Here is a 56,539-nt window from a genome sequence, read left to right as displayed (position 1 = left end):
CCCTGAATGTGAGCTTCCGCTCAGCCGACGTCGGCGGGCTTACGCGCCGGCTCAGCCGTTCTTCGCGCGGGAGGCCGCGCGGGCACGCTCACGGGCGTCCAGGTTCACCTTGCGGATGCGCACGGCCTCCGGGGTGACCTCGACGCACTCGTCGTCGCGGCAGAACTCCAGGGACTGCTCCAGGGAGAGCTTCCGCGGCGGGACGATCGCCTCGAAGGAGTCGGCCGACGAGGAACGCATGTTCGTCAGCTTCTTCTCCTTGGTGATGTTCACGTCCATGTCGTCGGAGCGCGAGTTCTCACCGACGATCATGCCCTCGTACACCTCGGTGCCCGGCTCCACGAAGAGGACGCCGCGCTCCTGGAGGTTGGTCATCGCGAAGGCGGTGACCGAGCCGGCGCGGTCGGCGACCAGCGAACCGTTGTTACGGGTCTGCAGCGGGCCGAACCACGGCTCGTGGCCCTCGTGGATGGAGTGCGCGATGCCGGTGCCGCGGGTCTGGGTCAGGAACTCCGTACGGAAGCCGATGAGGCCGCGCGACGGGACGACGAACTCCATGCGGACCCAGCCGGAGCCGTGGTTCGACATGTTGTCCATGCGGCCCTTGCGGACGCCCATGAGCTGGGTGACGGCGCCCATGTGCTCCTCGGGCACGTCGATCGTCATGCGCTCGACCGGCTCGTGGACCTTGCCGTCCACGTCCTTGGTGACGACCTGCGGCTTGCCGATGGTGAGCTCGAAGCCCTCGCGGCGCATCTGCTCGACCAGGATCGCCAGTGCCAGCTCGCCGCGGCCCTGGACCTCCCAGGCGTCGGGGCGCTCGGTCTCGAGGACGCGGAGCGAGACGTTACCGATCAGCTCGCGGTCCAGACGGTCCTTCACCTGACGGGCCGTGACCTTGCGGTCCTTGACCGCGGCCTTGGCGTCGGCGCCCTTGCCGGTGCCGCCACGGCCGACCAGCGGGGAGGTGTTCGTACCGATCACCATCGAGATGGCCGGCTCGTCGACCGTGATGAGCGGCAGCGCGACCGGGTTCTCCGGGTCGGCCAGGGTCTCGCCGATCATGATGTCGGGGATGCCGGCGACGGCGCAGATGTCACCGGGGCCGGCCACCTCGGCCGGCTTGCGGGTGAGCGCCTCGGTCATCATCAGCTCGGTGATGCGGACGTTCTGGATCGAGCCGTCACGCTTGATCCACGCGACCGTCTGGCCCTTGCGCAGCTCGCCCTGCTCGACGCGGAGCAGCGCGATGCGGCCGAGGAAGTTGTCGGCGTCGAGGTTGGTGACGTGGGCCTGGAGCGGCGCGTCCTCCTCGTACGTCGGGGCCGGGACGTGCTCGAGGATCGTGGAGAAGAAGGGCTCCAGGTTGGTGGAGTCCGCCGGGACCGTGCCGTCCTCCGGCTTGGTCAGCGAGGCGATGCCGTCACGGCCGCAGGCGTAGACGATCGGGAACTCGATCTGGTCCTCGTCGGCGTCCAGGTCCAGGAACAGGTCGTAGGTCTCGTTGACGACCTCGTCGATCCGGGAGTCCGGGCGGTCCGTCTTGTTGATGCAGAGGATGACGGGCATGCGGGCCTGGAGGGCCTTGCGCAGCACGAAGCGGGTCTGGGGCAGCGGGCCCTCGGAGGCGTCCACCAGGAGGACGACGGCGTCGACCATCGACAGACCGCGCTCGACCTCGCCGCCGAAGTCGGCGTGGCCGGGGGTGTCGATGATGTTGATCGTGATCGGGGCCCCGCCGTCCTTGGGGTGGTACTTCACCGCCGTGTTCTTGGCGAGGATCGTGATGCCCTTCTCACGCTCCAGGTCGTTCGAGTCCATCATGCGGTCGTCGAGCTGCTGGTGGGCGGCGAAGGCACCCGCCTGCTTGAGCATGGCATCGACGATGGTCGTCTTGCCGTGGTCGACGTGGGCGACGATGGCTACGTTACGGATGTCGTGGCGCGTGGGCATGGGTGGCTTGCGCTTCTCTCGGTTCGTGGGAATCGGCGTCAGTTCCTCTTACGCCCGCCGGGCGGACGCGCCACGGCTATGTCCTATGGTACGGGGCTGCCGTGCAAGGGGCTTCCCCGGAGGGATCCGAGAGGGTCTACTGGGAGTTTTCAGGGTGTGGGGAAGATCATGTGAGCTCATGCGGCCGGGTCAAGGGGCCATCGTGATCCTGCCCGCCGGCGGGACCGGCGGGCAAGGAAATTGAGCTGCTTCTGAGCTTGCGACTTGGAGTTTCGGCTACTTTCGGGTATTGGGGCGTTTTCGGCCCGAGGGTTGCCGAGGGATGCGGGCGGTGGCCGCTAGCCCTTGTTGCGCTCGGCGCCCTTCGCCGGCTCCGGCTTCTTGTAGCCGATGTCCTGGTAGCGGGGGGCGGCGAAGCCCCAGGCGCCCGCGTTGACCACGTCCGGCTTGACGGCCACCAGCTGCGGGCGCTGGTAGAGCGGGATGGAGCCGGCCGCGGCCCAGATCCGGGCGTCGGCCTGGCGGACCAGCTCGCGGGCCTCCTCCTCGTCGAGGGTGGCCGCCGCCTGGTCGAAGAGCTGGTCGATGCGGTCGGTGCCGACCCGCGCGTAGTTCTGCTCCACGAGCAGGGAGCCGTCGGAGGCCGGCTCGGGCTTGGCGTAGATCGGCCGGGCGTCGGTCGCCGGGAAGGCGGTCGCGGGCCAGGAGTAGAGGGCGAGGTCGTAGTCGCCGGAGGCGATGTGGTCCTTGAAGAAGCTCTCGTCGGAGACCTTGGTGATCTCGGTGCGGATGCCGACGGCGTCGAGCATCCGGACGATCCGGTCGCCGACCGCCCGCAGCGACTCGGAGCCCGGCCCCGAGGGCAGGACGAAGCGGAGGCTGAGCGCCTTGCCGTCCTTGCCGAGGGCCTGCGCGGCCGCCGCGTCCACGGCCGCCGGGGCGGCCGTGCCGCGCGGGGCGTAGGCACCGGCGACCGGTCTGCTCACCGGCTTGCCCTCCGCCTTGGCGCCGGTGTCCGTGTCGAGGGCCGCGGCCTGGCGGAGCAGGGCGGCGCCCTGGAAGGCGGCGACGGGGGCCGGGGCGAGGATGTTGGTGCCGTTCTCGGGGCCGCCCGCGCCGATCAGCGGGGCGGCGGGGCGTTCGCCGGGCTTGTCGTCGCCGACGATGTAGAGGCCCTCGTCGGAGGCGGCGTCGGCCTCCTGCTTCGCGTTCTTGTCCGCCGAGTCCTTCTTCTCCCCGGCGCTCCCCTCCCCCGCCTTCCGCTCGGCCGCCTTCTCCGCCTTCTTCTCGGCCTCGCTGCCCGCCTTCGTGGCGGCCGCGGGCTTCTTCTTCAGCGCCCCGCCCGGCACCCAGCCCGCGTCGGCGAGGAGCGCCCGTGCCTCCTCGGTGTCCTGGTCACCGAGCGCGTCGCTGCTGTCGGCGTACGCGGGCTGCCCGACGAGCGCCAGGTGGCTGCCCGGGGGCCTGGCCGGCAGTCCGAGCGGTTTGAGCACGGTCTCGGCCAGCTCCTTGCGGTCGATCGCGCGGGCCACCGCCCGGCGCACCCGCTCGTCGGCGAGCGGCCCGGACTCCCCGTTGAGGGAGAGCTGGGTGTAGGCGGGCTCCAGGGACTTGCGGACCACGAAGCCGGCGAGGCCCTTCTGCTCGGCCGCGTACCGGGCGATGGCCCGCTGGTTCTCCTCGCGCGCCGCCCGGACCTCCTCGGCCTTCTCCTCGTCGGAGCCGTATGCGAGGGCCCAGGACTTCAGCGCGGCGGCGGGGGTGATCCCGGCGCCGGGTCCGTGGGTGAGGGCCGGTGCGCCGTTCCGTCCGGCGCGGGCGTCCCGTACCGCGAGGGCGATCCGTTCGGCGGCGGAGCGGTCGATCTCGGCCAGGTCCAGCTTGTCGGCGGCGAGCGCGGCGGCCCGCTCCGTGCGGGGCACGGCGGTGAGGACGAGGGAGTCGAGCTTGGCGGTCTGGCCCCACCAGCGGGGGTTGCGGGCGAGGGTGACGTTGCCGTTCGCGCGGTCGATGGCCTTCAGCAGGAACGGTCCTGCGGTGGACTTGAGGGTGCTGCGCGCACCGTCGTTGAAGGTGTTGGGCGAGCCCATCACCTCCTTGGGGTAGAGCGGGGTGAAAAGGGAGCGCCAGTCGGCGTAGGGCTTGCCGAAGGTGACCCGCACCTCCAGGTCGTTCTTGCCCCGCTCGATCTTCTCGATCCGCTCGTAGCCGGCGTTGCGGGCGGTCCAGTACGCGGTGTCCCGGCCGCTCAGGGCCCGCCACTGGGCGACGAAGTCCGGGGCTCCGATCTCGCGGCCGTCGCTCCAGACCGCCTGCTGGTTGAGCTTGTAGAGGACGACCTGCCGGGGCTCGGTCTCGATGACCTCGGCGGACTCCAGGTAGTCCGGGTTGAGCCGGGGCCGGCCGCGCTCGTCGAGGGTGTGCAGGGCGGGGAGCACGGCTCCGGCGATACGGGCGGTGGCGCCGTCGGCGTCGGCCTGGAAGGCGTTGAGGGTGGTGGGCAGGGCGTCGACGGCCCAGCGCAGGGTCCCTCCGTCGGCGACCTTGTCACGGGCGGCCGGCGCGTTGTCCTGGGCGGCGGCGGGCGGCTCGTCGCCGCTGTCGCCGGAGCTGCATCCGGCGAGCACGGCGAGGGCGAGGCACGCGCTGCCGAGGGTCGCGACGGAGCGGAGCGTGCGGGAGCGGGGGCTCCTGGACCATGTCCTCCCGCGAGGGGCGCCGACCTGGGACATGACTTGTACCCCTTCGTCCAGTTTCATGCCATTTAGAGATGATCACACCTATTGCTCATACACTGAAAAGGACGGAGCGGATCCGGTGTCGGCGACACGACGGCACGGTCGGCAAAGCCCACCCGTGCGGCCCAATCGCCCGTGCCCCGGGGCGCTCCGGACGAGTGGAATCAGGTGCACACGGCTTCACAAGCGGGATGTGACGCGCGACACTCTCAGGCGCGTGTTCGCCACCCCCGCACTCGCGGAAGTGAGGGCAACCATGTCCGTTCAGGACGATCTGGCGGCCGTCAAGCGCCGCCTGCACGACCTCGAGCACACGGTCGAGCAGCTGGAACGCCGCGTCGCGGCGGAGCGGGGCGTGCCCACGGTGCCGGCCACCGGCCGGCCCGACCTCGTGACCATCCCGGACACCCCGTACGACAGCGGGATGTGGACCGATTCCGACGACGAGGGCCTGGGAGCACGCGACCGCCACGCGCCGTAGGCGCCCATCGGCAACCGGCAGAGGAGGCCTCCCGTTGGCCACAGGTACCGAACCCTCGGAACGGTCGACGGGGGTGCGCTCCCCGGGGCGCGCCTCCGTCGCCGCCCGCCATCTGCGCACCGACCGGTGGTGGCTGGCGCCCGCCGCCACCGCCGCCGGACTGCTCGCCTTCGTCGCGTACTCGACCTGGCGGGCCTTCGCCAACGCTCACTACTACGCCGCGCCCTACGTCTCGCCGTTCTACTCGCCCTGCCTCGCCGAGAACTGCGTGCCCATGCGCGGCGGCCCGAACTGGGAGCTCTTCGGCAGCTGGTGGGGCCTCTCCCCCGCCCTGCTGATCCTGATCTTCCCGCTCGGCTTCCGGCTGACCTGCTACTACTACCGCAAGGCCTACTACCGGGGCTTCTGGGCCTCCCCGCCCGCCTGCGCGGTCGCCGAACCCCACCGCGCGTACAGCGGCGAGACCCGCTTCCCGCTGGTCCTGCAGAACATCCACCGGTACTTCTTCTACCTGGCCCTGCCGGTCGCCGGCGTCCTCACGTACGACACCGTGCTGGCCTTCCGGGACGCGTCCTACGCGTGGGGGCACGCCGGGCTCGGGACGCTGGTCTTCCTCCTCAACATCGTGCTCATCTGGGCGTACACCCTGTCCTGCCACTCCTGCCGGCACGTGGTCGGCGGCCGGCTGCGGCACTTCTCTAAGCACCCCGTGCGCTATCGGCTGTGGACCTGGGCGGGACGCCTCAACCGGCGGCACATGCTGCTCGCCTGGGCCTCGCTGATCAGCGTCGCGGTCTGCGACCTGTACGTGTACCTGCTCGCCACCGGCGCCTTCGACGACCCGAGGTTCTTCTGAGATGACCGACACGGAACGGCAGCAGTGGGACGTGATCGTGGTCGGCGCCGGCGGCGCCGGGCTGCGGGCGGCGATCGAGGCGCGCGGCCGGGGCGCCCGTACCGCCGTCATCTGCAAATCCCTCTTCGGCAAGGCGCACACCGTGATGGCCGAGGGCGGCATCGCCGCGGCCATGGCCAACGCCAACCCGCACGACACCTGGCAGACCCACTTCCGCGACACCATGCGCGGCGGGAAGTTCCTCAACCAGTGGCGGATGGCCGAGCTGCACGCCCAGGAGGCGCCCGAGCGGGTGTGGGAGCTGGAGACCTGGGGCGCCCTCTTCGACCGCACCGCCGACGGGCGGATCTCCCAGCGCAACTTCGGCGGCCACGAATACCCGCGGCTCGCGCACGTCGGGGACCGGACCGGCCTGGAGCTGATCCGCACCCTCCAGCAGAAGATCGTCTCCCTCCAGCAGGAGGACTTCCGCGAGACCGGCGACTACGAGAGCGGTCTGAAGGTCTTCCAGGAGTGCACGGTCACCCGCGTCCTGAAGGACGCGTCGGGGCGGGTCGCGGGGGTCTTCTGCTACGAGCGGGAGTCCGGGCGCTTCTTCGTCCTCCAGGCGCCGGCGGTGGTCCTCGCGACCGGCGGCATCGGCAAGTCCTTCAAGGTGACCTCCAACTCGTGGGAGTACACCGGCGACGGTCACGCGCTCGCCCTGCTCGCGGGCGCGCCGCTGGTCAACATGGAGTTCGTGCAGTTCCATCCGACCGGGATGGTCTGGCCGCCGTCCGTGAAGGGCATCCTCGTCACCGAGTCGGTGCGCGGCGACGGCGGGGTGCTGCGCAACTCCGAGGGCAAGCGGTTCATGTTCGACTACGTGCCCGACGTCTTCAAGGAGAAGTACGCGCAGACGGAGGAGGAGGGCGACCGCTGGTACGAGGACCCGGACCACAACCGCCGTCCGCCCGAGCTGCTGCCGCGCGACGAGGTGGCCCGGGCCATCAACGCGGAGGTCAAGGCGGGCCGCGGCTCCCCGCACGGCGGGGTCTTCCTCGACGTGTCGACCCGGATGCCGGCGGAGGTGATCCGGCGCCGGCTGCCGTCGATGTACCACCAGTTCAAGGAGCTGGCGGACGTCGACATCACGGCCGAGGCCATGGAGGTCGGGCCGACCTGCCACTACGTGATGGGCGGGGTCGCCGTCGACTCGGAGAGCGCGGCCACGGTCGGCGTTCCCGGGCTCTTCGCGGCCGGTGAGGTCGCCGGCGGCATGCACGGCTCCAACCGGCTCGGCGGCAACTCCCTGTCCGACCTGCTGGTCTTCGGGCGCCGGGCCGGGCTGTACGCCGCCGCGTACGCGGCGGAGGCGGGCCGGGTCGAGGTCGGCGAGGAGGCGGTGGCCGAGGCGCGGGCGGAGGCGCTGGCCCCGTTCGACGGCGAGGCCTTCGGGGCGGCCGCCGAGAATCCGTACACGCTCCACCAGGAGCTCCAGCAGACGATGAACGACCTGGTCGGGATCATCCGGCGGGAGAGCGAGATGGCCGAGGCCCTGGAGCGGATCGCGCGGCTGCGCGAGCGGGCGCGGTGGCTCGCCGTCGAGGGCCACCGGCAGTTCAACCCCGGCTGGCACCTGGCCCTGGACCTGCGCAACATGCTGCTGGTCGGCGAGTGCGTGGCCCGGGCGGCCCTGGAGCGGACGGAGAGCCGCGGCGGGCACACCCGGGAGGACCGGCCCTCGATGGACCGCGCCTGGCGGCCGGTGAACCTGCTGTGCCGGGCGGCCGACGGGGACGGGGGCGAGGGCGGCGTGCGGCTGGAGCGGGTGCGCACCGAGCCGATCCGCGCCGATCTGCTCGCCCTCTTCGAGAAGGAGGAGCTGGCGAAGTACCTGTCGGAGGACGAGCTGGACGCGGCGGAAGCGGGGCTGGAGTCATGAGTACGTACGACGCTCGGTTCCGCATCTGGCGGGGCGACGCCGACGGCGGCGAACTGGCCGACTACACCGTCGAGGTGAACGACGGCGAGGTCGTCCTCGACATCGTCCACCGCCTCCAGGCCACCCAGGCGCCGGACCTGGCCGTGCGCTGGAACTGCAAGGCCGGCAAGTGCGGCTCCTGCTCGGCCGAGATCAACGGCCGGCCCCGGCTGCTGTGCATGACCCGGATGTCGGTCTTCGACCCGGACGAGACGGTCACCGTGACACCCATGCGGGCCTTCCCCGTGGTCCGCGACCTGGTGACGGACGTGTCCTTCAACTACGCGAAGGCGAGGGAGATCCCCGCCTTCGTGCCGCCCGCCGGACTGGCGCCGGGCGAGTACCGGATGCGGCAGGAGGACGTCGACCGCTCGCAGGAGTTTCGCAAGTGCATCGAGTGCTTCCTGTGCCAGAACACCTGCCATGTGGTCCGTGACCACGAGGAGAACAAGGAGGTCTTCGCCGGGCCGCGCTTCCTCATGCGGATCGCCGAGCTCGACATGCACCCGCTGGACGCCGCCGAGGACGTGGGCCTCGACCGCCGCCGCACCGCCCAGGACGACCACGGCCTCGGCTACTGCAACATCACCAAGTGCTGCACCGAGGTCTGCCCGGAGGACATCCACATCACCGACAACGCCCTGATCCCGATGAAGGAGCGGGTCGTGGACCGGAAGTACGACCCGGTGGTGTGGCTGGGCAACCGGATCCGAAGGCGGAGGTCGTAGCCCGCGGCGGGCGGCGGTCCCAGGCCGGGGGCGGGGGCGGTCCCGCTCAGTGCCAGCCCGCCCGGTAGGCCGCCCAGTCCCGCTCCTCGGCCGCGAAGTCGACGTACAGCGCGAGTCCGAAACGCTCCCGGCCGGGGTCGGTGCGCCCGAGCCCCAGCCGGGCGCCCCGGACGGCGGCGGCCACGGTCTCGGCGTTCTCGTGGTGTCCGAGGTCGTCCTCGTGGAAGAACGGCAGCCCCATGAGGAGGTCCGTGCTCTCGGGGGTCACCTCCAGGGCGAGGCTGGTCTGCTGGGCGACATAGCCGCCGTACATGCCCTCCAGCGGCATCCAGGTGTCGTACGACATGACGGCGATCTGGTCGACACGGCGGGCGACCTGTCCGAAGAACTCCTGCGACCACCACTTCTCGCTGCCGCCCGAGAGCACCCCGAGGGCCTGGTGCGCGGCCGGCAGCGGGTCTATCTGGTGCGCGGCGACGGAGAGCGGCGCCTTGCGGGCCCGGGTGAGCTCGCCGAGGTCGTCGAGCAGCGACAGATAGTGGCGGTCGTCGGAGTGCAGCGGCTCCAGGTCGAAGTGGACCCCTTCGAAGCCGGCGTCGAGGATCTGCCGGGCCGAGGCCACCACCGCGGCCCGCGAGCCGGCGTCCTCCAGGCGCAGCCCGTCGGGGCCCTCGGTGGCGAGGATGTCGCCCAGCCAGGCGTGCACCCGTATGCCCGGCATGGTGCGGTGGACGCCGTCGACGAGCCAGCGCGCCCGGGGATAGCGCTCGGCGGGCAGGGTGCCGTCGTGCTCCAGGGGCCCGGCGTGGACGTACAGGTCGCGGATGCCCGTGCCCTTGATCCTCGCGGCGAAGGCGGTGAGGTCGGCGTCCTTCTTCCGGCCGTCGACCCAGGCGTGACCGAGCCAGATGGCGTCCTTGCCACGGGTCTTGGTGCCCTCGCGCAGCTCACCCGTGTAGTTGAGGCGCAGCGCCGTGCCCGCGGCCAGCACCGGGACCACGAGCAGGAGGACAAGCCCGAGGACGACCCAGCGTCCCCGCCGCCACATGCTCTTCCACCGTGCCTTCACCCGGGCCCCCCGAGGGTCGTCGTGTCACTGGAGCCACCGTAGCGGCGGCTACCGACAGTGACGCGAGCCTGTGGAGAACGGTTTCCGCGGTCGTCGCGGACTTCGCGCGGCCCTGTCGCCCGGCCGGGCGCGCGGCCGGGCGGGCGGGCGGCCGGGCGGGCGGGCGGCCGGGAGGGGCGGCCCGGTGGGCGCGCGGGCGGGCGGCCCGGTGGGCTCAGCCCGGTCGCGCGGGGACAATCCGGGACATAACCTCGCTTCCGTGACGCGAAGAGCCACCCGGGTCCTGCTCTCGGCGCTGGTGGCGGCGTGGTGGCTGGTCGTGCCCGCCGCCCACGGCGCCCATGCCGACGACCCCGTCGACCTGTCCCGGGAGGGGCAGATCACCGACCGGGTGGGAGCCCTCGGCGACCGGCGGGCCGCCGTGGCGCAGGCCCTCGACCGGCTCTACGACGCCGGGCGCGTGCAGCTCTTCGTCGTCTACGTACGGGACTTCTCCGGCCGCGGCGCGCAGAGCTGGGCCGACGCCACCGCCGAGCGGAACGGCCTCGGCCGCGACGACCTGCTGCTCGCCGTCGCCACCCACGACCGGCTCTACGGCTACTCCGCCGACCCCGACTCCCGCTTCACCCAGGGCCGGCTCGACGACGTGGCACGGACCGCGATCGAACCGGCGCTGCGGCAGAACGACTGGGCGGGCGCCGCCGTCGGCGCCGCGAACGGCTACACGGCCGTCCTCGCCGGACAGCCCGTCCCCGCCCCCACGATCACCCCCGGCCCCGCCGATCCGGGCGGCGGCGCGTCCGACGGTTCCACCTCCGCCACCGACCTGATCCTGCCCCTGGTCCTGGTCGGCGGCGCCGGGGCGGTGGCGGCGTACGCGTACGGCAAGCGCCGGCGCAGGACCGCCACCCGCACCACACCCGGCGGCGGGAGCGCAGGCCCGGGCGGAGGCCAGGGCTGGGGCGCGCCGAAGGCTCCCGCACAGCCCTCGCTCGACGAGCTGGACGGTCGGGCCCGGAAGGCGCTGGTGGCCACCGACGACGCCGTGCGCACCAGCCAGGAGGAACTGGGCTTCGCGGTCGCGCAGTTCGGCGAGGAGGCGAGCGGGCCCTTCACGGAGGCACTGCGGTACGCGGAGGGCGAGCTCACGGCCGCGTTCCGGCTGCGGCAGCAGCTCGACGACGCGTTCCCCGAGGACGACGCGACCCGCCGCTCGATGCTGGACGAGATCCTGCGGCGCTGCGCGGACGTCAACGCCCGCCTGGACGCGGAGGCCGCGGACTTCGACCGGCTGCGGGCGCTGGAGCGCAACGCCGCGCAGGCCCTGACCACCGTCGAGAACGCGTTCCGCGAGCAGACCGGCCGGGTCGGCACGGCGGAGGCGGCCCTGACGGCGATGCGCGAGCGCTACACCGACTCCGCGGCGGCCCCGGTCTCCGGCGACGTCGAACAGGCCAAGGACCGGCTGGTGTTCGCCACCACCACCATCAACGCGGCCCGGCAGCGGCTCGACGGGGGCGACAACGGCGGCGCGGCCGTGCAGATCCGGGCCGCCGAGGGCGCGGTCGACCAGGCGGCCCGGCTGATCGACGCCGTGGACCGGCGGGCCCAGGAGCTCGCCGAGGCGGTGGGCAGGCTCTCCGGGGCGATCGAGGAGACCGAGGCGGACCTGGCCGACGCCCGCGGGCTGCTCCAGGGCACCGCCGAGGAGGTGCCGACGGCCGATCTGCGGGGCCGGATCGGCCGGGCCGAGTCGGTGCTCGCCGCCGTGCGGGCGGCGGTGGACTCCGGCCGGTACGACCCGATCGACGCGCTGCGCCGGATCGAGGAGGCGGACACGGCGCTCGACGAGGCACTGGAGGGCGCGCGGGAGCGCGAGTCGGGAGCCGGGCGCGCCCGTGCGCTCCTTGATCAGGTGACGCTGACGGCCCGTTCGGCGATCGGCGCGGCCGGTGACTACATCGCCACCCACCGCGGGGCCGTCGGTGCCGAGGCCCGCACCCGCCTGGCCGAGGCCCGGCGCCGCCTGGACCGGGCCGGGCAGCTCGCCGCCGACGACCCGCGGTCGGCGCTCGCCGAGGCGCAGCGGGCGGACGCGCTGGCCCGGCAGGCGCAGGAGCTCGCGGAGCAGGACGTGCGGACGTACGGGAACCCGAACGGCCTTGGCGGTGTAACAGGGGTGGGAGGTGCCGGCGGCGGCGGGCTCGGTGGGGCAGTGCTCGGCGGCATCATCCTCGGCGGACTGTTCGGGGGAGGTCGTGGTGGGGGTTTCGGTGGTCATGGCGGGGGTTTCGGGGGCGGCGGCTTCGGCGGCGGTCCCGGCAGCTTCGGCGGCGGCGGCACGCGCGGCCGGCTGGGCGGCGGCGGTCGTTTCTGACCTCGCCCTTTCACTCGTATCCCGTCTTGTGCGCAAGGAGACCGTCCATGAGCAAGCAGACCGTCCTCGGCCGCGTCGCCCAGCTGGCGAAGGCGAACATCAACGCCCTGCTGGACCAGGCGGAGGATCCGCAGAAGATGCTGGACCAGCTGATCCGCGACTATTCGAGCAACATCTCGGAGGCGGAGGAGGCCGTCGCGGCGACCATCGGCAATCTGCGGCTGATGGAGCAGGACCACCAGGAGGACGTGGCGGCGGCGAGGGAGTGGGGCGAGAAGGCCCTGGCCGCGAGCCGCAAGGCGGACGGGCTGCGGGCCGGCGGGCAGACGGCGGAGGCGGACCGCTTCGACAACCTGGCGAAGATCGCGCTGGGCCGCCAGCTCCAGTCGGAGAAGGAGGCGAGGACGGCCGAGCCGACGATCGCCGCGCAGACCGAGGTGGTGAACAAGCTCAAGAGCGGCCTGGACCAGATGAAGGCCAAGCTGGGCGAGCTCCGGGCGAAGCGCGACGAGCTGGTCGCGCGGGCGAAGTCGGCGCAGGCGCAGAACACGATGATGGACGCGGTGAAGGGCATCGACGTCCTGGACCCGACGAGCGAGCTGAGCCGCTTCGAGGACAAGGTCCGACGGGAGGAGGCGAGGGCGATGGGCAAGCAGGAGCTCGCCGCCTCCTCGCTGGACAGCCAGTTCGAGCAGCTGGACGCCCTCGGCGACGAGGCGGAGATCGCGGCCCGGCTCGCCGCGCTCAAGGCCGCCTGACCGACGTGCCCCTTCCGGCCGGCGCGGCTCGCCCGGCCGGTGCGGTGCGACGGGCCGGGGCGCTGCGGGCCGGTTGGTCAGAACATGCTGAGCAGCTGGTCGACGGTGGGTTCGGCGAGGCCGTCGCCGTCCGGCAGGGGCAGTTCGAACCAGACGGTCTTGCCGCGCGGGGTGCGGCGCGAGCCCCAGGCGGCGCTGAGCAGTCCGACCAGCTGCAGTCCACGGCCGCCCTCGTCGGTGTCCTTGGCGCGGCGGCGCCGGGGCTGGACGAGCCCGGCGTCCCACACCTCGCAGACCAGGGTGCGGTCGCGCAGCAGCCGCAGCCGGATCTCCCCCTCGCCGTAACGAAGGGCGTTGGTGACCAGCTCGCTGACCAGCAGTTCGACGGTGTCCACCAGGGGCTCCAGCTCCCAGGCGGTGAGCTGGGCGCGGGCCAGTTCGCGGGCGCGGCCGACCGAGCGGGGTTCCCTGGGGAGCCGCCAGTCGCCCACGGCCTCGCTGGGCAGGCCCTGGATCCTGGCCATGAGCAGGGCGATGTCGTCCTCGCCGTGGCGGGTGTCCAGGGTGGTCAGGACGTGGTCGCAGACGTCCTCGAGCGGGCGGCCGGGGTTGGCGAGGGCGCTGCGGAAGGCGCTCAGTCCCTCGTCGAGCGGATGGTCGCGGGACTCGACGAGCCCGTCGGTGTAGAGGGCGAGCAGCGCGCCCTCGGGCAGCTCGACCTCGACCTCCTCGAAGGGCTCGCCCCCGACGCCCAGCGGCATCCCGGGGGGTACGTCGAGGAGCAGGGCCTCCTCGCCGGGTTCGAGGAGCACCGGCGGGAGGTGGCCCGCGTTGGCGAAGGTGCAGCGCCGGGTGACGGGGTCGTAGACGGCGTAGACGCAGGTGGCGAGGTAGACCTCGGACAGTTCGGGGCCGCGGGCCTTGTGCGCGCGGGCGGACTGCTGGGCTCCGGCCGGGGCGCCGAGGCCGCGGGCGATCTCGTCGAGATGGGAGAGGACCTCGGCGGGTTCGAGGTCGAGCTGGGCGAGGGTGCGCACGGCGGTGCGCAGTTCGCCCATGGCGACGGCGGCGCGCAGGCCGCGGCCCATGACGTCGCCGATGACCAGGGCGGTCCGGTGGCCGGGCAGTTCGATGACGTCGAACCAGTCGCCGCCGACCTCGGAGCCGACCGTGCCGGGCAGATAGCGGCAGGCGATGTCGAGTCCGGCGGCCTCGGGGTCGCCGGGCGGCAACAGGCTGCGCTGGAGGATGAGGGCCCGCTCGTGTTCGCGCCGGTAGAGGCGGGCGTTGTCGATGCAGACGGCGGCGCGGGCGGCGAGTTCGCCGGCGAGGGCGCGATCGCGTTCGCCGAAGGGTTCACTGCCCTTGACCCGGGAGAACTGGACGAGTCCGACGACGGTGTCGTGGGCGACCATCGGGACCACGAGCGTGGACTGGACGAGGCTGCCGTCCGGGCCGGGCACGGTGCGCAGACGCCCGGTGCGCAGGGCTCCGGCGCAGGGCGAGTTGAACGGGTAGCGGTGGACGGAGCCGACCTGGACGGGACCGGTGTCGCAACACAGGTCGGCGGTCGGCCCGGTGTGCCGGCTGTGCCCGGTGTGCTCGGAGTGCTCGGAGTGCTCGGTGGCCCCGACGGCCGGGCCGGTCCTCGCGGGCCCGCCGTCCCCGGCCTTCGCGTCATCGCCGGTCTTGGCGTCGGCCCCGGTCTTGGCGTCGTCTCCGGCGACGCGTGGCTTTCCGACGCGTACGGGGGTGTCGGCGACGGCGCTGGCGACGGCGACCCTGCGCAGTTCGGCGCTGCCCGCCCCGTAACCGACGTCGTGGGAGCTGCCCCAGCGTCCGGGCGGGGCCTCGTCTCCGGTGAGCAGCCCCTGGTAGAGGTCGACGGCGGCGAGGTCGCAGAAGCCGGGGACGGCGACGTCGAGGAGTTCGCGGGCGGTGGCCTCCAGGTCGAGGGAGTTCCCTATGCGGGCCCCGGCCTGGTTGAGGAGGGCGAGGTTGCGGCGGGCGCTGGCGGCCTCGCGGGCGGCGTTGTGCCGGCGGGTGACGTCGATGCCGAGGCCGGCGACCCCGATCGGGCGGCCGGAGCCGCTGTGGACGCGGTAGAGGTTGACCGACCAGTGGCGCCGGTCGCTGGAGCCGGGAGCGGCGCCGACGATCTGGAGGTCGGCCACGGACTCGCCGGTCTCCAGGACCTTCTTCAGCGCGACGGTCATCCGGTCGGCCTCGGGCCGGGTGAGGTAGTCGTGGACGGTCCGCCCGCGGTGGTCGTCGGCGGAGCCGCCGAAGACGGTGGCGAAGCGGCGGTTGGCCCGCTTGACGGTCAGGTCGGTGCCGAAGAGGAGAAAGCCGAAGGGGGATTGGCCGAAAATGGCCTGCGAGGCGGCGAGGTCGGTCTCGATGCGGCGCAGGGCCCGCACGTCGACCACGATGCACAGCGCAGCCCGTTCCCCGGCCTGCGTCTCGCTCGGCATCACATAGAGCTCGGCGATGCCGTGGGCGCGGTCCTCGCCCGGCATCCGGAAGGGGACGAGCCCCGTCCACTCCTTGCCGTCGAGGATCTCCCTGACCCGGTGGTGTCCACGTTCGCGCAGGTCGGCGGGCATGAAGGCCTCGACCGGATCCTTGCCCCTGGCCTCTTCGGCGGTGACTCCGAAGAGTTCGACGGCACGCTTGCTCCACTGATCGACGAGCCCGTCGGGGCCTATCGAGAAGGAGGCGACCCGGATGTAGTCATAGATGGATCCGGGCGGGCTGCTCTGCCACACGACCCCGCTCGCCGTCTCAGGTATCTCGCTCACGCGACCGTCCCCTCCAGCTCACCGCACCGGACCGGCCATGACGGCAGTATTCAGCACCATGGCCCCCGTCGGCACGACGTTCACGATCACAGGGTGGTCTCGTTCGTTTCCGGCCGAGGCCCGCTGATCGTCGTCCCACTCTCTTTACTCACCAGGCAAGGCCAGCTCGAACCACACGGTTTTCCCGGTCCGTCCCGCGCGGGTGCCCCAGCGCCGGGCGGAACCGGCGACGAGCTGGAGTCCGCGGCCCCCCTCGTCGTCGGGCCCGGCGGGGCGCTCGGTGGGCCCGTCGGGAAGCGGATCCGAGACTTCCACGAGCAGCGCGGGGCCGCGTCCGGGGCTGGTCCCGTCCGCCCGGAGGCGGACCAGGCGGACGCCGATGGGCCCGGAGGCATAGCGCAGGGAGTTGGTGACCAGCTCGCTGACCAGCAGGACCGTCACGTCCCCGACCACCGCGTCGAGCTGCCAGGACCTCAGGGCGTCCCGCACCGCGTGGCGGGCCGTGCGCACGGCGTCGGCCTCCGCGGGAAAGTGCCACTCGGCGCGGTCGCCTTGGGTGTCGATCACGGGGCCCACGTCCTATTTCGGGGGGTTAGTCAGGACATACCCGATATTCGGAGTGGGATATCGCGCCGGGCGCGGCAGTCGGCGCACGGTGGCACGAACGGCGTAGGGCTCAGCGACGCACGCCGTCCGCCGGAGTGGCGGGACCTCCGGAGGGAGCGGAACCGCCAGGGCCGGCGGATGTGGTGGGGGTGCCGGACGGGGCGGAGCCACCGGCGCCGCCGGGCGTTGCGGGGGTGCCGGGGGCGGCCGGCAGGAGGCGGCCGGCCTCGGCGACGGCGGGGCGGTCCTGGTCGAGCCAGTCGACGGAGTCCAGCTCGTGACGGGCCAGCCAGCGCAGCTCGTCGTGGTCCTCCAGCGGCCGGGGCTCGCCGGAGCGCAGCCGGGCGGCCCACACCCGCAGGACGTAACCGGGCTTGAGCGGCCATTCGCCGGGGATGCGCTCGCCGACCTCGGCCTCGATGCCCAGCTCCTCGCGCAGCTCCCGGACCAGCGCCTCCTCGGAGCTCTCGCCCGGCTCCAGCTTGCCGCCGGGCAGCTCCCATCGGCCCGCGAGCTCGGCGGGCGCGCTGCGCCGGGCGGCGAGGAGCCGCCCGTGGTGGTAGAGGGCCCCGGCGACGACCACGACGGGGTCGGCACTGCGATCGGTCATGCCCGGGAGCCTAACCCCGCTCCCGGGCGCCAGGGGTCAGAGCGCGGGCTGACCGATGCGCTCCACCGAGTAGAGCTGCTTGTGTCCGCGGGCGTCGAGGCTGTCGGCGATCTTCTGGGCTTCGTCCTGAGTCGCGTACCGGCCGACGCGGTAGCGGTTGCCGTTGTCGTCCTGGCGTATGACCAGCCAGGGAAGGACGGGACCGCTGTCGCTCATCGGACTTCTCCCTCCGCCGACCCGGCTGTGTCTAACGATCTCGTGGAAACCGCAATCCGCATATGCCTGAGCTTACGCCTGACCTTTACACAGCGGATACGGGTTTTCACAAAGAGATATGTATCTGGCCGGTAACCGGCGGAGAGCGGCCGGAGAGCGGACGACGGGGGCCGCCATCGGGACGGTGGGCACCGGCATGAGGACGGGCCCGGCCGCCGCCGGGCCCCGCGAGCCGGGAGAAGGGCATGACAAACCGTCACTCGACGGCGCCCGTCGCCCCGCGAAGCCGACCGGCGCCGCAGGCCGGTGATGGTCCGGCCCCGCACCGCACGCCGGCGACCCCCGCCGCCCCGCGCGAGCCACCCCGCACTCCCGGCGCCCCCGGAACCCGCGTCGGCGGGCCCGCGTCAGCGCACCGGCAGGTGGTAGGAGATCTTGTAGCGGTCGGCCGGGATCACGACGTCGGCGGTCTCGACCGCGCGCCCCGACGCGTAGTACGTGCGCTCGATGACCATCACCACATGGCCGGGCACGCCGCCGAGGGTCAGCAGCTCCTCGGCGAGGCCGGGACGGGCGCCGACCTCCTCGACCACGTTGTCCACGACCACGTCGATCGCCGCCATCCGCTCGACGACACCACAGCCGCCCAGCGGGCCCTCCTCGGGCAGCATCACCGGGGTCCGGCCAGTGACGGACAGGGGCTCCCAGGAGGTGGAGAGCATCATCGCCTCGCCCGCGTCCCGGTACACGTACCGGGTGCGCATCACCCGCTCCCCCGGTTCGACGCCGAGACGCGCGGCGACCTCGACGCTCGCCGGCTCCTGCTCGCTGTTCGACTCCCAGGTGCCGCGCGCGCCCTCCTCCGCCTGCTCCTGCCGGAAGGGATTGGCGCCCGAGACGGGCCGGTAGCCGGAGCGGGCGATCCGGCGCGGCACGGGACGCTCGCGCACATAGGTCCCGGAGCCGGAGCGGCCCTCGACCAGGCCCTCGGCCATCAGCACCTTGCGGGCCTCCAGTGCGACGGTGTCCGAGACCCCGTACTCCTCGCGGATCCGCGCCTGCGAGGGGAGCCGGGTGTGCGGAGGAAGCGAGCCGTTGGCGATCTTCTCCCGAAGGTCGCTCGCCACGCGCAGATAGGCCGGCTGCTCACCGAACGTCACTGGACACTCCCCTCAGCTTGACTGTCAGCTACAGCCTGACAACCGAGGGTGTACAGCCGCAAGCATGGGCCAAGGTTTCACTCGAAGTGATGATTTGCCTTTACGTAGCCACCCCTCGCAGATATAGCCACCGAACTGCCGTCGGAATCCTTGACGTTAATGGTCCAGACCAATACGTTCCTGTCCGCACAGCTCCTTTCCGGCACGCACCCGCACAGGAACGAGCCCCATGCGTCGCAGAACCCTTTCCCGGCTGTCCGTCGCCGTCGTCTCCCTCGGTCTCCTCGCCGGCCTCGCGCCCTCCGCGGGTGCCCATGAGGCGCCCGCCGAGCCCGCGTACAAGCGCGTCGGCTACTTCACCCAATGGGGCGTCTACGGACGGAACTTCCAGGTCAAGGACCTGGACACCAGCGGCACCGCGGCCAGGCTGAGCCACGTCAACTACGCCTTCGGCAACGTCGGCGCCGACGGCAAGTGCTTCACCGGCAACGTCCCCGGCGAGGCCGACGCCTGGGCCGACTACGTCCGCCCGCTCGACGCGGCCGGCTCCGTCGACGGTGTCGCCGACACCCCGGACCAGCCGCTGGCCGGCAACTTCAACCAGCTGCGCGAGCTCAAGGCCAAGCACCCGGGCCTCAAGGTGATGATCTCGCTGGGCGGTTGGAGCTGGTCCACCCACTTCTCGGACGCGGCCCGCACCCCCGCCTCCCGCGAGGCCCTGGTCGCCTCCTGCATCGACCTCTACATCAAGGGCAACCTGCCCGTCGACGGCACCCGCGGCGGCGCTGGAACCGCCGCCGGCCTCTTCGACGGCATCGACCTCGACTGGGAGTGGCCCGGCTCCGCGGGCGACGCCGACACCGTCTTCCGCCCCGAGGACAAGCAGAACTTCACCGCGCTCGTACGGGAGTTCCGCACCCAGCTCGACGCCCACGCGCGGTCGCAGAAGCAGCGGAAGCGCTACGAGCTCACGGCGTTCGTGCCGACCGCGCCCGCCAAGATCGACGCCGGCTTCGAGGTCCGGAAGATCATGCGTGACCTCGACTTCGTCAACCTCCAGGGCTACGACTTCCACGGCAGCTGGGAGTCCACCACCGCCCAGCAGTCCGCGCTCTTCGCGCCCCGCGGCGACTTCAGCGTCGACCAGACCGTGAACGACTGGCTGCGACGCGGCGCACCGGCCCGCAAGCTGGTGGTCGGCATGCCCTTCTACGGCCAGGGCTGGACGGGCGTCACGGGCGGCGGCGACGGCCTCGGGCAGCCGGCCACCGGCCCGGCCCCGGCGACCTGGGCGAACGGCTACGAGGACTACAAGGCCCTGAAGAAGCTCGCGGACTCGGGCACGTACACCCTGCACCGCGACTGGAGGAACGGCCACGCCTGGCTGTTCGACGGTACGACCCTGTGGACGTACGACGACCCGTGGGTGCTGCGTGCCAAGTCGGCGTACGTACGGGCCAAGGGCCTCGGCGGGGCGATGTTCTGGTCGCTCGACGGGGACACCCCGGACGGCGAGCTGATCACGGCGGTGGACGGCGTCCTCGGCGGCCGCCGCTGACCGGTCCGGGCCGGACCCCATGACCGCGGGCCGACCCGCCGGCGGCGGTCCGTCCGGGGCGGCGGTCGGTCACGGGCCGCCGCCCCGGCTCCGCGGCCTTCGGCCCGCAGCCGACGGGGCCGGATCCCTTCCCCGGGATCCGGCCCCGCTCGACGTTCGGGAGCAGCGGAGGGTCAGGCCTTCTGGCTGCCGCTCCCGCCACCGGTGCTTCCACCGCCGGTGCTGCCGCCGCTGCCGGTGCCCCCACCGCCGGTGCTTCCACCGCCGGTGCTTCCGCTCCCGCCGGGCCCCTCCAGGGTGTCGGTCAGCCCGAGCGCCGAGCGCGACTTCGTCTCGGAGTCCGTCGGGAGCGCGTCGTAGGCGTCCTCGTAGACCTCCCAGAACGCGTCCGCGTCCTTCGCCGTGGCGAGCGCGTGCCACTTCGGCGCGGCCGCCCGCAGGTCCTTCGCCAGGTCGCCGACCGGCTTCGCGGAGGCGGCGGGCCAGGTGTGTCCGCGCAGCCCTTCGCTCGTCCCGGTGACGGCGCGGTGCACCTCGCGGGCCCACGCCTTGTTGGCGGCCAGGTCCTCGTCCGCGTCCTTGTCGGGCTCCTCGTAGACGGCGTCGTCGAGGGAGTTCATCTGCTTCAGGAAGTGCAGCTGGTCGGCGTCGAGCGTGCTCGCGTCGCTGCGGAGGGAGCGGGTGAAGGGCGCTTCCTCGGTGGCGAACGCGCAGGTCACCGTCCGGTCACCGGTCCGCCAGCTCTCCCGGCTCGGCAGGTAGTAGTAGGTCAGCGCGTCCTCCGGGACGGCCCAGGTGTCCAGCGCGTACGCGTTGTTGATCTCCTGGCAGCGGTCCTCGGCGACGCGGTCGATCGCGTCCTCCCCCGGCCACTTCGTGAACCCGGAGATCTTGAACTCGCCGCTCACCTCGCCCTCGTGCGGCGTGGTGCAGGGCACCGTCTCCACGTCGGTGGCGTATGCCTCCAGGTCGCCGTCGAGGCGGAAGCAGTCGCCCTTGCGCAGGGAGAACGGCGACTGGGCCTTGGCGGCCTCGTCCATGCCCTTCTCGAAGTCGCGCCAGGCGTCGCCGAACCCGCCGCTCACGAAGCCCAGGGCCATCACCAGGCAGGCGAGGGAGGAGAGCACGATGCCGGAGATCGCCATGCCCTTGCCCTTCTGCTGCTTCTTCCTGATCTGCGGCAGGGCGATGAGGCCGAAGACCAGACCGAGGGGCGGCAGGCAGCAGACGATGCCGGAGACGAGGGACGCGACGGCCAGTCCGTTGGTACTCTGCCGCGGCGCCCCGTACGGACCGGGGCCACCGGGACCGTAGGGACCGTACGGACCGGGCGGCGGCGAGGTGTACGGGCCGGGAGCCGCGTACGGGCCGGGGGGCGTGTACGGACCCTGAGACGCGTACGGACCCGCGTGCGGGCCGGGCACGGGCCCGCCCTGACCCGGCGGCTGCGGGGGCTGCTGCGGGGCCGGGGAATCCTGAGGCGGCTGGAACGGGTCCACGAGTACGGTGCTCCTGTTGGGGCGGGAAGTCCGGGAAAGCGGACGATCAGAAAATCGGAGAGTCGAACGGGCGCGCGCATCGTACGTGGTCCGTGGGCGGGGGCGATATGCGGGGCTCGACGGTACGGGCGGTCAACCGCCTCACGGCACGGTGGGCCGGAGCCCTCCCGGCGGACCGGGACACGGTCCTGTCGGCGAGCGGCGTCTGGCCCCTGCTCGCCTTCCTGGCGGACGGTGCCGCGGGCCCGGCCAGGACCGAACTGGAGGACGCGCTCGGCATGCCGGCCGACCGGGCGGCGGTCGCGGCCCGCGAGCTGCTCGCCGGTCTGTCCCGGATCCCCGGCGTCGGCTCGGCCGTCGGCCTGTGGACCCGGCCGCGTGTGCGGCCGCGGGACGCGTGGGCCGGCGGTCTGCCGGAGGCCACCCTCGGCCGCCTCGGCGCGGACGACGCCGAGAGCAAGCGGCTCCTGGACGCGTGGGCGGCGGAGCGCACGGGCGGCCTGATCCCGGCGATGCCGGTGCGGGTCACGGAGGAGACGGACCTGGTCCTGGCCACCGCGCAGGCGGTGCGGACGAGCTGGCTCCGGCCGTTCCGCGAGGGTGACATGTGCCCCGAGGACGGGCCGTGGGCCGGGCGGGAGCTCGCCGCGCTGCACCGCACGACCGGTCTGCTCGACCGGGTCGGGGTGGCGGAGACGGACGCGGGCCCGCTCACGGTGCTGCGGGTGCTGGGCAGCACCGGGGTCGACGTCCACCTGCTGCTCGGCCCGGAGGAGGCGGAGTGCGGCGCCGTGCTGAAGGCCGGGGTGGACGTCCTGGCCGGCACCTTCCGTACCGTCCCGGGCGATCTGCTGCCGCTGGGCGAGCCGGGCCCTGGACTGTACGTCCGCCAGGTGCGCAGCACCTCCCGCGAGCCGTACCTCGCGGTGACGACCTCGCCGTTCTCGCTGACGGCCGAGCACGATCTCACCGCGCTGCACGAGCTGTTCGGCCTCACCACCGCGCGGGACGACACCCGCGGCCACTTCCCGGGCATCTGTGACGTCCCGCCGCTGGCCGTCCGGCAGGCCCGTCAGGCGGCGATGGCCCGCTTCGGCGCGAAGGGCTTCGAGGCGGCCTCGGTGACGGCTGTCGGCCTGCCCGGCGGGGCCGCGCCGGCGACCACGTACAGGGTCCGCCGCATCGACCTCGACATCGACCGGCCCTTCGGTTTCCTGACCGTGCACCGCACGTCGCGCCTGGTCCTCGCGGCGGGCTGGGTGGCCGAGCCCGTGCCGTACGTCTTCGAGGAGCAGGATTGAGTGAGGGGCGGCCGCCGGATCGGCGACCGCCCCTCACTCACTCACGTACGGATACGGGTGTCAGCACCCGGATGTCAGCACCCGGATGTCAGAACTGCAGCGCCCAGGAGTCGATCTTCCCGGTGTCGTAGTTCGCGTTGTCCGTGACCCGGAGCTTCCACGTGCCGTTCGCGACCTCGGAGGAGGCGTTGACGGTGTACGTGGTGTTGATGTTGTCCGCGCTGCCGCCGGTGCCGAAGCCCTTCAGCGTGTACGCGGTGCCGTCGGGGGCGATCAGCTGGACCTGGAGGTCACCGATGTAGGTGTGGACGATGTTCACCGGCACCTGGAGGGCGGAGGGGGCGTTGCCCGAGACGCCGCTGACGGTGACGGGGGACTCGACGGTCGCGTTGTCGTTGATCGCGTAGTCCGCGGCGTTCTCGAAGCGCGGGCCGGGCGGGGTGGTCGTACCGCCGCCGACGTAGAGCAGGCGGTTCGGGGAGCCGGTGCCCGGGCTGGTGACCACGTTCGGGGTGGCGGCGTTGACGAGGGCCGTGGAGACCGCCGACGGGGTGGCCGTCGGGTTGTCCGCCAGGTAGAGGGCGGCGGCGCCGGCCACGTGCGGGGTCGCCATCGACGTGCCGGAGATGGTGTTGGTGGCGGTGTCGTTGGTGTTCCAGGCCGACTTGATGGAGGAGCCCGGAGCGAAGATGTCCAGGATGCTGCCGTAGTTGGAGAAGCTGGAGCGGGCGTCCGTGCTGGTCGTGGAGCCGACCGTGATGGCCTCTCCGACGCGCGCCGGCGAGTAGTTCGAGGCGTTGGAGCTGTCGTTGCCCGCGGCGACCGCGTAGGTGATGCCGGCGGCGATCGACCGGCGCACGGCGTCGTCGAGGACGGTGTCCACGCCGCCGCCGAGGCTCATGTTGGCGACGGCCGGCTTCACGGCGTTGCGCGTCACCCAGTCGATGCCCGCGACGACCTGCTCGGTCGTGCCGGAGCCGGAGTTGTCGAGGACGCGGACGCCGACGATCTTCGCCTTCTTGGCGACGCCGTGCGCCGTGCCGGCGACGGTGCCGGCGACGTGCGTGCCGTGGCCGTGGCCGTCCTGGGCGGTGTTGTCGTTGTCGATCGCGTCGTAGCCGTTGGCCGCGCGGCCGCCGAAGTCGCTGTGGGAGATGCGGACGCCGGTGTCGATGATGTACGCCGTGACGCCCTGGCCCGCGCTGTCCGGGTAGGTGTAGCTCTGGTTGAGCGGGAGGGCCTTCTGGTCGATCCGGTCGAGGCCCCACGACGGCGGGGAGGGCTGGGTGCCGTCGATCGTGAAGACGCGGTTCTGGCTGACGGACTCGACGGCCGGGTCGGCGGCGAGCTTCTTGGCCTGCGCCTCGGAGAGCTCGACGGAGTAGCCGTTGAGCGCCGCGGTGTACGTCCGCTTGATCTTGGCGCCGAACTTCGTCGCGACGGCCCGTCCCTGCGCGGTCTCCGCCTGGGCGGCGGACTCGCGGAGGGTGACGATGTAGCTGTTGGGGACGGTCCCCTCCGCGCCGGCGTTCAGGATGACGCCTTCGGCGGTGGTCCCGGCGGCGGTGGCCGGGAAGGCGGAGAGGGAGCCGAGCGCGAGGGCTGCGACGGCTATGGCGCCGGCGGCGGCGAGTCTGCGCCGCGAATCACGCATCACGGACATGTGAGGGGTCCTCCTCATTGGTGGTGCGCTGCTGTGGGGGTTGGTTGAGCGATGAAGCAGTTAGCAGGGACATGACAAGACGGCGTGGCTCCACACCGCTCGCCAAGTCCGGGTGCCGAGCGAAAGATTGACGGATCCATAGGAATCACACAAGGGTTCTGCCGGTCCCGTAACGCCGCCGCCACACGGCTGACATGCTGGCGATCATGACCGACTACGTGTGCCCCCAGTGCCGTACGCAGGCCCCCGACACCGCGCTCACCTGGTGTTGTCCCCGCTGCCGGGGTCCGTGGGATCTCGCCCATGTCGCTGCGCCGGTGCCACTCGCGTCACTTCCGTCACGCGTGAATTCATTGTGGCGTTACGCGGAAGCACTACCGCTCGCCACCGGAACCGCCGTAGCGGCGGGGGCGGCAGGGGTCGCCAGGGTCGCAGGGGCGCCTCCGGTGTCCCTCGGCGAGGGCCGCACGCCTCTGGTCGCCCTCACCGACATGGTTTCGGCCAAACTCGACTTCCTCATGCCCACGTTGTCCTTCAAGGACCGGGGCGCCGTCATGCTCGCCGAACTCGCGCGCCGCCTGGAGCCGCGCTCCGTGATCGCCGACAGCAGCGGCAACGCGGGCACGGCCGTCGCCGCGTACTGCGCCCGCGCCGGGCTCGACTGCGCCGTCTACGTCCCCGAGGCGACCTCCCCGAAGAAGCTGGAGCAGATCCGGGCCCACGGCGCCCGTACGGTCGTCGTCCCCGGCGACCGCGAGGCCACGGCGCGGGCGGCGCGCGCGGCCGCCGACGAGCCCGGGGTCTTCTACGCCTCGCACGTGTACAACCCGCACTTCCTCCACGGCACGAAGACCTATGTGTACGAGATCTGGGAGGAGCTCGGCGGCCGGCTGCCCGACACCCTCGTGCTGCCGGTCGGCAACGGAACGCTGCTGCTCGGCGCGGCCCTCGCCGTCGAGGAGCTGTACGGCCACGGGCTCGTCGACCGCCGCCCCGCCCTCGTCGCCGTCCAGGCCGAGGCCGTCTCCCCGCTCGCCGCCGCCTTCCACGCCGGCGCGGACGGCCTTTCGGCCCCGACCGCCGCCCGCCCCACCCTCGCCGAGGGCATCGCGATCCCGAACCCGCCCCGCGCGGCACAGATCCTGCGGGCCGTACGGGCCTCCGGCGGGACCTTCCTCACCGTGCCGGAGGACCGGATCCGCGCCGCCCAGCTGGACCTGGCACGGCGCGGCCTGTACGTGGAGCCGACGGCGGTCGCCTGCTGGGCCGCCGTACGCGAGGCCCCCGCGCGTCCCGGCACGACGGTCCTGCCGCTGTGCGGGGCGGGCGCGAAGACGGGGCTCGCGGGCCCGGCGGATCCGTCGGAACCGTCGGCCGCCTAGGCACCGGGCGCGGGGCCCGGGGCCGGGCCCGCGCGGTTGCGGGCGGGCGCGGGTCACACCGCCCGGTCGTACGGCGCCGCCGACTCCGCGGCCTGGGCACCCCCTACGCACCCTCTTCGTACCGGTACTCCGGCACCCGAATCTCCAGCCACACCGCGCACACGCATCCCGCCGACAGCAGCGTCACGACGACGGCGAGGGCGAGCAGCGCCGGTGACCGCCGGCGGAGCAGGGCCCAGACGCCGAGGGCGAGGGCGGGTGTGCCGAGCAGCATCACCGGCAGTTCGGCCCACACCAGGCTGAAGTCCCGTCCCTCGCCCTCGAATCCGCCGGTCAGGGCGGGAGTGGCGCCGATCCCCCACACCACGAGCGCGGTGGTGAACCCGCCGAGCACGGCGAGACTGCCGATCACGTCCTTCATGGGGTGGGGGACGCGAGCGGGGGTCGGACGGTTCAGAACTCGTCGGCGCCGTTCCGGAGTTCCGGCGTCCAGTAGCCGGTCCTGGCGGCGGCCTCGGCGACGGCCAGGCCGCCCGCAGGGGCCTTCACGACGATGCTGCCCTCGGCGGGGGCGTCGGCGGCGAAGAGGTTCACGTTGAAGGAGGTGACGACCTTGTTGTCCTCGTGGACACCGCCGAGGGCGATGCGCACGTTGGCGTACGCCGGGGCGCCCGGCTCCAGGACGACGGGCGCGGCGGGCTTGCTCTTGGCGACCGCGGGGACGTCCTTGGCGGTCTGGATCTCGCCGAAGGCGATCAGCGGGTAGCCGTAGAGGCGGCAGGCTCGGCCGGAGGTGTTGGTCGCGGTGAGGACGATGTGCTCGGTGGGCGTCTCGTCCACCTTGGCCGCGGTGACCTTGACGTCCTTGTAGGTGCAGGCCGGCGCCTTCGCCGAGGAGCCGGAGCGGGACGTCGACCCGCCGGAGGCCGCGGAGGCGTCCTTGCCCCCGGTCGAGCCACCGGCCGTCGAGCCGCCGGCCGTGGAACCACCGGCGGCCGAGCCCCCGGCGGCCGACCCACCGGTCGTCGCCCCGCCGGTGCTGCTCTTCTGGGCGCCCTCGGGCGTCACCTGCGTGGTCGTGGTCGCGGCCCCCTCGTCCCGGCTCCCGCCCTCGACACCGCCACAGGCAGTGAGCCCCATCGACAGGACGGCGGCGGCCGCGACGGCCAGGACGGTGTGCTTGCGGTACGTACGCATGGTGGTTCTCCCCCGGTTCAAGGTCGGACGGCCCCGCATTCGGTGCCGCCTACACCTTCCCGCCCACCCCTGCCGTCCCGCTTGCGTACGGCTAACGCTCCGTTGCCGCCCTCCCTCGGCGGCCGCTGTCGCTAGTGTTGCCTCATGACCGCACTGCCCGACTGGATGCGCCCGCCGCGCGCGGAAGGCTGGTTCGCGGAGGACCTGGACCGCCTCCCCGAGGCACCACGCCACACGGAACTGATCGACGGAGCGCTCGTCTTCATGATGTCCCCTCAGCGGTCGTGGCACGGCCGCCTCGTCACCGCTCTCACCGTGGCTCTCATGGACCAGGCCCCCGACGGCGTGGAGGTCGAGCGGGAGATGACCATCCGCCTCGACGCCCGCAACCGTCCGGAACCCGACCTGCTGCTGACCACGGCCCCGTACAAGGCGGACCGTACGTGGTACGCCCCCGAGGACGTCCCCCTCGTCATCGAGGTCGTCTCGCCCGAGTCCGCACACCGCGACCGCACCGTCAAGCTCCGCAAGTACGCCACGGCGGGCATCCCGCACTACTGGTGCATCGAGGACGAGGACGGCGCCCCGGTCGTGCACGTCTACGAGCTCGACCGGCCCACCGGCGCCTACGCCCCCGCCGGCATCTTCCGCGGCTCGCTGAAGCGCCCCGTCCCCTTCGAGATCGCCCTGGACCTCGACAGGCTCACCCCGCCCGCGGCGGACTGAGCCCGGGCGACGGAAAAAGCCGAAGGGCCGGACTCACCGGAGTCCGGCCCTTCGGCTCGCGCCTGCGGGGAGGATCAGACGTTGAAGCGGAACTCCACCACGTCGCCGTCCTGCATGACGTACTCCTTGCCCTCCATGCGGGCCTTGCCCTTGGCGCGGGCCTCGGCGACGGAGCCGGTCTCGACGAGGTCGGCGAAGGAGATGACCTCGGCCTTGATGAAGCCCTTCTGGAAGTCGGTGTGGATCACACCGGCCGCCTCGGGGGCCGTGGCGCCCTTCTTGATGGTCCAGGCGCGGGACTCCTTGGGGCCGGCCGTCAGGTAGGTCTGGAGGCCGAGGGTGTCGAAGCCGACGCGGGCGAGGGTGGCGAGGCCGGGCTCCTCGGCGCCGACGGACTGGAGGAGCTCCATGGCGTCCTCCTCGTCGAGCTCGGCGAGGTCGGCCTCCAGCTTGGCGTTGAGGAAGATCGCCTCGGCCGGGGCGACGAGGGCGCGCTGCTCGTCCTTGAAGGCCTCGTCGGTCAGCTCGTCCTCGTCGACGTTGAAGACGTAGAGGAACGGCTTGGTGGTCAGCAGGTGGAGGTCGTGGAGGAGCTCCGCCTTGTCCGAGCCCTGGACGATGCCCTGCGAGAAGAGGGTGTCGCCCTTCTCGAGGATCGCCTGGGCCGCCTCGACCGCCGCGACCTTCGGGGCCACGTCCTTCTTGATCCGGGACTCCTTCTGGAGGCGCGGGAGGACCTTCTCGATGGTCTGGAGGTCGGCGAGGATCAGCTCGGTGTTGATCGTCTCGATGTCGTCCTTGGGCGAGACCTTGCCGTCGACGTGCACGACGTTCTCGTCCTTGAAGGCGCGGATGACCTGGCAGATCGCGTCCGACTCCCGGATGTTCGCCAGGAACTTGTTGCCCAGGCCCTCGCCCTCGCTGGCGCCGCGCACGATGCCGGCGATGTCGACGAAGTCGACGGTGGCCGGGAGGATCCGCTGCGAGGAGAAGATCTCCGCCAGCTTGGTCAGCCGGGCGTCCGGCACGCCCACGACGCCGACATTGGGCTCGATCGTGGCGAACGGGTAGTTGGCCGCCAGCACGTCGTTCTTGGTCAGGGCGTTGAACAGGGTCGACTTGCCGACATTCGGCAGGCCGACGATTCCGATCGTGAGCGACACGGTGGCGACTTCCCTATAAGGAGTGGATGCGGTGTTCCCCCAGTTTACGGGGGCACCGGACCGGCCCAAGACGGCGCTCTTCGCGCCAAGGTCACCCAAAGGGCGTGTCCCGCACCCGTTTCCCGGCCCCATCCGACCTACGTTGGTGGGGTGGAGCAGCACAGGACACGCAAGCCGCAGCCCCGCCGCCCCGCCGGGGGACGGCCCCAGGCCCCTCTGACGCCGCCCGGCGCGCTGGTCGAGGGCGCCGCGGTCTATCGCGTCGCCGCCCGGCCGCGACCCGGCCGGCCCCGGTTGGAGCGGCCCGCGCCACCGGTGGTCGTGGCGCTGCGCAGGCTGCCCAACCCCCGGCTCACCGGCCTCGGCGCCGGGCTGTTCGCCTCGGCGGTGATGCTGGTGATCGGCTTCCTCGACTGGCTGCTGCTCGACAGCTCACCGCTCGTATTCGGGCTGCTGTTCCTGCCGGTCAGCGCCCTGACCGCACTCTGGGTCAGGACCGCCGACCTCGTCACCGCGCCGATCAGCGTGCCGATCGCCTTCGCGGTCGGCGTCGTCCCCATCTCGGGCGGTTCGGGAGGGGTCGGCGGCCAGTCGATGGCCCTGGTCACGGCGCTGGCCGTGCACGCCGGGTGGCTGTACGGCGGCACCCTCGTGGCCGGTCTGATCGCGAGCGTGCGCAAGGTGCGGGACATGGGCCGCCGCCAGCGGCCCGCCGTACCGGGCTCCCCCGTACGCCCGGTGCGCCGCCCGGCCCCCGAGCGCGGCTAGCGGACGGGCCGGTGCGGGCCGGCCGAGGCCGGTCAGGGCCTGGGCGCGCCCCCTCGGCCCGTCCCACTCCCCCGGCCGGTCTAGCCCGCTCCCCCGGCCGCCCGCGCCGCCATCGCCGCGCCCACGATCCCCGCGTTGTTCTGGAGCTCCGCCGGGACGATCTCGGCCCGGATGCCCTCGATCAGCGGCAGGAACTTGTCCGCCTTGCGGCTGACGCCGCCGCCGATGATGAAGAGCTCGGGGGAGAACAGCATCTCCACGTGCGCCAGGTACTTCTGCAGCCGCTTGGTCGCCCAGTGCTCCCAGGTCAGCTCCTCGTCCTCGCGTGCCTTCGCCGAGGCGCGCTTCTCGGCGTCGTGGCCCTTGAGTTCCAGGTGGCCGAGTTCGGTGTTCGCCAGCAGCCTGCCGCCGGTGAAGACGGCGGAGCCGATGCCGGTGCCGAGGGTCAGCACGATGACGGTGCCCTTGCGGCCCCGGCCGGCGCCGAAGGACATCTCGGCGATGCCGGCCGCGTCGGCGTCGTTCAGCACCGTCACCGGAAGCCCGCCGAGCTGCTCGCCGATCATCCGGCCCGCGTCGACGCCGATCCAGCCCTTGTCCACGTTGGCCGCCGTGCGGATCGTGGAGCCGGTCACCACCCCGGGGAAGGTGACGCCGACCGGCCCTGACCAGCCGAAGTTTCGTACGACCTCGACGACGCAGCCCACGACACCCTCAGGTGTCGCGGGCTGCGGGGTGAGTACCTTGTGTCGCGGTTCGGTCAGGTCGCCGCGGTCGAGGTCCACGGGGGCGCCCTTGATGCCCGATCCGCCGATGTCCACTCCGAAGACGTTCATGGAACCACCGTACGGGTGGACGCCCCTCGCTCCTCGAAGGTCGGGAGAATCACTCCCGGGCGTCGCTCAGCCCTTGAGGAGGTTCTCCGCCTCGGCCCTGAGGTCCTTGTTGCGGAGCTCCTTGGGCAGCGAGAAGGTGAGCGACTCGTCGGCGGTCTTGACCAGCTCCACGTCCACGTAGCCGCGCTCGGACAGCCACTCCAGGACCTCCTGGACCAGCACGTCCGGGACGGAGGCGCCGGAGGAGAGGCCGACGCTGGTGACGCCGTCGAGCCAGGTCTCGTCGATCTCGCTGGCGAAGTCGACCAGGTACGCGGCGGGGGCGCCGGCCTGCTTGGCGACGTCGACCATGCGCTGCGAGTTCGAGGAGTTCTTGGAGCCCACCACGATGACGAGCTCGGCCTGGCCGGCCAGCTCCTTGATGGCCAGCTGGCGGTTCTGCGTGGCGTAGCAGATGTCGTCGGACGGCGGCGAGATGAGCTGCGGGAACTTCTCCTTCAGCGCGTCCACCGTCTCCATCGTCTCGTCGACGGACAGCGTGGTCTGGGAGAGCCAGACGACCCGGGACGGGTCGCGGACCTCGACCTTGGCGACGTCCTCGGGGCCGTCGACGAGCTGGATGTGGTCGGGGGCCTCGCCGGAGGTGCCGATGACCTCCTCGTGGCCCTCGTGGCCGATGAGGAGGATGTCGAAGTCCTCGTTGGCGAACCGGACGGCCTCCTTGTGGACCTTGGTGACCAGGGGGCAGGTCGCGTCGATCGTCTTCAGGCGGCCCTGGCGGGCCTCCTCGTGGACGGTCGGGGCGACGCCGTGCGCGGAGAACATCACGATGTTGCCCGGCGGCACCTCGGTCGCCTGGTCGACGAAGATCGCGCCCTTCCGTTCCAGGGTCTGCACGACGTACTTGTTGTGGACGATCTCGTGCCGGACGTAGATCGGGGCCCCGTACTGCTCCAGGGCCTTCTCCACCGCGATCACGGCGCGGTCCACGCCCGCGCAGTATCCGCGGGGAGCGGCGAGCAGGACACGCTTCGGGCGGTTCGTCGCGGGCGTCGACGCGGGCGTTGCAGTCATGCGTCCCATCGTAAGGCCGGGCCGGTCGGCGTTTTGATCGGCCGATCGAGCGGTGCCGTCACCGAGACTGACGCCATGGCTGAGGAAGCGCAGGTGGCGGAGGCCGAGCACGAGGGGCTCCGGCGAAATCTCGGGTTCCGGGATCTGGTCGTGTACGGGCTGCTGTTCATCGCCCCGATGGCCCCGGTCGGCGTCTTCGGCACGCTGGACGCCAAGTCGCACGGGGCCGTCGCCCTCGTGTACGTGGTGGCGACGGTCGCCATGGCGTTCACCGCCTTCAGTTACGCGCAGATGGTGCGGGTCGCGCCGCGGGCCGGGTCCGTCTTCACGTACGCGCGGACGGCGCTGGGCGAGGGGCCGGGCTTCGTCGCCGGCTGGATGGCGATGCTCGACTACCTCCTCATCCCGGCGGTCGCGTACCTCTTCGCCGGCATCGCGATGGAGGCGCTCGTCCCCGCGGTGGACCGGTGGGTGTGGACGGGGATCGCGGTCGTCGTCACGACCCTGCTCAACCTGTGGGGCGTCCGGGCGGCCGCCCGGGTCGGCTTCGCGGTGCTCGCCATGGAGATCGTGGTGCTGCTGGTCTTCGTGGTGTCCGCGATCGTGGTGCTCGTGCGGGACGGGGCGCGGCGCGACTGGTGGTCGCCGCTCACGGGCGACGCCGGGTTCTCGGCGGCGGCGGTCCTCGGGGCGGTGTCGGTGGCGGTCCTGTCGTATCTGGGCTTCGACGCGATCGCGTCCTTCGCGGAGGAGGTGACGGGGGGCTCCGCCAAGGTGGCGCGGGCGGTGCTGTTCTGTCTGGCGCTCGCGGGGGTGCTGTTCGTGGCGCAGACCTGGCTGGTGGCGCTGCTCGAGCCGGTCTCCTCGGCGGAGCTCGCGGCGAACCCGTCGGCGCAGGGCTCCGCCTTCTACGACGCGGTGGACTCGGCCGTCGGCGACTGGCTGCACGACCTGGTCGCCGTCTCGAAGGCGATCGGCGCGGCCTTCGCGGCTCTGGCCGGCCAGGCGGCGGGCGGACGGCTCCTCTTCGCGATGGGCCGCGACCGGCGTCTCCCGCACGTCCTGGCCCGTACGGACTCGGGCGTGCCCCGGGTGGCGCTGCTGGTGTCGGCGACGGTGACGATGGTCGCCGCGGTGTGGGCGGCCCGCCGTGACGACGGGCTCGACCACCTGGTGTCGGTCGTGGACATCGGCGCCCTGACGGCCTTCGTGCTGCTGCACGCGAGCGTGATCGGCTGGTTCGCGGTACGCCGCATGGCGGGGCCGCCGCGCTGGCTGCCCCATCTGGTGGCCCCGGCGGTCGGCGCGGCCATCCTGGTCGCCGTGATCGTGGAGGCGGCGCCTTCGGCGCAGGTGGTGGGCGTGGTCTGGCTGGGCGTCGGGCTCGTGGTCCTGGCGCTGCAGGGGATGCGGCGGCCGACGCCGTGACGCCGTAGCGGAATCCGTACGCGCATGGCCCGCGCGGCGAGCCGTCCGCGCTTCCGGCGCTCTCCCGTACCTCCCGGCCTCGCCGGGCCCCGCCCCGTCGGCGCGCGGGCCGCGCCCGACGGGCCGTTGTGTCGGACCCGCCCGTTACGCTCGGCGCATGGGTCTGAACACGTCCGCGGAAGCGCCGCTGCCCGTCGGAGAGGTCTCCCGGCTCATCGGGGGGTGGATCGACCGGTTGGGGGCCGTCTGGGTCGAGGGGCAGATCACGCAGCTGTCGCGGCGGCCGGGGGCCGGTGTCGTGTTCCTGACGCTGCGGGATCCCTCGTACGACATCTCGATCAACGTCACGTGCTATCGCCAGGTCTTCGACGCCGTCGCCGACGTCGTCTCGGAGGGTGCCCGGGTGGTGGTGCACGCCAAGCCGGAGTGGTACGCGCCGCGCGGGCAGCTGTCGCTGCGGGCGGCCGAGATAAGGCCCGTCGGTATCGGGGAGCTGCTCGCCCGGCTGGAGCAGCTGAAGCGGACCCTCGCCGCCGAGGGCCTGTTCGCGCTGGACCGCAAGAAGCCGCTGCCGTTCCTGCCGCAGCTGGTCGGCCTGGTCTCGGGCCGGGCCTCGGCCGCCGAGCGGGACGTCCTGGAGAACGCGCGGCGGCGCTGGCCCGCCGTCCGGTTCGAGGTGCGGAACGTGGCGGTGCAGGGCGTGAAGGCCGTGCCGCAGGTGATCCAGGCCGTGAAGGAGCTGGACGCGCACGACGACGTGGACGTGATCGTCGTGGCCCGGGGCGGCGGCAGCGTCGAGGACCTGCTGCCGTTCTCGGACGAGCAGCTGATCCGCGCGGTCGCCGACTGCCGTACGCCGGTGGTGTCGGCGATCGGCCACGAGCCGGACTCGCCGCTGCTCGACCTGGTCGCGGACCTGCGGGCGTCGACGCCCACGGACGCGGCCAAGAAGGTGGTCCCGGACGTGGGCGAGGAGCTGGAGCGGGTGCGGGGGCTGCGGGACCGGGCGCTGCGCTGTGTGCGCGGTCTCCTCGACCGGGAGGAGCGGGGCCTCGCGCACGCGCTGGCCCGGCCGGTGATGGAGCACCCGCAGCGGATGGTGGAGGTCCGCGAGGACGAGCTCGACGCGCTGCTGGCCCGGAGCCGGCGGACCCTGGGGCATCTCCTCGACCGGGCCGACTCGGAGCTGTCGCACACCCGGGCGCGGGTCCGGGCGCTGTCGCCGGCGGCGACGATGGAGCGGGGGTACGCGGTGCTGCAGCGGGCGGACGGCTCGGTGGTGCGGGATCCGGAGGAGGTCGGGGCGGACGAGCGGCTGCGGGCCCGGGTCGCCGCGGGCGAGTTCACGGTGCGCCGCGTGGCCGACCCGGACCCGGACCCGGATCTGGACCCGGATCCGGTCTGATCCGCCCCTCCCCCACCCCCCGCCCGTACGGAAGACGAAGAACGATCATGGAGGACGGCATGGCAGCCGGCACGGAAGAGACCGCTCTCGGTTACGAGCAGGCGCGCGACGAGCTCATCGAGGTCGTCCGGCGTCTGGAGGCGGGCGGGACGACCCTGGAGGAGTCGCTGGCGCTCTGGGAGCGGGGGGAGGAGCTGGCGAAGGTGTGCCGGCACTGGCTGGAGGGGGCGCGGGCGCGGCTGGACGCGTCGCTGGCCGCCGAGCGGGCGGCGGAGGCGGCCGACGAGGCCGAATAGCAGCAGGTCAGACAGGGCAGGCTGTGAACCGGATCACCATCCGGTTAGTTTAGTTGAAACTTCACCTACTGCGGGCGTACTGTCGTGACATCGCTCGATCCCCCCGACGGGCGACCCCCGCAGTTCGGAAGGTACGCAGCATGTCTCTCGCCCTTGACCCCGCCGCCCAGGACCTCCTCTTCCGTGAGGCCCGCACTGCCAACACGTTCACCGACGAGCCGGTGACCGACGAGCAGGTCCAGGCGATCTACGACCTGGTCAAGTACGGCCCGACGGCCTTCAACCAGAGCCCGCTGCGCATCACGCTGGTCCGCTCCCCCGAGGCCCGCGAGCGCCTGGTGGCGCACATGGCCGAGGGCAACCAGGCCAAGACCAAGGCCGCCCCGCTGGTCGCGATCCTCTCCGCGGACAACGAGTTCCACGAGGAGCTGCCGGCCCTGCTCCCGCACTTCCCGCAGGCCAAGGACATGTTCTTCGCCGAGCGCCCGGTCCGCGAGCAGTCCGCGCTGCTGAACGCCGCCCTCCAGGCCGCCTACTTCATCGTCGGCGTCCGCGCCGCCGGTCTGGCCGCCGGCCCGATGACGGGCCTCGACTTCGCCGGCGTCCAGAAGGAGTTCCTGGACGACGACCACACCCCGCTGATGGTGGTCAACATCGGCAAGCCGGGCGAGGACGCCTGGTTCCCCCGCTCCCCGCGCCTGGCCTTCGACGAGGTCATCACCACCGTCTGACGCGTACGGAGAAGGGCCCCGGTGCATCCCGCACCGGGGCCCTTGTCACGTCCGGCGGAGGGGGGACCGCTTCACGCCTTCTTCGCCTGGAGCGCGCCCGCCATCTGCGCGAGCCGCTCGAAGGACGCCGTGCCGGTCACCACGGTCGTCGCCCCGCCCTCGGAGCGCACCAGGGCGTCGTACTTCGGCCCCTCCCAGCGCTGCCACACCTGCCCGGCGACCGTCTGGGTCTTCCCGGAGTTCTTCGCCTGGAGGGTGACCTCGGGGACGTACTTCCGCGGGTCCTCGGTCGACTGGTTCACCGCCACGTACTGGGTGTCCGGGTCCAGGAAGCCCAGCCGCCAGGCGTTGTGGTCCTCGCGCTTGTACGAGACGACCGTCGCCTTCCAGTCCTCGCCGAGGCCCTCCGGGGCCAGCACCGGATACGGCGCCGCCCGCTGGGCCGTCAGCAGCTCGACCCGGTAGTCCTTCGCCTGGACCGGGTTCGCGTTCTCGTCGTGCGGGATGAAGAGATACATCACGCCCGCGGCGACCATGATCACCGCGAGGGACTGGAACATCCCGCGTACCGTCTGCCTGCCTCGCATACCTGCCACGCCCCCATGGTCGCATCATGGGGGTGTGCTCATACGTGGGCCCCTCTGCTCAATATGTCGGGCTGGCGATAGAGTCGCATCACCCTCTTTTCCCGGCCGTCGCCGTACAGAAAGGTGCGCTCCGATGACCGAGCACCACTTGCCGCCCGAGCTGGAGGTCTCCCCCGAGGCCCCCGACCGCAACCTCGCCCTCGAACTGGTCCGCGTCACGGAGGCCGCCGCCATGGCCGCCGGCCGCTGGGTCGGTCGTGGTGACAAGATCGGCGCGGACGGCGCTGCGGTCAACGCCATGCGGACCCTGATCTCCACCGTCTCGATGAACGGCGTCGTCGTCATCGGCGAGGGCGAGAAGGACGAAGCCCCCATGCTGTTCAACGGGGAGCGGGTCGGTGACGGCACCGGCGCGGAGGTCGACATCGCCGTCGACCCGATCGACGGCACCACGCTCAACGCCAAGGGCATGCCGAACGCGATCGCCGTCATGGCCGCCGCCGACCGCGGCGCGATGTTCGACCCGTCCGCGGTCTTCTACATGGACAAGCTGGTCACCGGCCCGGAGGCCGCCGACTTCGTCGACATCAACGCGCCCGTCTCGGTCAACATCCGCCGGGTCGCCAAGGCCAAGGGCATGACGGCCGAGGACGTCACCGTGGTCATCCTGGACCGGCCGCGTCACGAGGGCATCGTCAAGGAGATCCGCGAGACCGGCGCCCGGATCAAGTTTATCTCCGACGGCGACGTGGCCGGCTCCATCATGGCCGCCCGCGAGGGCACCGGCGTCGACCTGCTGATGGGCATCGGCGGCACGCCCGAGGGCATCATCTCGGCCTGCGCCATAAAGTGCCTGGGCGGTGTCATCCAGGGCAAGCTGTGGCCCAAGGACGAGGCCGAGCGCCAGAAGGCCCTCGACGCCGGTCACGACCTGGACCGGGTGCTCACCACCCACGACCTGGTCTCCGGCGACAACGTGTTCTTCGTCGCCACCGGCATCACCGACGGCGAGCTGCTGCGCGGCGTGCGCTACCGCTCCGAGACGGCGACCACCCAGTCCCTGGTCATGCGCTCGAAGTCCGGCACGATCCGCCAGATCGACTCCACGCACCGGCTGGCGAAGCTGCGCGCCTACAGCAAGATCGACTTCGACCGGGCGAAGTAGCCCGCCGCGAAACGAAGAGGGGCGCCCCCATGTGCGGTGGGGGCGCCCCTTCCCGTACGGGCGGCGGGACCCGTCGGCCGTCTTTCGGCCGGCCTCGGCGATCCGCCGGTCAGCCGGCCTTGGCGATCCGCTCGGCACGCTCGGCGGCCGCGGCCTTGCGCAGCTCGACGTCCCGCCGGCGGCGCCGGGCCAGCACGACACGGCGCTCGGCGGCGGTCAGGCCGCCCCAGACTCCGTACGGCTCCGGCTGGAGCAGCGCGTGCTCGCGGCACTCGACCATCACGGGGCAACGGGCGCAGACCCGCTTGGCGGCCTCCTCGCGGGAGAGCCGGGCGGCGGTGGGCTCCTTGGAGGGGGCGAAGAAGAGTCCGGCCTCGTCCCTCCGGCACACCGCCTCCGTGTGCCAGGGACCGGCCTCGTCCTCCCGAGCGGGGATGCGCTGGGGCGGCACGGCGGCGGCGACCCGGAGGGGCTGATGCGGCGTGTGCAGCACGGTCTACTCCTGACGACGGCTTCCGCGGGCGAGCGACGATGCCCCAGCCTTACCCGCTGTGCGCGCGCCTATGCACTCCGCGTGCCGCCGCGGTCCGCAGCGCGGACACCGTGCGGCGAATTCCGGTCACCGGCCGGACCGCAGTTCCCCGGCTGTTCGCAGGTCGCTCGGGGGGCGCTCAGGGTGTCGCCCGTCGGGCCGCTCAGTGGCCGAGATGCTTACGGAACTTGTCCTGAACCCGGTTCTGGAGGTCGGTGACCCACTTCCCGCGCCGGGGCCTGGCCTCCACGTTCCCGAAGATCGCGTAGCCGTTGACGACCACGACCGGGGCCTGCGGGTCGGCGCCCTCCAGGGTCACGACCTCGAAGTTGCCGAAGACGCCGGTGCCGCTGCCGCGCAGGGTGACGTTCTCGGGGACGCGGACCTCGACGTTGCCGAAGATCGAGGTGGCGTTGATGGTGGTGAGGCGCTGGGCGAAGATCGCCTCGGTCAGGTCGATCTCGATGCTGCCGAAGAGCGAGAAGGCGTTGGTCCTGCGGCCCACCCGCCAGCGGCCCTTGCGGGTGGAGGCGGAGAAGACGGCGACCATCGTGTCGGCGGGGCCCTCGGGGTCCTCGGGGCCGTACAGCGGGGCCGGCGCGGGCGACGGGCCGGTCCCGGAGGCGGGCAGGTCCCGCACGATCGGCTCCAGCTCGCCCACCGTCTTGGCGCGGTAGACCGCGTCGATCCGGTCCGAGTGCTCCTCGGGATCGATCCGCCCCTCGGCCAGGGCGTCCCTGAGGATGTCCGCGATCCGGTCCCGGTCGGCGTCCGAGGCCCGCAGCGAGCCCTGCGGATCGGCGACGTCGGGCCGGGGCGCGGGGGCCGGGGCAGGGGCGGGCTCGGCGGGCGCGACCGGCTGCTGGGGCTGCTTCTCGAGGTCCACGGACCCAGCCTAGCGAAACGCGATAGATCGCGACCAGAGGAAGCCCCCGTGTCCTGTGGACAACCCGCCGAACACGCCATTCCGGCGCGGTCCCGGCTCCTAGTGAGCCTTACCTCACAGGAACTGCGCGGCGCCGCCGTTCTACGCTGGACGGCGCGCCGCCAATGGAGGCGGCGCCGCTGTCTGCCGAGTGAGGAATGGCTGCCCCCATGCCAGAGTTTGCGTACTCCGATCTGCTCCCCCTGGGAGAGGACACCACGCCCTACCGCCTGGTGACCTCCGAAGGCGTCTCCACCTTCGAGGCCGACGGCCGTACGTTCCTCAAGGTCGAGCCGGAGGCGCTGCGCAAGCTGGCCGCCGAGGCCATCCACGACATCCAGCACTATCTGCGCCCGGCCCACCTGGCCCAGCTGCGGAGGATCATCGACGACCCCGAGGCGTCGAGCAACGACAAGTTCGTGGCGCTCGACCTCCTCAAGAACGCGAACATCGCCGCCGCCGGCGTGCTGCCCATGTGCCAGGACACCGGCACCGCGATCGTCATGGGCAAGCGCGGCCAGAACGTGCTCACCCAGGGCCGCGACGAGGAGGCCCTGTCGAAGGGCGTCTTCGACGCCTACACCAAGCTCAACCTGCGCTATTCGCAGATGGCCCCGGTGACCATGTGGGAGGAGAAGAACACCGGCTCGAACCTGCCCGCGCAGATCGAGCTGTACGCGACCGACGGCGGCGCCTACAAGTTCCTCTTCATGGCCAAGGGCGGCGGTTCCGCCAACAAGTCCTTCCTCTACCAGGAGACCAAGGCGGTCCTGAACGAGGCCTCCATGATGAAGTTCCTGGAGGAGAAGATCCGTTCGCTCGGCACCGCGGCCTGCCCGCCGTACCACCTGGCGATCGTCGTCGGCGGCACGAGCGCCGAGTTCGCGCTGAAGACCGCCAAGTACGCCTCGGCGCACTACCTGGACGAGCTGCCGACCGAGGGCGACGCCGCCACCGGCCACGGCTTCCGCGACAAGGAGCTGGAGGAGAAGGTCTTCGAGCTGACGCAGAAGATCGGCATCGGCGCGCAGTTCGGCGGCAAGTACTTCTGTCACGACGTGCGCGTGGTCCGCCTGCCGCGCCACGGCGCCTCGCTGCCCGTCGCGATCGCCGTGTCCTGCTCGGCCGACCGCCAGGCCGTCGCGAAGATCACCGCCGAGGGCGTCTTCCTGGAGCAGCTGGAGACCGACCCGGCCCGCTTCCTGCCGGAGACCACCGAGGAACACCTCGACGAGTCGGGCGACGTCGTGAAGATCGACCTCAACCAGCCGATGGACGAGATCCTCGCCGAGCTGACCAAGTACCCGGTGAAGACCCGCCTGTCGCTGACCGGCCCGCTGGTCGTGGCGCGCGACATCGCGCACGCCAAGATCAAGGAGCGCCTGGACGCCAGCGAGGAGATGCCGCAGTACCTGAAGGACCACCCGGTCTACTACGCGGGCCCGGCGAAGACCCCGGAGGGTTACGCCTCCGGCTCCTTCGGCCCGACGACGGCCGGCCGCATGGACAGTTACGTGGAGCAGTTCCAGGCGGCGGGCGGCTCGAAGGTCATGCTGGCCAAGGGCAACCGATCGAAGCAGGTCACGGACGCGTGCGGTGCGCACGGCGGCTTCTACCTGGGTTCGATCGGCGGCCCGGCGGCCCGCCTGGCGCAGGACTGCATCAAGAAGGTCGAGGTCGTCGAGTACGAGGAGCTCGGCATGGAGGCGGTCTGGAAGATCGAGGTCGAGGACTTCCCCGCGTTCATCGTGGTGGACGACAAGGGCAACGACTTCTTCCAGAACCCGGCCCCGGAGCCGACGTTCACGCACATCCCGGTGCGCGGTCCCGGTCTCGGCTGACCCGCGGCTCCCGTAGCGCTCCCGTAGCGCTCCCCGAGCCGGCCCTTCGACGCCCCTCGGTCCTCCGGACCGGGGGGCGTTGTCGGTCTCCGCTCAGAAAGTGGCTACCGACCGGTAGTCCTCTCGTCGCCTACCGGTCAGTATTGGCCGCGAGCATGTCAACCACTGAGCCGGTCGACCACTCGGGAGCCCCCCATGCCCTCCGCCAAAACCACCTCCACCGCCGCCGCCACCCTGGGCCTGACCGCCCTGCTCGTCGTCGTCCCCGCCCCGGCCGCCTCCGCCGCCGACCCGGACACCCACGTCACCTCGACCGCCGCCTTCCACGACATCGACTACGGCACCTGGCGCCGTGACGTGGCGGCCGTGGTCGCCCAGGCCCGCCCGTACATCGAGGAGCGGGCCGAGGACGCCGGCCGCCAGAAGCAGGCGATCGTCCTCGACATCGACAACAGCTCCCTGGAGACGGACTCCACCCCTTCTGGGAGCTGCCGACCCCGGCGATCCCCGAGGTCCGCGAGCTGGTCCGGGACGCCCACGAGCGCGGCGTGGCCGTGTTCTTCGTGACCGCCCGCCCGGGGATCATCCACTCCCTCACCGACTGGAACCTGAAGCAGGCCGGCTACCCGGTCGACGGGCTGTACGTGCGCTCCCTGCCCGACCTGTTCGCCGAGGTCAGCGCGTACAAGACGGAGAAGCGCGCGGAGATCGAGGCCAAGGGCTACACGATCATCGCGAACATCGGCAACAACACCACCGACCTGGTCGGCGGCCACGCCGAGCGCGCCTTCAAGCTGCCGGACTACGGCGGCAAGCTGTCCTGACGCTCGCCCCTCCCCGGCGGCGACCGCCTCAGCGCGTGGTGACGTGGAACTCCAGCCGCTCGTAGTCCCCGTCGGGGCTCGTACGGACGTAGCCGCGCGCTTCCTTGAAGTCGCCGGTGCCGCCGGTGATGGCGACGTCGAAGGAGGCCGGCTGTTCCTCCGACAGGTCGAAGGTGGTCAGCGTCTGGCCGGTGAGCTGTCCGCCCGGACCGCCGCTCAGCACGAAGGTGCCGACGCAGTTCACGTCGATCTGCTGTGCGGAGCCGCGTACCACCGCGCAGGTCACCCCGTCGCGGCCGACCTTCTCGCCGCCCTTGGTGCGGTAGAGGTCCTCGGCGAAGGTGAAGACGTCGCCGACCTTGGGCGGCGCGCCGGTCTCCTCGCCGCCGGCGGCGGGGACCTCCTTGGCGTAGAGGGTGAAGTCGTAGCTCTTGCCGTTGTCGGCGGCGGCGGCCGGGGCGGTGGCGGCGAAGGTGACGGCCGCGATCGTGGCGGCGCCCAGGGCGCCGGCCCTTGTGAAGCTGCGGTTCATGTCCTGCCTCCCGTGGGACGGCGGTCTTCCCCGAGGCCCGCCCACCATTGTCCGGCCGCCGCCCGGGGCCCGCACCCGGTCGTGGATGATGAGCGCATGCCACAGAGAGCACCGATACGTACGACGGCCGCCGCCGCCCTGATGGCGGCCGGGCTGCTGCTGACCGGCTGCGGGACGCCCGCGGCCGACGTCGAGACGCCCGCCGCCGGTCCCGCCAAGGCCTCCGCCCCCGCGAAGGACGCCGCTGCCACCGTGCCGGCGGCCGCGCCCGCCGGCGCGCTGGGCGGAGCCGGGACGGCCTGCGTTCTGCCGGTCACCTTCTCGCTCGCCAAGGGCTGGAAGCCGAAGGCGATCGACGCGCCCGAGGACCCGGAGGTCGCCGAGCTCCTCGAAGGGCTCTACCGGCAGGGTCCGGCCACGGCGGTCTGCGAGGTGGACGCCAAGCCGGCCGGCAACATCGGCTTCCTTCGGGTGTGGACGGCCCCGAAGGGCTCGGCGCGGGGCACGCTGGAGGCCTTCGTCAAGGCGGAGAAGGGCTCCAAGGGAGCCGTCTACCGCGAGGTGAAGGCGGGCGCGCTGCCCGCGGTCGAGGTCACGTACGCGGTCCACAGCGAGGTCATGGAAGAGACGAGCGACAAGCGCGCCCTCGCCGTCACCACCCCGAAGGGTGTGGTCATCGTCCACCTCGGCGGGCTGGACTCCGAGGAGCACAAGGGAATGCTGCCGGCGTACGAGCTGGCGAAGACGTCCCTCAAGGTCTCCTGAGAGGTCTCCCGAAAGGTCTCCTGAGGCAGGACCGTGGCCCCCGTCCCGCACCGGTCGGGGGCCACGGAGTCGCACGGGCGGGACGGTTACGCGGTGAACCGCTGGTTCGCCGAGCCGTCGCAGCCCTGGAGCCGGATCGGTTCCTTCGCCGCGCCCTGGGTGAGGCACAGGCCGGTCGCCGCGGCCGGGCGGAGGGTGGCTCCGTCACGGACGAACTTCTGGTTCGCGGCGCCGTGGCAGTTCCAGAGGACGAGCGCCGTGCCGGCCCGGTAGTTCGCTCCGGGCACGTCCAGGCAGCGGTCCTGGGTGAGTTCGGTGTGGACGGTGCGGCGGGCGGAGTCGTACCACCAGCCCTGGTTCCGGCCGCCGTGGCAGTCCCAGCCGAGGACGGCGGTGCCGTTGGCGGACTCGGACGCGTTCACGTCGAGGCAGTTGCCGGTGGCGGCGTTCCTCAGCGGCTTGTAGGCGTCGTCCCAGGCGAACGGGAACAGCACCGGGCTGCCGGAGGAGTTCACGTCCGCGCAGCTCGCCTCGCGCAGCGAGGAGCCGTAGAGCTGGGTGAGGCAGGACGCGAAGGCGGCGTGACCGCCCTTGTTGGGGTGGAAGGACTGGCGGACGGAGTTCTCGTCCGGGGTGCCGGGCTTGGAGAGGTCGATGTAGAGGCCCCGGGCCCAGGTGTCCTCCATGCAGACCTCGTGGCCGTGGAAGAGCCGCGAGTTGTCGAGGTAGACGGCGCCGGTGCTGGCCGCCGCCCTGCGCATGCCGCGTTCGAAGGCGGGGACGGCGGTGTTGCGGCCCCACTTGGTGTCGGAGTCGTAGCCGAGACCGCCGCAGGCGAGCTTGCCGGGGAAGTCCGGGTTGTCGTGGAAGTCGGGGCCGATCGGGCTCGGGTAGCCCATGACGACGAGCTTGTAGTCGCCGTCGGCGTATCCGGCGTCGCGCATGACGGCCTTGAGGTCGCGCACGGTCTGCTCGACCTTGGGGACGAGGCCGTCGACGCGGGCCTGCCAGCCGGGCGCGTACTTCGGCTCGCAGGCGCCCTGGAGGAGCAGATAGCGCTGGACGCAGTCGGTCATGACGGGGCCGAACTGGAGGTCGTCGTTGGCGCCGGCGACCAGCAGCACCATCTTGATGCGGGTGTTGCGCGCCTTGATGGCCAGGCTGTCGCTCTGGACGAGCTCGTCCGCGTACTGCTTCGAGCCGCCGATCCGGATGTTGCCGGTGTACGCGCCGGAGCAGGACACGTTGAAGGTGAGGTCCGCGGGGATGCCGGTGCGGTGGATGGCGGCGTCGGGCGAGCGGTGACACCAGTTGGTGGGGCCGTTGGTCGGCGGCTCGTAGGTGCCGACGCCCTCGCCGGAGATCTCGCTGTCACCGAGGGAGATGAGACCGGTCCGGCGCTGGGCGAGCGGGCGTTCCTCGGGGCTTCCGTAGATCGCGGTGGCCTCCGCCGCCCGGATCGCCTCCAGCTCGGGCGGCAGCGGTACGGAGGTGGCGGAGGTGATTCCGGCCGTGGCGCTCGTGTCGGCCGCGCCGGCGGGTGCGGCGGCCGTCATGCTGCCGAGGGCCGCCGCGGCAGCGGTGAGAGCCGCGACCGGCCAGCGGAGTCTGTACCTGGTGCGCGTCATTGCGCCTCCTGGAAGTGGGGTTACCCACGGTTTTTACTGGCCGGTAAACGACTTGGGAATACGTCGAACAAGACAAGTGCTCAACTTTTCACGGAGGTTGACGAACATGAGCGACGACAGCAGCACCACCGACGGCTACCGGACCGAGCACGACTCCATGGGTGAGGTCCGGGTCCCCGCCCACGCCAAGTGGCGCGCACAGACCCAGCGGGCGGTGGAGAACTTCCCCGTCTCGGGCCAACGGCTCGAACGGGCCCACATCGAGGCCCTGGCCCGTATCAAGGCCGCCGCCGCCAAGGTCAACGCCGAGCTCGGCGTGATCGACGCGGACCGGGCGGAGGCGATCGTGTCGGCCGCCGAGGAGGTCGCGGAGGGCCGCTGGGACGAGCACTTCCCGGTGGACGTCTTTCAGACCGGCTCCGGCACCTCGTCCAACATGAACACCAACGAGGTGCTGGCCACCCTGGCCGGCGAGCGGCTCCCCGAGGGCCGGGAGGTCCACCCCAACGACCATGTGAACGCCTCCCAGTCGTCCAACGACGTCTTCCCCTCCTCCATCCACATCGCCGCCACCGCCGCCGTCACCCACGACCTGATCCCGGCCCTCGACCGGCTGGCCGCCTCCCTGGAGCGGAAATCAGCCGAATTCGCGACCGTGGTGAAGTCGGGCCGTACGCACCTCATGGACGCCACCCCGGTCACCCTCGGCCAGGAGTTCGGCGGCTACGCGGCGCAGGTCCGGTACGGGATCGAGCGGCTGCGCGCCGCGCTGCCCCGGCTCGCCGAACTCCCCCTGGGCGGCACGGCCGTGGGCACCGGCATCAACACCCCGCCCGGCTTCTCGGCCGCCGTCATCGCCGAGGTCGCCCGCACCACGGGACTGCCCTTCACCGAGGCCCGCGACCACTTCGAGGCCCAGGGCGCCAGGGACGGCCTGGTGGAGACGTCCGGGCAGCTCAGGACCATCGCCGTATCGCTCACGAAGATCGCCAACGATCTGCGCTGGATGGCGAGCGGACCGCGCACCGGACTGGCCGAGATCAATCTGCCCGACCTCCAGCCGGGCTCGTCGATCATGCCGGGCAAGGTGAACCCGGTCATCCCCGAGGCGGTCCTCATGGTCGCCGCCCAGGTGACCGGAAACGACACCACCGTCGCGGTGGCGGGCGCCGCGGGGAACTTCGAGCTCAACGTGATGCTCCCGGTGATGGCCAAGAACCTCCTGGAGTCGGTCCGGCTGCTCGCCAACGCCGCCCGCCTGCTCGCCGACCGCACGGTCGACGGGATCACCGCCAACGCCGAACGGGCCCGCGAGTACGCGGAGTCCTCGCCGTCCGTCGTCACCCCGCTGAACAAGTACATCGGTTACGAGGAGGCCGCCAAGGTCGCCAAGAGGTCGCTGGCCGAGCGGAAGACGATCAGGGAGGTCGTCCTGGAGTCGGGCTACGTGGAGCGCGGTGACCTCACCGCGGAACAGCTCGACGAAGCGCTGGACGTCCTGCGCATGACTCATCCGTGACCTTCGCCGCAGCGGTGCCGGGGACCCACCCCTAAGATCTGCGCATGACAGGATCCGGCCGCCCCGAGCACTGGGCGCCAGGGGATCAGATCCTCTGGCGCTACCGCGACAACGGCACCGGCGACGTGCACATCTGCCGCCCGGTGACCGTGGTCCAGGACACCCCGGAACTCCTCGCGGTCTGGATGGCCCCCGGCACCGAATGCGTCAAACCGGTCCTCGCCGACGGCACTCCCGTGCACGAGGAGCCGCTGGCCACCCGGTACACGGCGGCACGCACCACCGCCCGGTCCCGCTGGTTCGGCACCGGCGTCCTCAAACTGGCCCGGCCCGGCGACCCGTGGTCGGTGTGGCTGTTCTGGGAGCGGGGCTGGCGCTTCCGCAGCTGGTACGTGAACCTGGAGGAGCCCCGCACCCGCTGGTCCGGCGGCATCGACTCCGAGGACCACTTCCTCGACATCTCGGTCTACCCCGACCGCAGCTGGCTGTGGCGGGACGAGGACGAGTTCGCCCAGGCCCAGCGGGCCGGGCTGATGGACGCCGCGCAGGCGGACCGGGTCAGGCGTGCGGGTGACGCGGCCGTCGAGGTGATCCGGGCCTGGGGGACGCCGTTCTCCGACGGCTGGGAGGACTGGCGGCCCGACCCCGCCTGGCCGGTGCCGGAACTGCCCGCCGACTGGGATCGCACCCCGGCGCACACCGCACCATGAGACCCTTGATGCGCCCCCGGGGTGCAAACGTAGGATCGTCCTCCGCAAGCACTCGACCGATCGGACCGCACGTCAGACACTCGGCACGGCGCACGATCTGACCATGAGTCACCCGCCAGTCATACGCTAGTCACCATGATCGCTTCTGAGGGGGAGAGCAGTGCCGGACCTGTGCGCGGCTGCCGAGACCCCCTCCTCCACATCGACCTCGTGCCGGTGGTTTAGGGCCGTCGAAGGCGCGGCATCGGCGAGAAGAGCGCGTGCAACGCACCACCGGCCCGGACGGACGGAATCCCAGGCGTGACGGAGCATCCCACCTCCCACGAAGGCCGCAAGGCGATGGCTGCCCGGCCGCAGGAACGCACTCGCCCCCGTCAGGAGACGGCGGCGGCAGCGGCAGCGCCGGCGGCAGCCGTCGCCGTGCCCGCGCCGGCGCCGGCGCCCGGAGGCGGCAGCGGCGGCGGTCAGAACGGTGCCGACGGGGCCGCCCGACGCGAGGGCGAGCGGCTGCGGTTCGTGGGCGCGGCGACCCGGCGGATCGCGCGGGGCCTCGACCTCGACGAGATCGTCCTCGGTCTGTGCCGGGCGACCGTGCCGACCTTCTCCGACGCGATCCTGGTCTATCTGCGCGACCCGCTGCCGGTGGGCGACGAACGCCCCGCGGAGCCGTTCGTGCTGCGGCTGCGCCGCACCGACCGGCTGCGGTTAACGGACCTGGAGGGCGAGGAGCTGGTCCTCGTCCCGGACCCGGACCCGACGCCGGCCGCGGAGCTGTGCGAGGTCCGCTCGGGCAGCGCCCTCGCCGAGGTGCTGCGCGGGGTGCGGCCGGTGCCCGGCGACTCCGCCGCCGCGCGGGCCGCGCTGCCGGAGCTGCTCGGCCCGGGCCACCCGGTGCCCGGCGGACAGCGGGCGATACTCGCGCCGCTGCGGGGGCGGCGCCGGGTCATCGGCGCGGCCGTGTTCCTGCGCCGGCCGGAGCGGGCCGGCTTCGAGCCCAACGACCTGCTGGTCGCCGCCCAGTTGGCCACCCACACGGCCCTCGGCATCGACAAGGCGGTGCTGTACGGGCGCGAGGCCTACATCGCCGACGAGCTGCAGCGCACGATGCTGCCGGACTCGCTGCCGCAGCCGACCGGTGTGCGGCTCGCCTCACGCTATCTGCCCGCGGCCGAGACGGCCCGGGTCGGCGGCGACTGGTACGACGCGATCCCGCTGCCCGGCAGCCGGGTCGCCCTGGTCGTCGGCGACGTCATGGGCCACTCCATGACCTCGGCGGCGATCATGGGCCAGCTGCGCACCACCGCGCAGACCCTGGCCGGGCTCGACCTGCCGCCGCAGGAGGTGCTGCACCACCTGGACGAGCAGGCGCAGCGGCTCGGCGAGAACCGGATGGCGACGTGCATGTACGCGGTGTACGACCCGGTCTCGCACCGGATCACCATCGCCAACGCGGGTCATCCGCCGCCGATACTGCTGCACCTGGGCGGCCGGGCCGAGGTGCTGCGGGTGCCGCCGGGCGCGCCGATCGGCGTCGGCGGGGTGGACTTCGAGGCGGTGGAGCTGGACGCGCCGGCCGGGGCCACGCTGCTGCTGTACACGGACGGTCTGGTGGAGTCCCGGCTGCGGGACGTGTGGACCGGGATCGAGCAGCTGCGGGAGCGTCTCGCGGCGACGGCCCAGCTGACCGGCCCCGACCACTCGCCCCCGCTGGAGGCGCTGTGCGACGACGTGCTCGACATGCTGGGTCCTGGCGACCGGGACGACGACATCGCGCTGCTCGCGGCCCGCTTCGACGGGATCGCGCCGAGCGACGTGGCGTACTGGTTCCTCGAGCCGGAGGACGCGGCCCCGGGCCGGGCCCGGCGGCTGGCCCGGCGGGCGCTGGCGCGCTGGGACCTGGAGGAGCTGACGGACTCGGTCGAGCTGCTGATCAGCGAGGTCGTGACCAACGCGGTGCGGTACGCGGAGCGTCCGGTGACGCTGCGGCTGTTGCGTACGGACGTGTTGCGCTGCGAGGTCGGCGACGACTCACCGCAGCTGCCCCGGCAGCGGCGGGCGCGGGACACCGACGAGAGCGGGCGCGGTCTGTTCCTGGTGAACCGGCTGGCCCGCCGGTGGGGCGCGACCCGGCTGTCGGGCGGCAAGGTGGTGTGGTTCGAGCTGGCCACGCGCTGAGCTCCGTGACGCCGTGACCCCGTAACCCCGTGACGCCATACGGAGACGGCCGGGCCCCTGGGTGGGGGCCCGGCCGTCGCCGTGTGTGCGGTCGTACGTCGTCGCGGTCGGACGTCGGTCGCGGTCGTACGTCGTCGCGGTCGGACGTCAGTCGCCGGGGCGGCTGTCCGCGCCGCTTTCACCGTCCGGGATGGGCGGGATCGTCGGGTCGATCGTCCTGGTCGGCGTCGGCTCCGGCGGGGTCGTGCCGGTCGGCGTGGGCGGCTCCGGCGGGGTGGTGCCCGTCGAGGTCGGCGGCTGCGGCGGCGTGGTGGTCTCGTCGGTGGCCGTCGCGGTGGGCGTCGGCGAGCCGCTGGTCTGCGTCGGCGTCGGAACGGTGTCGCCGCCGAAGGTGCCGTCGGTCTCCAGGTCGAACGGGGTGTCCGAGCCGCCGCCGAGCGCCCGCTCGGTGTAGGCGCCCCAGATCTGCGCCGGAGTGCGGCCGCCGTTGGCGCGGCCCGGGTTGATGGTGTCGGTGAGGGTCACCTGGTTGCCCTTGGTGTCCTCGCCGAAGAGGCCGACGGCGGTGACCAGTTCGGGGGTGTAGCCGACGAACCAGGCCGAGCGGTTGTTCTCGGAGGTGCCGGTCTTGCCCGCCGCCTGATAGTCACCGGCGGCCCGGAAGCCGGAGCCGGACTGGACGACGCCCTGCATGGCCTTGGTGGTGGTGTCGGCGGCCTCGCGGCTGATGACCCGCTCGCCGATGGACTTCACCGGCTCGGCGGTGCGCTGCTTGTGCGCGGCGGACTTCACCAGGGTCGGGGTGACCTTGACGCCGTGGTTGTCGAGGGTGGCGTAGGCGCCGGCCATGTCCACGGTGGAGGCGCCCATGACGCCGAGCGACATCGCCGGGGTGACGCCGAAGTCGGCGCCGTCCTTCATGCCGAGGGCGAGGGCGGTCTGCTTGGCCTTGGTGGGGGTGACGTCCACGATCATCTGGGCGTAGACCGAGTTGATCGAGCTGTTGGTGGCCTTCTGGACGGTGACCGGGCCGTAGCTGCGGTCGTCCTCGTTCTCCGGGGCGAAGCGGATGTCGCTGCCGACGACCGGGCGCTTGCTGGTGCCGTCGTAGACGGTGCCGAGGCCGATCTTGCGGCCGTCCTGCGTCTCGGCGCCGTTGTCGAGGGCGGAGGCGAGCACGATCGGCTTGAAGGTCGAGGCGGGCTGGTAGTCGCGCCGGGTGGCGTTGTTGGTCCAGTGCTCGGTGGCGCCGACGCCGCCGTACATGGCGACGATCGCGCCGGTCTTCGGGTCGACGGAGGTGGCGCCGGCCTGGACGGTGGCGTCCTTCTCGTCGCCCTTGCGGTCGAGCTTCTCCTCCAGCTGCTCGTCGACCGACTTGACGAGGGCCTTCTGCCGCTTCTCGTCGATGTTGAGGGTGATCGTCCAGCCGCCGGCCTTGAGGTCCTCCTCGCTGACGCCCTGGCGCATCAGCTCCTGGTTGGCGGCCTCGACGATGTAGCCGCTCTGGCCGCTGAGGCCCTTGGGGGCCTTGGGCTTCTGCGGGACGGGGAACTTCTGGCCGGCGCGCTTCGCGGAGTCCAGCCAGCCCTCCTCGACCATGTTGTCGAGGACGTAGTTCCAGCGCTGCTCGACGAGCTTGCGGCCGTCGGGGCTGGCGGAGGTCCAGTCGTACTGGCTGGGGGCCTGGAGCAGGGAGGCGAGGTAGGCGCCCTGGCCGACGGTGAGCCTGGTGGCGTCGACGCCGTAGTAGGCCTGGGCGGCGGCCTGGATGCCGTAGGCGTTGCGACCGTAGTAGCTGGTGTTCATGTAGCCGGCGAGGATCTCCGGCTTGGACATGTTCTGGTCGACCTTGAGCGCGATGACCATTTCCTTGAGCTTGCGCGTGGCCGTCTGGTCCTGGCTCAGGTAGTAGTTCTTGACGTACTGCTGGGTGATCGTCGAGCCGCCCTGCTTGCCCTTGCCCGTGACGGTGTTCCAGGCGGCGCGGAAGGTGCCCTTGATGTCGACGCCGTGGTCCTTGTAGAAGGTCTTGTTCTCGGCGGCGACGAAGGCCCGCTGGACGTCGACGGGGACCTTCTCCAGGCCGACGATCTCACGGTTGATCTTGCCCGTGCGGGCCATGACCTTGCCGTTGGCGTACTTGTAGACGTTGCTCTGGAGCGTGGCGTCCGCGTTGGCCGTGGGCACGGGGACCATCAGGTAGAGCGCGTAGAAGGCGCCCATCGCGAGCAGGCAGCCCACGAAGAGCGTGCCCAGGAGTTTCTTCCAGGTGAAGAGGCGGCGTATGCGGCCGCCCTTCCTCGCCTGGCTCGTGCCCGTTCGGCCCATGTCCTCGTTCGCTCCGCTCGTCGTCGAATCAGCTCAGCAAGCTAACACCGCCCATCGCGACAAAGGGCGACCCATCCGGCTTTTCCGGGCGTGAGAATCAGCACCCACCCCCGACGGAACCGACGCTCCACGGGCCCCGATGGTTGTGTGCTTCCGATCACAGTCCGCCCGTTCGAAGGGTGCAATCAGGCCGCCACCAGGGCTATACACCGCATGTATACACCGCGTGTACAGTGACGGCATGTCCATCGGTCACACCCTCCTCGGACTCCTGGAGTCCGGCCCGCGCCACGGCTACGACCTCAAGCGCGCCTTCGACGAGCGCTTCGGCCACGACCGGCCCCTGCACTACGGGCAGGTCTACTCGACCATGTCCCGGCTCCTGAAGAACGGCCTCGTCGAGGTCGACGGCATCGAGGCCGGCGACGGCCCCGACCGCAAGCGGTACGCGATCACCGAGGCCGGCGTCACCGACGTCGCCCAGTGGCTCGCCACCCCCGAGAAGCCGGAGCCGTACCTCCAGTCCACGCTCTACACCAAGGTCGTCCTCGCACTGCTCACCGGACGCGGCGCCGCCGAGCTGCTCGACGTCCAGCGCGCCGAGCACCTGCGCCTGATGCGCGAGCTCACCCGGCGCAAGCGGGACGGCGACCTGACCGACGAGCTCATCTGCGACCACGCCCTCTTCCACCTGGAAGCCGACCTGCGCTGGCTCGAGCTGACCGCCGCCCGCCTCGACCGGCTCGCCGAGGAGGTCCGCCGATGACCCCCAGCACACCGCTCCTCGAGGCGACCGGGTTGGACAAGGCGTACGGGCCGACCCCCGCCCTCACCGGAGCCGACTTCTCCCTGCGCGCCGGCGAGGTCGTCGCCGTCATGGGGCCCTCCGGATCCGGGAAGTCCACCCTGCTGCACTGCCTCGCCGGGATCGTCCGCCCCGACGCCGGCACCATCCACTACGACGGCCGCGAGCTCACCGCCCTCGGCGACGGACAGCGCAGCGCCCTGCGCCGCTCCGACTTCGGCTTCGTCTTCCAGTTCGGCCGGCTCGTCCCCGAGCTGACCTGCGCCGAGAACGTCGCCCTGCCCCTCCGCCTGAACGGCGAGCGGCGCCGCAGCGCCGAGTCCCGGGCCCGCGACTGGCTGGCCCGCCTGGAGGTCGAGGACGTCGCCGGCCAGCGCCCCGGCGAGATATCCGGCGGCCAGGGCCAGCGGGTCGCGGTCGCCCGCGCGCTCGTCACCTCACCACGGGTGATCTTCGCCGACGAGCCGACCGGCGCGCTCGACTCCCTCAACGGCGAGCGCGTGATGCGCCTGCTCACCGACGCCTCCCGCGACACCGGCGCGGCCGTCGTCCTGGTCACCCACGAGGCCCGGGTCGCCGCCTACTCCGACCGCGAGATCGTGGTCCGCGACGGCTCCGTACGGGACGCGGAGTGGGCGGCATGAGCGACACGGGCATGAGCGACACGGGCATGAGCGCCGGCGGGACCGGCGCGAGCGGGACCGGCACGAGCGGGACCGGCACGAGCGGGACCGGCACCCGCACCTGGGACACCCACGCCGGTGACACCGGCACCGGTTCCCGCTCCCGAGGACACCGGCCGAGCCCCCGCACCTGGATCCGCGACCTCGCCCTCGGCGCCCGCTTCGCCGTCACCGGCGGCCGCGGCGGCTGGCTGCGCACCGCCCTGACCGCCACCGGCATCGGCCTCGGCGTGGCACTCCTCCTCGCCGCCGCCTCCATGCCGAACATGCTGTTCCAGCGGGAGGTGCGCGAGTCCGCCCGCGCCGTCGACGCGAGCGAGCTGGTCACGCGCCCCGGACCCGACACCTTTCGCTACGCCGACCAGTCCACGGCCTACCGCGGCGACACCGTCACCGGACTCCTGCTGCAGCCCGACGGCCCGCACCCCGCGGTCCCCCCGGGAGCGGCGAAGGTGCCCGCGCCCGGCGAGATGCTCGTCTCCCCCGCCCTCCGCGACCTGCTCGCCTCCCCCGAGGGCGCCCTCCTGCGCGACCGCCTCCCGTACGAGATCATCGGCATCCTCGGCGACGCGGCCCTGATCGGCCCCGCCGAACTCCGTTACGTCGCGGGCACCGACATCCTCGCCGCGTACGGCCACGAGGGCCGCGGCAAGCACTACGGCTGGTCCGTGCCCGAGGAACCCATGAACGCGTTCCTCCTGCTCCTCGTCGTCATCGCCTGCGTCGTCCTGCTCCTGCCCGTCCTGGTCTTCATCGCGACCGCCGTCCGCTTCGGCGGAGAGCAGCGCGACCGGCGGCTCGCCGCGCTCCGCCTGGTCGGCGCCGACACCGCCATGACCCGCCGGATCGCGGCCGGCGAGTCCCTGGCCGGAGCCCTGCTCGGCCTCGCCGCCGGCGCCGGGTTCTTCGCCCTGGCCCGGCAGCTCGCCGGCACCGTGCGGATCTGGGACGTCAACGCCTTCCCCTCCGACGTGTCCCCGGTGCCCTGGCTCGCCGCCCTGATCATCGCCATCGTGCCCGTCGCCGCCGTCGTGGTCAGCGTCGTCGCCCTGCGCGGCGTGGCCATCGAACCGCTCGGCGTGGTCAGGACCGCCACCCCCAGGCCCCGCCGGCTCGCCTGGCGGCTGGTCCTCCTCCTCGCCGGCGCCGCGGTGCTCGTGCCGAGCGTCGGCCAGGTGGAGGCCACCGACACCGAGATCAACATGCCCGGCGTCGCCCTCGGCGCCACCCTCGCCCTCATCGGCCTCACCACCCTGCTGCCCTGGCTGGTGGAGTCCCTGGTCAAACGGCTCCGCGGCGGCCCGGTGGCCTGGCAGCTCGCCACCCGCCGACTCCAGCTCAGCAGCGGCACCGCCGCCCGCGCCGTCAGCGGCATCGTCGTCGCCGCGGCCGGAGCGATCGCCCTGCAGATGCTGTTCCAGGCCATGCAGCACGACTTCACGCACCTCACCACCATGGACACCGCCCGCGCCCAGATGGAGACCAGGGTCGAGGCCAGAAGCGCCGGTGACGCACGCCGGGCCATCGAGAAGCTCTCCCGGACGAGGGGCGTCACCGGAGTCGTCGGCACCATCGAGTCGAACGTGTGGCGCCCCGGCCCGCTGAAGGCGGGCGAGGACTTCGCCCCGATCACCTCGATCGCCGTCGGCGACTGCGCCTCCCTCAAGGAGTTCGCCCACCTGCCGTCCTGCACCGACGGGGACGTGTTCATCGCCCTCGCCCACAGCACGGAGGGACCCGACGACGCATGGGTCGCCAAGACCGCCAGGCCGGGCACGCCGGTCGCCCTGCGCGCCCCGAACACCGACGAGGGCGGACCGGTCCCGACCTGGCGCATCCCGGAGACGGCCCGCACGGTCGACGCGCGCCTCGACCCCATGGGCCGCGTCCGGTTCGGCGTGATGGCCACCCCGAAGGCGATCGACGCCGCCCGTCTCGACTCACCCGAGGCCGGAGCGATGATCCGCATCGACCCGACGGTGCCGGACGCGCACGAGTACGTACGCAACACGGTCGCCGCGCTCGACCCGCTGACCCGGGTGCGGACCCTGCAGGACGTCGAGCGGGACGCCCAGTTCTCCAGCGTCCGCACCGGCATCCTGGTCGGCGCCACCCTCACCATGCTGCTGGTCGCCGCCTCGCTCCTGGTCACCACCCTGGAGCAGCTGCGCGAACGCAAGCGGCTGCTGTCCTCGCTCGTCGCCTTCGGCACCCGCCGCACCACCCTCGGCTGGTCGGTGCTGTGGCAGACCGCCGTACCGATCACCCTGGGCCTCGCCCTGGCGGTGGCCGGCGGGCTCGGCCTCGGCCTCGCCCTGCTGCGGATGATCGGCAGGCAGGTCGAGGACTGGTGGGCCTTCCTGCCGGTCACCGGGGTCGGCGCCGCCCTGATCCTGCTGGTCACCCTGCTCAGCCTGCCGCCGCTGTGGCGGCTGATGCGGGCCGACGGCCTCAGGACGGAATAGCGTCCCCGGCCAGGATCCGCACGGGCAGCCGCCGCATCGCGTCCCGGAGCGAGCCCGCCAGTTCCTCGAACTCGGACTGGCGGGCCGCTCCCGTACGCATCGCGAGCGCGACCCGGCGGGACGGCGCCGGATCCGCGAAATACCCCGTGAACAGCGCCGAGTCACGGGCGGTCTCCACCTTCACCGCGGTGCGCGGCAGCAGCGTCACGCCCAGGCCGCCCGCCACCAGCTGCACCAGCGTCGAGAGCCCCGCCGCGGTCGTGGTGACCGGGGCCCCCTCGGTCCGGCCCGCCTCCCGGCAGATGTCGAGCGCCTGATCGCGCAGACAGTGCCCCTCGTCCAGGAGCAGCAGCTTCAGCTCCCTGAGGGCCTCCCGCGGAATGTCCCCGCGCCCGGCCAGCGGATGCCCCTCGGGCGTCACGAGGACGAAGTCCTCGTCGAACAGTGGCAGTTCGGTCACACCCGGCACCCCGAGCGGCACCGCGAGCAGCAGCAGATCGAGCCGCCCGGCGCTCAGCCCCTCCAGGAGCGACGAGGTCTGCTCCTCGTGCACCTGGAGATCCAGCTCCGGATACCGCGTGTGCACCAGCCGCAGCACGGTCGGCAGCAGATACGGCGCCACCGTCGGGATCACCCCGAGCCGCAGCACCCCCGTGAACGGCGCCTGCGCCGCCTCCGCCTCCTCCATCAGCTCCCCCACCGCCTCCAGCACCGCGTGCGCCCGCACCGCGAGCCGCTCCCCCGCCGGCGAGAGCAGCACCTTCCGCGTCGTACGCTCGAGCAACTGGACACCGAGTGCCTCTTCGAGAGCCGAAACCGCGCCCGAAAGCGCCGGCTGACTCATCCCGATGGCCGCCGCCGCATCACGGAAGTGCAGATGCTCCGCGACCGCCGCGAAGGCTCTGAGCTGGGACAGGCTGGGCTGCTTCACCCGACGCACCGGAATCACTGATAACCACCTTCGATCAACCCGACCGAGTCTAGCTATTTCACTGATCAATGCACTCCGTGCCAGGATGTGATCCGTCCAACCCCTCACGGAAGACCCCAAAAGGGACCCTTCCGACTCTGCAAGGAGAGCGCGTGCTCACTGTCGGTGACCAGTTCCCCACCTACGACCTGACCGCCTGCGTGTCGCTGGAGAGCGGCAAGGAGTTCGAGCAGATCAACCACAAGTCCTACGAGGGCAAGTGGCGCGTGGTGTTCTTCTGGCCGAAGGACTTCACCTTCGTCTGCCCCACCGAGATCGCCGCGTTCGGCAAGCTGAACGACGAGTTCGCGGACCGCGACGCGCAGATCCTCGGTGTCTCCGGCGACTCCGAGTTCGTGCACCACGCCTGGCGCAAGGACCACGCCGACCTGCGTGACCTGCCCTTCCCGATGCTCGCCGACTCGAAGCACGAGCTCATGCGCGACTGCGGCGTCGAGGGCGAGGACGGCTTCGCCCAGCGTGCCGTGTTCGTGATCGACCCGAACAACGAGATCCAGTTCGTCATGGTGACCGCCGGCTCCGTCGGCCGTAACCCCAAGGAGGTCCTGCGGGTTCTGGACGCCCTGCAGACCGACGAGCTGTGCCCGTGCAACTGGAGCAAGGGCGAGGACACCCTTGACCCGGTCGCGCTCCTGGCCGGTGAGTGAGCATGGCGCTCGATGAGCTGAAGGCCGCCATACCGGACTTCGCCAAGGACCTGAAGCTGAACCTCGGTTCG

Annotated in this window: 48 protein-coding genes and 1 pseudogene (1 of these 49 only partly in view); 27 read left to right on the top strand and 22 right to left on the bottom strand. The window is 72.1% G+C overall.

The window, feature by feature from the left end:
* Window positions 1-51: 51 nt before the first annotated feature.
* Both typA and ACFY7C_RS22065 read right to left on the bottom strand, forming a co-directional pair.
* The gene (gene typA, locus ACFY7C_RS22070) at window positions 52-1,953 is read right to left on the bottom strand and encodes a translational GTPase TypA (protein WP_389653239.1); all 1,902 of its coding nucleotides are present in this window, start codon (window positions 1,951-1,953) and stop codon (window positions 52-54) included.
* A gap of 338 nt (window positions 1,954-2,291) precedes the next feature.
* Window positions 2,292-4,685: an ABC transporter family substrate-binding protein gene (locus ACFY7C_RS22065; protein ID WP_389653235.1), complete on the bottom strand. Its 2,394-nt coding sequence runs from the start codon at window positions 4,683-4,685 to the stop codon at window positions 2,292-2,294.
* 262 nt (window positions 4,686-4,947) lie between these two features.
* Between ACFY7C_RS22065 and ACFY7C_RS22060 the strand changes: the two genes are divergently transcribed.
* From ACFY7C_RS22060 to ACFY7C_RS22045, 4 genes are read left to right on the top strand one after another with little or no spacing between them, the layout of a single operon-like run.
* On the top strand, window positions 4,948-5,172 hold the full coding sequence (locus ACFY7C_RS22060; RefSeq protein WP_389653232.1) for a hypothetical protein: 225 nt from the start codon (window positions 4,948-4,950) through the stop codon (window positions 5,170-5,172).
* A gap of 34 nt (window positions 5,173-5,206) precedes the next feature.
* A complete protein-coding gene (locus ACFY7C_RS22055; protein ID WP_389653229.1) occupies window positions 5,207-6,028 on the top strand; it encodes a hypothetical protein in 822 nt (273 codons plus the stop codon).
* A gap of 1 nt (window position 6,029) precedes the next feature.
* Window positions 6,030-7,952, top strand: coding sequence for a fumarate reductase/succinate dehydrogenase flavoprotein subunit (locus ACFY7C_RS22050; protein ID WP_389653225.1), 1,923 nt, complete (start codon window positions 6,030-6,032; stop codon window positions 7,950-7,952).
* Entirely contained in the window at window positions 7,949-8,719 is a 771-nt protein-coding gene (locus tag ACFY7C_RS22045) for a succinate dehydrogenase/fumarate reductase iron-sulfur subunit (protein ID WP_389653222.1), read from the top strand. Before ACFY7C_RS22050 ends, ACFY7C_RS22045 begins: the two co-directional genes overlap by 4 nt.
* A 46-nt stretch (window positions 8,720-8,765) precedes the next feature.
* Here the strand turns inward: ACFY7C_RS22045 and ACFY7C_RS22040 are convergent, their stop codons facing one another.
* Window positions 8,766-9,767 carry a hypothetical protein gene (locus ACFY7C_RS22040; RefSeq protein WP_389653219.1) on the bottom strand — a complete coding sequence of 334 codons (1,002 nt, stop codon included), beginning with the start codon at window positions 9,765-9,767 and terminating at the stop codon, window positions 8,766-8,768.
* A gap of 280 nt (window positions 9,768-10,047) precedes the next feature.
* On the opposite strand from ACFY7C_RS22040, the gene ACFY7C_RS22035 reads away from it, so the two are divergent.
* Together ACFY7C_RS22035 and ACFY7C_RS22030 are read left to right on the top strand one after the other, a co-directional pair.
* A complete protein-coding gene (locus ACFY7C_RS22035) occupies window positions 10,048-12,165 on the top strand; it encodes a TPM domain-containing protein (protein WP_389653216.1) in 2,118 nt (705 codons plus the stop codon).
* A gap of 47 nt (window positions 12,166-12,212) precedes the next feature.
* On the top strand, window positions 12,213-12,923 hold the full coding sequence (locus tag ACFY7C_RS22030; protein ID WP_389653213.1) for a PspA/IM30 family protein: 711 nt from the start codon (window positions 12,213-12,215) through the stop codon (window positions 12,921-12,923).
* A gap of 77 nt (window positions 12,924-13,000) precedes the next feature.
* Here the strand turns inward: ACFY7C_RS22030 and ACFY7C_RS22025 are convergent, their stop codons facing one another.
* From ACFY7C_RS22025 to ACFY7C_RS22005, 5 genes are all read right to left on the bottom strand, one after another.
* Window positions 13,001-15,724 carry a SpoIIE family protein phosphatase gene (locus tag ACFY7C_RS22025; protein ID WP_389653210.1) on the bottom strand — a complete coding sequence of 908 codons (2,724 nt, stop codon included), beginning with the start codon at window positions 15,722-15,724 and terminating at the stop codon, window positions 13,001-13,003.
* A gap of 144 nt (window positions 15,725-15,868) precedes the next feature.
* A complete protein-coding gene (locus ACFY7C_RS22020; protein WP_389653208.1) occupies window positions 15,869-16,291 on the bottom strand; it encodes an ATP-binding protein in 423 nt (140 codons plus the stop codon).
* A gap of 109 nt (window positions 16,292-16,400) precedes the next feature.
* Complete coding sequence (locus ACFY7C_RS22015; RefSeq protein ID WP_389653205.1) at window positions 16,401-16,940, bottom strand: (deoxy)nucleoside triphosphate pyrophosphohydrolase; 540 nt, start codon at window positions 16,938-16,940, stop codon at window positions 16,401-16,403.
* Between the two features lie 36 nt (window positions 16,941-16,976).
* Window positions 16,977-17,156: an SPOR domain-containing protein gene (locus ACFY7C_RS22010; protein WP_389653202.1), complete on the bottom strand. Its 180-nt coding sequence runs from the start codon at window positions 17,154-17,156 to the stop codon at window positions 16,977-16,979.
* Between the two features lie 407 nt (window positions 17,157-17,563).
* On the bottom strand, window positions 17,564-18,316 hold the full coding sequence (locus tag ACFY7C_RS22005) for a GntR family transcriptional regulator (RefSeq protein ID WP_389653199.1): 753 nt from the start codon (window positions 18,314-18,316) through the stop codon (window positions 17,564-17,566).
* 229 nt (window positions 18,317-18,545) lie between these two features.
* On the opposite strand from ACFY7C_RS22005, the gene ACFY7C_RS22000 reads away from it, so the two are divergent.
* Window positions 18,546-19,874: a glycoside hydrolase family 18 protein gene (locus ACFY7C_RS22000; protein WP_389653197.1), complete on the top strand. Its 1,329-nt coding sequence runs from the start codon at window positions 18,546-18,548 to the stop codon at window positions 19,872-19,874.
* 173 nt (window positions 19,875-20,047) lie between these two features.
* Here the strand turns inward: ACFY7C_RS22000 and ACFY7C_RS21995 are convergent, their stop codons facing one another.
* Window positions 20,048-21,373 carry a DUF4190 domain-containing protein gene (locus ACFY7C_RS21995; RefSeq protein WP_389653194.1) on the bottom strand — a complete coding sequence of 442 codons (1,326 nt, stop codon included), beginning with the start codon at window positions 21,371-21,373 and terminating at the stop codon, window positions 20,048-20,050.
* A 107-nt stretch (window positions 21,374-21,480) separates the two neighbouring features.
* Here ACFY7C_RS21995 and ACFY7C_RS21990 point away from each other — a divergent pair, with 107 nt between their 5' ends.
* The gene (locus tag ACFY7C_RS21990; RefSeq protein ID WP_389653192.1) at window positions 21,481-22,674 is read left to right on the top strand and encodes a serpin family protein; all 1,194 of its coding nucleotides are present in this window, start codon (window positions 21,481-21,483) and stop codon (window positions 22,672-22,674) included.
* Between the two features lie 88 nt (window positions 22,675-22,762).
* Here ACFY7C_RS21990 and ACFY7C_RS21985 read toward each other — a convergent pair whose 3' ends face one another.
* Complete coding sequence (locus tag ACFY7C_RS21985) at window positions 22,763-24,337, bottom strand: S8 family serine peptidase (protein ID WP_389653190.1); 1,575 nt, start codon at window positions 24,335-24,337, stop codon at window positions 22,763-22,765.
* A 194-nt stretch (window positions 24,338-24,531) separates the two neighbouring features.
* Here ACFY7C_RS21985 and ACFY7C_RS21980 point away from each other — a divergent pair, with 194 nt between their 5' ends.
* Entirely contained in the window at window positions 24,532-25,719 is a 1,188-nt protein-coding gene (locus ACFY7C_RS21980; protein WP_389653187.1) for a threonine synthase, read from the top strand.
* A 103-nt stretch (window positions 25,720-25,822) separates the two neighbouring features.
* On the opposite strand, the gene ACFY7C_RS21975 is transcribed toward ACFY7C_RS21980, so the two are convergent.
* Window positions 25,823-26,140: a hypothetical protein gene (locus ACFY7C_RS21975; protein WP_389653185.1), complete on the bottom strand. Its 318-nt coding sequence runs from the start codon at window positions 26,138-26,140 to the stop codon at window positions 25,823-25,825.
* Window positions 26,141-26,172: 32 nt separating this feature from the next.
* Window positions 26,173-26,916 carry a DUF4232 domain-containing protein gene (locus ACFY7C_RS21970; protein WP_389653183.1) on the bottom strand — a complete coding sequence of 248 codons (744 nt, stop codon included), beginning with the start codon at window positions 26,914-26,916 and terminating at the stop codon, window positions 26,173-26,175.
* Between the two features lie 144 nt (window positions 26,917-27,060).
* On the opposite strand from ACFY7C_RS21970, the gene ACFY7C_RS21965 reads away from it, so the two are divergent.
* Window positions 27,061-27,642, top strand: coding sequence for a Uma2 family endonuclease (locus tag ACFY7C_RS21965; protein ID WP_389653181.1), 582 nt, complete (start codon window positions 27,061-27,063; stop codon window positions 27,640-27,642).
* Between the two features lie 74 nt (window positions 27,643-27,716).
* On the opposite strand, the gene ychF is transcribed toward ACFY7C_RS21965, so the two are convergent.
* On the bottom strand, window positions 27,717-28,805 hold the full coding sequence (gene ychF / locus ACFY7C_RS21960; protein ID WP_389653178.1) for a redox-regulated ATPase YchF: 1,089 nt from the start codon (window positions 28,803-28,805) through the stop codon (window positions 27,717-27,719).
* Between the two features lie 150 nt (window positions 28,806-28,955).
* On the opposite strand from ychF, the gene ACFY7C_RS21955 reads away from it, so the two are divergent.
* Window positions 28,956-29,573 (top strand): DUF6542 domain-containing protein, encoded by a 618-nt coding sequence (locus tag ACFY7C_RS21955; protein WP_389653175.1) that lies wholly within the window; start codon window positions 28,956-28,958, stop codon window positions 29,571-29,573.
* Between the two features lie 80 nt (window positions 29,574-29,653).
* On the opposite strand, the gene ppgK is transcribed toward ACFY7C_RS21955, so the two are convergent.
* Together ppgK and ACFY7C_RS21945 are read right to left on the bottom strand one after the other, a co-directional pair.
* On the bottom strand, window positions 29,654-30,409 hold the full coding sequence (ppgK, locus tag ACFY7C_RS21950) for a polyphosphate--glucose phosphotransferase (RefSeq protein ID WP_389653172.1): 756 nt from the start codon (window positions 30,407-30,409) through the stop codon (window positions 29,654-29,656).
* 66 nt (window positions 30,410-30,475) lie between these two features.
* The gene (locus tag ACFY7C_RS21945; protein WP_389653169.1) at window positions 30,476-31,492 is read right to left on the bottom strand and encodes a 4-hydroxy-3-methylbut-2-enyl diphosphate reductase; all 1,017 of its coding nucleotides are present in this window, start codon (window positions 31,490-31,492) and stop codon (window positions 30,476-30,478) included.
* Between the two features lie 66 nt (window positions 31,493-31,558).
* On the opposite strand from ACFY7C_RS21945, the gene ACFY7C_RS21940 reads away from it, so the two are divergent.
* The 4 genes from ACFY7C_RS21940 (at window position 31,559) to ACFY7C_RS21925 (ending at window position 35,343) form a co-directional block, all read left to right on the top strand.
* The gene (locus ACFY7C_RS21940; protein WP_389653167.1) at window positions 31,559-32,911 is read left to right on the top strand and encodes an APC family permease; all 1,353 of its coding nucleotides are present in this window, start codon (window positions 31,559-31,561) and stop codon (window positions 32,909-32,911) included.
* Window positions 32,912-33,068: 157 nt separating this feature from the next.
* A complete protein-coding gene (gene xseA / locus ACFY7C_RS21935) occupies window positions 33,069-34,316 on the top strand; it encodes an exodeoxyribonuclease VII large subunit (RefSeq protein ID WP_389653164.1) in 1,248 nt (415 codons plus the stop codon).
* Between the two features lie 59 nt (window positions 34,317-34,375).
* Window positions 34,376-34,612 carry an exodeoxyribonuclease VII small subunit gene (locus ACFY7C_RS21930; protein ID WP_389653161.1) on the top strand — a complete coding sequence of 79 codons (237 nt, stop codon included), beginning with the start codon at window positions 34,376-34,378 and terminating at the stop codon, window positions 34,610-34,612.
* A gap of 140 nt (window positions 34,613-34,752) precedes the next feature.
* Window positions 34,753-35,343, top strand: a complete 591-nt coding sequence (locus tag ACFY7C_RS21925) for a malonic semialdehyde reductase (RefSeq protein ID WP_352078444.1) — start codon at window positions 34,753-34,755, stop codon at window positions 35,341-35,343.
* Window positions 35,344-35,414: 71 nt separating this feature from the next.
* Here the strand turns inward: ACFY7C_RS21925 and ACFY7C_RS21920 are convergent, their stop codons facing one another.
* Complete coding sequence (locus ACFY7C_RS21920; protein WP_389654452.1) at window positions 35,415-35,930, bottom strand: DUF4245 domain-containing protein; 516 nt, start codon at window positions 35,928-35,930, stop codon at window positions 35,415-35,417.
* 133 nt (window positions 35,931-36,063) lie between these two features.
* Here ACFY7C_RS21920 and glpX point away from each other — a divergent pair, with 133 nt between their 5' ends.
* Window positions 36,064-37,095 carry a class II fructose-bisphosphatase gene (gene glpX, locus ACFY7C_RS21915; RefSeq protein WP_345485884.1) on the top strand — a complete coding sequence of 344 codons (1,032 nt, stop codon included), beginning with the start codon at window positions 36,064-36,066 and terminating at the stop codon, window positions 37,093-37,095.
* 109 nt (window positions 37,096-37,204) lie between these two features.
* On the opposite strand, the gene ACFY7C_RS21910 is transcribed toward glpX, so the two are convergent.
* Window positions 37,205-37,588, bottom strand: coding sequence for a WhiB family transcriptional regulator (locus ACFY7C_RS21910; protein WP_352078442.1), 384 nt, complete (start codon window positions 37,586-37,588; stop codon window positions 37,205-37,207).
* Between the two features lie 202 nt (window positions 37,589-37,790).
* Window positions 37,791-38,513: a DUF1707 domain-containing protein gene (locus ACFY7C_RS21905; RefSeq protein WP_389653156.1), complete on the bottom strand. Its 723-nt coding sequence runs from the start codon at window positions 38,511-38,513 to the stop codon at window positions 37,791-37,793.
* Between the two features lie 209 nt (window positions 38,514-38,722).
* Here ACFY7C_RS21905 and ACFY7C_RS21900 point away from each other — a divergent pair, with 209 nt between their 5' ends.
* Both ACFY7C_RS21900 and ACFY7C_RS21895 read left to right on the top strand, forming a co-directional pair.
* Window positions 38,723-40,393: a fumarate hydratase gene (locus ACFY7C_RS21900; protein WP_389653153.1), complete on the top strand. Its 1,671-nt coding sequence runs from the start codon at window positions 38,723-38,725 to the stop codon at window positions 40,391-40,393.
* A gap of 195 nt (window positions 40,394-40,588) precedes the next feature.
* Window positions 40,589-41,217 (top strand): annotated as a pseudogene (locus ACFY7C_RS21895) (HAD family acid phosphatase).
* A 28-nt stretch (window positions 41,218-41,245) separates the two neighbouring features.
* Here ACFY7C_RS21895 and ACFY7C_RS21890 read toward each other — a convergent pair.
* Window positions 41,246-41,749 (bottom strand): dirigent protein, encoded by a 504-nt coding sequence (locus tag ACFY7C_RS21890; protein WP_389653149.1) that lies wholly within the window; start codon window positions 41,747-41,749, stop codon window positions 41,246-41,248.
* 96 nt (window positions 41,750-41,845) lie between these two features.
* Between ACFY7C_RS21890 and ACFY7C_RS21885 the strand changes: the two genes are divergently transcribed.
* Window positions 41,846-42,514, top strand: coding sequence for a lipoprotein (locus tag ACFY7C_RS21885; protein WP_389653146.1), 669 nt, complete (start codon window positions 41,846-41,848; stop codon window positions 42,512-42,514).
* Window positions 42,515-42,600: 86 nt separating this feature from the next.
* On the opposite strand, the gene ACFY7C_RS21880 is transcribed toward ACFY7C_RS21885, so the two are convergent.
* Window positions 42,601-44,142 carry a ricin-type beta-trefoil lectin domain protein gene (locus ACFY7C_RS21880; RefSeq protein WP_389653143.1) on the bottom strand — a complete coding sequence of 514 codons (1,542 nt, stop codon included), beginning with the start codon at window positions 44,140-44,142 and terminating at the stop codon, window positions 42,601-42,603.
* 106 nt (window positions 44,143-44,248) lie between these two features.
* Here ACFY7C_RS21880 and ACFY7C_RS21875 point away from each other — a divergent pair, with 106 nt between their 5' ends.
* The 3 genes from ACFY7C_RS21875 to ACFY7C_RS21865 all read left to right on the top strand — a co-directional run bounded on the left by ACFY7C_RS21875 (window position 44,249) and on the right by ACFY7C_RS21865 (window position 48,546).
* On the top strand, window positions 44,249-45,661 hold the full coding sequence (locus ACFY7C_RS21875) for a class II fumarate hydratase (protein WP_389653140.1): 1,413 nt from the start codon (window positions 44,249-44,251) through the stop codon (window positions 45,659-45,661).
* Between the two features lie 44 nt (window positions 45,662-45,705).
* Window positions 45,706-46,371, top strand: coding sequence for a DUF402 domain-containing protein (locus tag ACFY7C_RS21870; RefSeq protein WP_389653137.1), 666 nt, complete (start codon window positions 45,706-45,708; stop codon window positions 46,369-46,371).
* Window positions 46,372-46,671: 300 nt separating this feature from the next.
* Window positions 46,672-48,546 (top strand): SpoIIE family protein phosphatase, encoded by a 1,875-nt coding sequence (locus tag ACFY7C_RS21865; protein WP_389653133.1) that lies wholly within the window; start codon window positions 46,672-46,674, stop codon window positions 48,544-48,546.
* Between the two features lie 147 nt (window positions 48,547-48,693).
* On the opposite strand, the gene ACFY7C_RS21860 is transcribed toward ACFY7C_RS21865, so the two are convergent.
* On the bottom strand, window positions 48,694-50,877 hold the full coding sequence (locus tag ACFY7C_RS21860) for a transglycosylase domain-containing protein (protein WP_389653130.1): 2,184 nt from the start codon (window positions 50,875-50,877) through the stop codon (window positions 48,694-48,696).
* Window positions 50,878-51,118: 241 nt separating this feature from the next.
* Between ACFY7C_RS21860 and ACFY7C_RS21855 the strand changes: the two genes are divergently transcribed.
* From ACFY7C_RS21855 to ACFY7C_RS21845, 3 genes are read left to right on the top strand one after another with little or no spacing between them, the layout of a single operon-like run.
* Window positions 51,119-51,643, top strand: coding sequence for a PadR family transcriptional regulator (locus tag ACFY7C_RS21855; protein WP_389653127.1), 525 nt, complete (start codon window positions 51,119-51,121; stop codon window positions 51,641-51,643).
* A complete protein-coding gene (locus ACFY7C_RS21850) occupies window positions 51,640-52,326 on the top strand; it encodes an ABC transporter ATP-binding protein (protein ID WP_389653124.1) in 687 nt (228 codons plus the stop codon). Before ACFY7C_RS21855 ends, ACFY7C_RS21850 begins: the two co-directional genes overlap by 4 nt.
* The gene (locus ACFY7C_RS21845) at window positions 52,323-54,830 is read left to right on the top strand and encodes an FtsX-like permease family protein (RefSeq protein ID WP_389653121.1); all 2,508 of its coding nucleotides are present in this window, start codon (window positions 52,323-52,325) and stop codon (window positions 54,828-54,830) included. The genes ACFY7C_RS21850 and ACFY7C_RS21845 overlap by 4 nt, the downstream gene beginning before the upstream one ends.
* Here the strand turns inward: ACFY7C_RS21845 and ACFY7C_RS21840 are convergent.
* Window positions 54,817-55,761 carry a LysR substrate-binding domain-containing protein gene (locus ACFY7C_RS21840; protein ID WP_389653118.1) on the bottom strand — a complete coding sequence of 315 codons (945 nt, stop codon included), beginning with the start codon at window positions 55,759-55,761 and terminating at the stop codon, window positions 54,817-54,819. The genes ACFY7C_RS21845 and ACFY7C_RS21840 overlap by 14 nt on opposite strands.
* A gap of 152 nt (window positions 55,762-55,913) precedes the next feature.
* Here ACFY7C_RS21840 and ACFY7C_RS21835 point away from each other — a divergent pair, with 152 nt between their 5' ends.
* Together ACFY7C_RS21835 and ACFY7C_RS21830 are read left to right on the top strand one after the other, a co-directional pair.
* Window positions 55,914-56,468: a peroxiredoxin gene (locus ACFY7C_RS21835; protein ID WP_389653115.1), complete on the top strand. Its 555-nt coding sequence runs from the start codon at window positions 55,914-55,916 to the stop codon at window positions 56,466-56,468.
* Between the two features lie 2 nt (window positions 56,469-56,470).
* Window positions 56,471-56,539: the 5' portion of an alkyl hydroperoxide reductase gene (locus tag ACFY7C_RS21830; RefSeq protein WP_389653112.1), read on the top strand. 465 nt of this gene lie beyond the right edge of the window; only the first 69 of its 534 coding nucleotides appear in the window; its start codon is at window positions 56,471-56,473; its stop codon lies off the right edge, out of view.

This window comes from Streptomyces sp. NPDC012769 (assembly GCF_042901205.1).
Taxonomy (GTDB): Bacteria; Actinomycetota; Actinomycetes; order Streptomycetales; family Streptomycetaceae; genus Streptomyces.
Note: the sequence above shows the minus strand (reverse complement) of the source record. Positions and strands in the feature narration are given on the sequence as shown.

Coding starts and splice junctions, on each gene's coding strand:
- ACFY7C_RS21980 (WP_389653187.1), top strand. CDS start 24,532: ATGCTGGCGATCATGACCGACTACGTGTGCCCCCAGTGCCGTACGCAG.
- ACFY7C_RS21860 (WP_389653130.1), bottom strand. CDS start 50,877: ATGGGCCGAACGGGCACGAGCCAGGCGAGGAAGGGCGGCCGCATACGC.
- xseA (WP_389653164.1), top strand. CDS start 33,069: ATGGGTCTGAACACGTCCGCGGAAGCGCCGCTGCCCGTCGGAGAGGTC.
- ACFY7C_RS21890 (WP_389653149.1), bottom strand. CDS start 41,749: ATGAACCGCAGCTTCACAAGGGCCGGCGCCCTGGGCGCCGCCACGATC.
- ACFY7C_RS21970 (WP_389653183.1), bottom strand. CDS start 26,916: ATGCGTACGTACCGCAAGCACACCGTCCTGGCCGTCGCGGCCGCCGCC.
- ACFY7C_RS22065 (WP_389653235.1), bottom strand. CDS start 4,685: ATGTCCCAGGTCGGCGCCCCTCGCGGGAGGACATGGTCCAGGAGCCCC.
- ACFY7C_RS21870 (WP_389653137.1), top strand. CDS start 45,706: ATGACAGGATCCGGCCGCCCCGAGCACTGGGCGCCAGGGGATCAGATC.
- ACFY7C_RS21880 (WP_389653143.1), bottom strand. CDS start 44,142: ATGACGCGCACCAGGTACAGACTCCGCTGGCCGGTCGCGGCTCTCACC.
- glpX (WP_345485884.1), top strand. CDS start 36,064: ATGACCGAGCACCACTTGCCGCCCGAGCTGGAGGTCTCCCCCGAGGCC.
- ACFY7C_RS22045 (WP_389653222.1), top strand. CDS start 7,949: ATGAGTACGTACGACGCTCGGTTCCGCATCTGGCGGGGCGACGCCGAC.
- ACFY7C_RS21930 (WP_389653161.1), top strand. CDS start 34,376: ATGGCAGCCGGCACGGAAGAGACCGCTCTCGGTTACGAGCAGGCGCGC.
- ACFY7C_RS22050 (WP_389653225.1), top strand. CDS start 6,030: ATGACCGACACGGAACGGCAGCAGTGGGACGTGATCGTGGTCGGCGCC.
- typA (WP_389653239.1), bottom strand. CDS start 1,953: ATGCCCACGCGCCACGACATCCGTAACGTAGCCATCGTCGCCCACGTC.
- ACFY7C_RS22060 (WP_389653232.1), top strand. CDS start 4,948: ATGTCCGTTCAGGACGATCTGGCGGCCGTCAAGCGCCGCCTGCACGAC.
- ACFY7C_RS22040 (WP_389653219.1), bottom strand. CDS start 9,767: ATGTGGCGGCGGGGACGCTGGGTCGTCCTCGGGCTTGTCCTCCTGCTC.
- ACFY7C_RS21845 (WP_389653121.1), top strand. CDS start 52,323: ATGAGCGACACGGGCATGAGCGACACGGGCATGAGCGCCGGCGGGACC.
- ACFY7C_RS22015 (WP_389653205.1), bottom strand. CDS start 16,940: ATGACCGATCGCAGTGCCGACCCCGTCGTGGTCGTCGCCGGGGCCCTC.
- ACFY7C_RS21985 (WP_389653190.1), bottom strand. CDS start 24,337: ATGTCCGTGATGCGTGATTCGCGGCGCAGACTCGCCGCCGCCGGCGCC.
- ACFY7C_RS21925 (WP_352078444.1), top strand. CDS start 34,753: ATGTCTCTCGCCCTTGACCCCGCCGCCCAGGACCTCCTCTTCCGTGAG.
- ACFY7C_RS22000 (WP_389653197.1), top strand. CDS start 18,546: ATGCGTCGCAGAACCCTTTCCCGGCTGTCCGTCGCCGTCGTCTCCCTC.
- ACFY7C_RS21940 (WP_389653167.1), top strand. CDS start 31,559: ATGGCTGAGGAAGCGCAGGTGGCGGAGGCCGAGCACGAGGGGCTCCGG.
- ACFY7C_RS21855 (WP_389653127.1), top strand. CDS start 51,119: ATGTCCATCGGTCACACCCTCCTCGGACTCCTGGAGTCCGGCCCGCGC.
- ACFY7C_RS21975 (WP_389653185.1), bottom strand. CDS start 26,140: ATGAAGGACGTGATCGGCAGTCTCGCCGTGCTCGGCGGGTTCACCACC.
- ACFY7C_RS21850 (WP_389653124.1), top strand. CDS start 51,640: ATGACCCCCAGCACACCGCTCCTCGAGGCGACCGGGTTGGACAAGGCG.
- ACFY7C_RS21945 (WP_389653169.1), bottom strand. CDS start 31,492: ATGGGACGCATGACTGCAACGCCCGCGTCGACGCCCGCGACGAACCGC.
- ACFY7C_RS21900 (WP_389653153.1), top strand. CDS start 38,723: ATGCCAGAGTTTGCGTACTCCGATCTGCTCCCCCTGGGAGAGGACACC.
- ACFY7C_RS21920 (WP_389654452.1), bottom strand. CDS start 35,930: ATGCGAGGCAGGCAGACGGTACGCGGGATGTTCCAGTCCCTCGCGGTG.
- ACFY7C_RS22030 (WP_389653213.1), top strand. CDS start 12,213: ATGAGCAAGCAGACCGTCCTCGGCCGCGTCGCCCAGCTGGCGAAGGCG.
- ACFY7C_RS22010 (WP_389653202.1), bottom strand. CDS start 17,156: ATGAGCGACAGCGGTCCCGTCCTTCCCTGGCTGGTCATACGCCAGGAC.
- ACFY7C_RS21875 (WP_389653140.1), top strand. CDS start 44,249: ATGAGCGACGACAGCAGCACCACCGACGGCTACCGGACCGAGCACGAC.
- ACFY7C_RS21965 (WP_389653181.1), top strand. CDS start 27,061: ATGACCGCACTGCCCGACTGGATGCGCCCGCCGCGCGCGGAAGGCTGG.
- ppgK (WP_389653172.1), bottom strand. CDS start 30,409: ATGAACGTCTTCGGAGTGGACATCGGCGGATCGGGCATCAAGGGCGCC.
- ACFY7C_RS21885 (WP_389653146.1), top strand. CDS start 41,846: ATGCCACAGAGAGCACCGATACGTACGACGGCCGCCGCCGCCCTGATG.
- ACFY7C_RS21990 (WP_389653192.1), top strand. CDS start 21,481: ATGCGGGGCTCGACGGTACGGGCGGTCAACCGCCTCACGGCACGGTGG.